Source organism: Streptomyces sp. R33, assembly GCF_041200175.1.
GTDB classification, from domain to species: domain Bacteria; phylum Actinomycetota; class Actinomycetes; order Streptomycetales; family Streptomycetaceae; genus Streptomyces; species Streptomyces katrae_B.
The window spans coordinates 5,627,685-5,684,999 of the sequence record NZ_CP165727.1 but is presented as its reverse complement, the minus strand read 5'-3'; the positions used below and the strand labels follow the sequence as shown (position 1 = coordinate 5,684,999).

Below are 57,315 nucleotides of genomic sequence, written 5' to 3'. Positions count from 1 at the left end.
GTATCGCACAGGCATTGTCCAGCGGCCTATCAGCCGGGGCAGGAACCGCCTCGAGGCTCACTACGGCGCCCCGGGTGTCGAAGCTGCGCATGCCGTTCTTGGTGCGGCGCTGTACCTCCACTTCCTCGGCGGCGAGGAAGGCCCCGACCGCGCGCTCGGCGTCGGCGACGTCCACGCCCTCCAGCCGCAGCTCCCAGACGGAGGCCGTCAGCCGGTCGGCGAGCCCGGAGGTACGGGCCTCGACGGCGTCGATGATGTCGAGCCCGACCGGCATCGACTCGTCGAGCAGCTCGCGGAGCTTCTCGGGGTCGCGGGGCTCGGCGAGGGCGATCTCGAGGTACTCGGCCTCGCTGCCGGTGCCGGTCGGCGCGGCGTTCGCGTACGAGACGCGCGGGTGCGGGGTGAAGCCGGCCGAGTACGCCATGGGCACCTCGGCGCGGCGCAGGGCCCGCTCGAACGCGCGCTGGAAGTCTCGGTGGCTGGTGAACCGGAGGCGGCCGCGCTTGGTGTAGCGCAGTCGGATGCGCTGCACCACCGGTGCGGGGGGTGGGCCTTCGGGCTGTCGCTTGCCCAGTGGTTCTTCTCCTTGTGCGGGGCTCCGCGGCTCGCGCGTCGCCCTGAGGTCTGGTGAGCCTGCCGGCCACACCGTGCCCTCCGGCTCACCCCTGCTTCTGTTCGTGCAGGGAGATCTCGGGGGCGGGCGCGTTTTTGCCTGCGGCTGTCGTACTACCCAGAGTACGCGCCCGTGACCTCACCGGTTCCCGGCCGGGGCCCCCGAACAGCACCCTTCGCACATCGGCCCGGACCTCACGGACGGTGGCGCGGACGGTGCGCCACACATCCCGTACGACATGTCCGACCGGTGTCAGTACGTGCCGGTACACCTGCGCCGCGGGCCACCCGACGAGCACCCACCCGGCCAGCCGGACTCCCCGCCACACCGCCCGGACGATCCGACCGGCGACGTGCCAGGCCCAGACGAGCACCTGCCAGAGGGGCACGAGCACGTACCGGTACACCCCGATCCCGACGGGCCGCAGGAGATACCGGTAGAGCACGGAGCCCATCGCGGCCAGCCCGTGCCCGACGGGGGTGAGCACGTACCGGTGGAAACCGGCGCCCACCCACAGCAGCCCCCGCCCGACGGGCGCGAGCACGTACCGCCACAGCCCCACCCACGGCCAGACGAACAGGGTCATGCAGACCGCCCACACGAGCCACATCACGCCTTTGGCGAGCGGGGCCAGCAGGTACCGCATCCCGCCACGCCCGACCCAGGCCAGTGCCTCACCGAGCGGACGCAGGAGGTACGCGTACAAAGCCCGGCCGACGGGAGCGAGCAGGTGCGCGTACACGGGCCGGAGCACGTACCGCCACAGCCCGACCCACGGCCAGAAGAACACCAGTTTGAGCAGCACGGTCAGCACCCGGCCGATCCCGCGCAGCACCGGCTGCAGCACGTACACGGACAAGGGCCGCAGCACGTGCCGCGCAGCGGCCTGCCCGAACGCGACGAGCAGATCCCAAACCACCCGTACGGGCAGTACGACGATCAACGCCACGATCTTGACGGGCACCCGGATGACGCCCACCAGGCATCCTTCGCCACCGTCACCGGGAGGTCGCTTGTCGAGTTCCATACCCGTATGACACGAGGGAGGCCCCCACCCGTTGCGGGTGGGGGCCTCTCGTGACTCAAGGGTTACTTCTCACTTCACGACCGTCAGGGGAAGGAGCTTCTGGCCCGTGGGGCCGATCTGGATGTGGGTGTCCATCTGCGGGCACACACCGCAGTCGAAGCACGGGGTCCAGCGGCAGTCGTCGACCTCGGTCTCGTCGAGGGCGTCCTGCCAGTCCTCCCAGAGCCAGTCCTTGTCGAGACCGGAGTCCAGGTGGTCCCAGGGGAGGACCTCCTCGTACGTGCGCTCGCGCGTCGTGTACCAGGCCACGTCCACGCCGTAGGCCGGCAGCGCCTTCTCCGCGGCCTCCATCCAGCGGTCGTACGAGAAGTGCTCGCGCCAGCCGTCGAAGCGGCCGCCCGACTCGTACACGGCGCGGATCACGTCGCCGATGCGGCGGTCGCCGCGCGAGAGCAGGCCCTCGACGATGCCCGGCTTGCCGTCGTGGTAGCGGAAGCCGATCGAGCGGCCGTACTTCTTGTCTGCGCGGATCTTGTCGCGGAGCTTGCCCAGGCGGGCGTCCGTCTCCTCGGCCGACAGCTGCGGCGCCCACTGGAACGGGGTGTGCGGCTTGGGCACGAACCCGCCGATCGACACCGTGCAGCGGATGTCGTTCTGTCCGGAGACCTCGCGGCCCTTGGCGATGACGTTGACCGCCATGTCGCCGATCTGGAGCACGTCGTCGTCGGTCTCGGTCGGCAGGCCGCACATGAAGTACAGCTTCACCTGGCGCCAGCCGTTGCCGTAGGCGGTGGCCACCGTCCGGATCAGGTCCTCTTCCGAGACCATCTTGTTGATGACCTTGCGCATGCGCTCGGAGCCGCCCTCGGGGGCGAAGGTCAGACCGGAGCGGCGCCCGTTGCGGGTCAGCTCGTTCGCCAGGTCCACGTTGAACGCGTCCACGCGGGTCGACGGCAGGGACAGGCCCACCTTGTCGTCCGTGTAGCGGTCCGCGAGGCCCTTGGCGATGTCAGCGATCTCGGTGTGGTCCGCGGAGGACAGCGACAGGAGGCCGACCTCCTCGAAGCCGGTCGCCTTCAGACCCTTCTCGACCATCTCGCCGATGCCGGTGATGCTTCGCTCCCGCACGGGGCGCGTGATCATGCCGGCCTGGCAGAAACGGCAGCCGCGGGTGCAGCCGCGGAAGATCTCGACGGACATCCGCTCGTGGACGGTCTCGGCGAGCGGGACGAGCGGCTGCTTGGGGTACGGCCACTCGTCGAGGTCCATGACCGTGTGCTTGGACACGCGGTACGGGACGCCCGACTTGTTCGGGGCGACGCGCGCGATACGGCCGTCGGGCAGGTAATCGACGTCGTAGAACCCCGGCACGTAGACCTGACCGGTCTTGGCCAGACGGAAGAGGACTTCTTCGCGCCCGCCCGGACGGCCCTCCGCCTTCCACGTGCGGATGATCTCGGTCATGTCGAGAACGGCCTGCTCACCGTCGCCGATGACCGCGCAGTCGATGAATTCCGCGATCGGCTCGGGGTTGAAGGCCGCGTGGCCGCCCGCGAGGACGATGGGGTGGTCGACCGTACGGTTCCGGGCCTCGAGCGGGATGCCCGCCAGGTCCAGGGCCGTGAGCATGTTCGTGTAGCCCAGCTCCGTGGAGAAGGACAGGCCGAACACGTCGAAGGCACCCACGGGGCGGTGGCTGTCCACGGTGAACTGCGGCACCTTGTGCTCGCGCATCAGCTCTTCGAGGTCGGGCCACACGCTGTACGTGCGCTCCGCCAGCACGCCCTCGCGCTCGTTCAGCACCTCGTAAAGGATCATGACGCCCTGGTTGGGCAGCCCGACCTCGTACGCGTCCGGGTACATGAGCGCCCAGCGGACGTCACACGAATCCCACGGTTTGACGGTGGAGTTGAGCTCACCGCCGACGTACTGGATGGGCTTCTGCACATGCGGGAGCAGAGCTTCGAGCTGTGGGAAGACCGACTCGGACATCACGCGACTTTCGTGAAGCGGGCAGGGGGCGACTCTCAAGCGTAACCCGAGGCGCAGCCGCCACCTGCCGCCAAGATCACCGCCTAGGTGCCGAGGTCCGCCCGGAGCACGGGGTCGGAGACCTTGGCCCATACGTCCGGGAGTTCCCGTTCGCCCCGCTCGGCGAGACCCTCCTCGCGGGCGTAGAGCACACCCCAGGTGAAGGCGGATTCTCCGGCTCCGGCCGCTTGTACGCCGAGGCCGTGCAGGGCGTCGCGGGCGACGACGCTGTCCTGGTGGTCGCCGAGCAGGCTCTGGACCGACTTGACGGCCTTGGCCAGCCGTTTTGCCGGTTTGCCGAGGGCGGGACCGGCCGCTTCCGCCGCGTAGCGGGCGCGTTTGGCGGCCTTGCGGGCCTCGTGGAGGGCCAGGTCGCGCTCGTGGCCCGGTTCCAGGCGGAGGGCGGCCGCGACACGGGTGGCGAGCCGCTCGTAGTCGCGCAGGGCGGCCTTGGACAGGGCCTTGGCGGCGGGCTTGGCCGCTCCGGGGAGCAGGGGCGGGTCGGCCAGCAGGGCGTCGAGGGCGTCGAGCAGGGCCTCGTACCGCTTGGCGTCGAGTGCGGCGAGGGCCCGGCGCCGGGTTCCCGAGCGGCGGGCGTTGTTCCAGACCCGCAGGCGGCCGCGGACGGGTCCGAGCAGGAGGGTGCGGGGCAGGTCGCCGATGTGGCTCTGGATCCGCTCGAAGAGGACTTCCTGGTCGCGGTCGAGGCCGAGCTCGGCGGCCAGCCAGCGCAGCTCTTCGCCCAGGGGGTCGGTGGCGGCGCGGTCGAGGACCTTGCGGTGGGTCTTGAAGGCGCTGCGCATGCGGCGGCAGGCGACGCGCATCTGGTGGACGGAGTCGGGCAGGTTGCGGCGGACGGCGGGGTCCTGGGCGACGAGGGCGTCGCGCTGTTCGCGCAGGTACGCGAGGACGTGCGCGCCCGCGGTGTCCTCGGCGAGGGCGGGCTCGGGCCGGGGAGGCGGCTCGCCGCCGGTCTCGGTGAGGGCGCGGGCGAGTTTGGAGGGGGCGTCGGAGACGTGGAGTCCGGCTTTGCGGAACGTCTTCTCGACGGCGTCGAGGAGGTCGGGGTCGACGCCGTCGGCGAGTTCGACCTCGACCTCGGTCCAGGCTGCGGCGGCCTCGTCGCGCTCGGCGCGCACGTCGTCGGTGGAGAGCTCCGCGAGGAGGGCGCCGTCGGCGTCGAGGAGGTGGGTGACGCGGCGCGAGGAGAGCAGCCGGACCTGGGGTTCCAGCGGGGTGTCGCGGACGCGGGAGCGGACGAGGGCGGCGAGGGAGCGGGGGACGGTGTCGCTGAGGGGGGCGGCGACCTCGTCGCGGACGCCCGGGGAGACGGGCAGTTTGAGGTGCCAGCCGGCGTCGGCGCCGCCGGTGCGCCGTCTGAGGGTGAGGCCGTCGGCGGCGAGTCGCTGGTCGGGGGTGTCGTAGTAGACCGCGTCGAGGTCGACGGTGCCCTGTTCGGCGACGGCCGCGATCGCGGCCGTGCCGGTCAGGTCCGGGACTCCGCGGCGCGCGGCCTTGCTCGTCGTGAACTCGAATTTGCGCTCGATCTCGCGTTTCGTGTCCGCCATGCATCGAACTTAGTCCTGAACGGATCACGACGGCAGGGTGAACGGCGAATCGACGGCGGAATGCGGCCGAAGACCGGCACCCCCTAGGCCGACATCGGCCGTTGCACCCTGATCGACTGGAGTAGTCCGACCGCGACCCACACCGCGAACATGGACGAGCCTCCGTAGGAGACGAACGGCAGCGGCAGCCCCGCCACCGGCATGATCCCGAGGGTCATCCCGATGTTCTCGAACGCCTGGAAGGCGAACCAGGCGATGATCCCGGCGCACACGATCGTCCCGTACAGCTCGGTGGTCTCGCGGGCGATCATGCAGGCCCGCCAGAGGATGATGCCGAGCAGGACCAGGATCAGCCCGGCGCCGACGAAGCCCAGCTCCTCCCCCGCGACGGTGAAGACGAAGTCGGTCTGCTGCTCCGGCACGAACTGGCCGGTGGTCTGCGAGCCCTTGAAGAGCCCTGAGCCGGTCAGTCCGCCCGAGCCGATCGCGATGCGCGCCTGGTTGGTGTTGTAGCCGACGCCTGCGGGGTCGAGGTCGGGGTTGGCGAAGGCCGCGAAGCGGTTGATCTGGTACTCGTCGAGCACGCCGAGCTGCCAGATCAGGATGGCCCCGGCCGCGCCGGAGCCCATCAGCCCCAGCACCCAGCGGTTGGAGGCGCCGGAGGCGAGCAGGACGCCGAGCACGATGATGACCATGACCATGACGGAGCCGAGGTCGGGCATCAGCATGACGATGCCCATCGGTGCGGCGGCCAGGCACAGCGCCTTGACCACGGTGCGGTGGTCGGGGTGGGCGAGGTCGCCCGCGTCCACCCGGGTGGCCAGGAGCATGGCCATGACCAGGATGATCGTGATCTTCACGAACTCGGAGGGCTGGAGCGAGAAGCCGCCGCCGATCACGATCCACGCGTGGGCGCCGTTGATGGTGGCGCCGAGCGGGGTGAGCACGGCGAGGATGAGCACGAGGGAGAGCCCGTACAGGACCGGCACGGCGCCGCGCAGGGTGCGGTGGCCGAGCCAGACGGTGCCGATCATCAGGACGAGGCCGATGCCGGTGTTCAGGGCGTGCCGGACCAGGAAGTAGTACGGGTCTCCCTGGTTGAGCTGGGTGCGGTTGCGGGTCGCCGACCACACCAGCAGGGCGCCGATGAAGGACAGGGCGAGTGCCGACAGGAGTATCGGCCAGTCGAGCCGGCGCAGCACCGAGTCGCGCGAGGTCAGTCTGGCCATCGCGCCGCGCTCGGGCGCGTACCGGGATACGGAGAACTTGTTGGCGGTCTGCATGTCGGTTTTCGGTCCTCAGTCGTGCCGTGCGGGAGACGGAGACGCGGCGGGCGGCCCGGCGAGCGCGGGGGCCGGCTCCTCCGGCGACGGCGGCACGTACGGCCGGATCTCGGGGGATTCGATGGAGCCGTCGGCGTCGATCTTGGGCAGTTCGGTCTCCGGTCCCAGCAGCAGGGCCTTCTTCAGGTCCTGCTTGCCCTCCATGTCGAGACCGTAGATGGCGTTGTAGAGGTTGCGGACGGCGGGGCCCGAGGCTCCGGAGCCGGTGCCGCCCTGGGAGATCGTCATGACGATCGTGAAGTCCTTGGTGTAGGTCGCCAGCCAGGACGTGGTCTGCTTGCCGTAGACCTGGGCGGTGCCGGTCTTGGCGTGCATCGGGATCTTGTCCATCGGCCAGCCCGTGAACCGCCAGGCGGCGGTGCCGCCGGGCTCGACGACCATGCGCAGGCCCTTGTCCAGGTTGCCGATGGTCTTGGCGTCGATCGGCAGCCTCCCGTGCGCCCGCGGCTTGATCATCTCCACGCGCTTGCCGTCGGGGCTGATCACGGCCTTGCCGACCGTGGGGTCGTAAAGGGTGCCCCCGTTGCTGATCGCGGAGTAGGCGGTGGCCATCTGGATGGGGGTGACGAGCACGTCGCCCTGCCCGATGGCGAAGTTGATGCTGTCGTAGGCCTTCAGCTGATTGCCTTCGAGGCAGCTCTCGTAGGCGATCTGCTCGACGTAGGTGCCGCCCTTCTTGCCCTGCTTGCACCAGGAGTCCTTGTTGGCCTTCCAGAAGCTCTGCTTCCACTTGCGGTCGGGGATACGGCCGGTGACCTCGTTCGGCAGGTCGATGCCGGTCTCGGCGCCGAGTCCGAACTCCCGGGCGGTCCGGTAGAACCAGTCGTGGGCGTCCTTCTTGGGCGAGAGGCCGCCGTCGCGCTGCCACTCCTTGTGCCCGAGGGCGTAGAAGACGGTGTTGCACGAGAACTTGAGGGCTTCGCCCAGGGTGATGGGGCCGTGCCCCTTGGACTCGAAGTTCGCGAAGCTCCGGCCGCCCATGTTGTAGGAGGCGCTGCAGTTGTACTTGCCGTCGAAGTCGTAGCCGGCCCGCACGGCGGCGCTCGCCGACACCACCTTGAAGATGGAGCCGGCGGGGGCCTGGCCCTGGATGGCCCGGTTCAGCAGCGGGTAGTTGGAGTCCTTGCTGGTGAGCCTGGCGTAGTCCTTGCCGGAAATGCCGCCGACCCAGGCGTTGGGGTCGTAGTCGGGCTGGGAGGCCATGGCGACGATCCGGCCGGTCTTGGCCTCCATGACGACGACGGCGCCCGAGTCGGCCTCGTACTTGCGGCCGGTGATGTTGTCGGTCTCGTTGCGGACCACCTTCATCGCCTGCTGGAGCTCGTACTCGGCGACGGCCTGGACCCGGGCGTCGATGCTGGTGACGAGGGTGGCCCCGGCAATGCCCGGATCGGACTTGGTCTGGCCCATGACCCGGCCGAGGTTGTCGACTTCGTACGAGGTGACTTCCGCCTTGCCGCGCAACTGCTTGTCGTAGGTGCGTTCGATCCCGGAGCGGCCGACCTGGTCGGAGCGCAGGTGCGGCGAGTCGGTGTCCTTGGCCTTCTGGATCTCGTCGTCGGTGACCGGCGAGAGGTAGCCGAGCACCTGCGCGGTGCGGGCCCCGCCGGGGGCCGGGTAGCGGCGGACGGCGGTGGGCTCCGCGGTGATGCCGGGGAACTCCTCGGGGCGTTCGCGCAGCTGCAGCGCCTGCTGCGTGGTGGCTTCGAGGGTGACCGGGATCGGCTGGTACGGGGAGCCGTTCCAGCAGGGCGCGGGGGTCTGGGAGTCGCAGAGCCGGACCTTTTCCATGACCTCCTTCGGGCTCATGTCCAGGACGTCGGCGAGACGGGTCATGACGCCCTTGCCCTTGTCCTTCATCTTCATGAGCTTGGTGCGGCTGGCGGAAACGACCAGGCGGGTCTCGTTGTCGGCGAGCGGGATCCCGCGGGCGTCGAGGATCGAGCCGCGCACGGCCGGCTGGACGACCCGCTGGACGTGGTTGCTCTTCGCCTCGTGGTAGTACTCCGCGCCGTCGCGGATCTGGAGGAACCAGAGCCGGCCGCCGAGGGTGAACAGCGTGGAGAAGACGAGGACCTGGATCATCATCAGCCGGATGTGCACCCGCGAGGTGCGGCCGGTTTCCGGATTGTTGGTCACGCCTGCTCCTCCCTCACAGCTTCTTGACGCTCTTCACACCCTTGACCGGCTTGACGCCCTTTATCCGGCCGGCCTTGTTGGCGCGGCTGCGGGCCGTCTTCAGCCGCAGGCCGCCGCGCTGGCTGCCGATGCGCAGGCCGGTGCCGCCGGAGAGCCAGCCGGAGGACACGTCGGCGGTCTTGGCCTGTCCGCCGTTCGCCTCGACGGCCATCGGGTCGTTCTCGGCGCGCCGGGCCAGCGCCATGATGAACGGCACGGTGAACGGGGCGAGCAGCAGGTCGTAGAGGGTCGCCGTGAACAGCAGCCCGGTCAGGCCCACGTGGCGGGCGGCGGTGTCGCCGACGAGGGCGCCCACGCTCGCGTAGAGCAGGGTGGAGCCGATCGCGGCGGCGACGACGGTCAGCATCGGACCCCAGGCGGACCGGAACCGCCCGGAGTCGGGGCGGACCAGGCCGGCGGCGTACCCGATGACGCACAGGACGAGCGCGTACCGCCCGGCGGCGTGGTCGGCGGGCGGGGCCAGGTCGGCGAGGAGTCCGGCGGCGAAGCCGATGAGCGCGCCGCTGAGGTGTCCGTACACGAGGGCGAGGGCGACGACGGTGAGCAGGACCAGGTCGGGTACGGCGCCGGGCAGTTGCAGCCGGCCCAGGACGGAGACCTGGACGACGAGGGCGACCACGACGAGCGTGGCCGAGAGCAGGATCCGGTTGAAGCGCATGAGGGTCAGCTCCTACTCGTCGGCCGGCTTGCCGGGCACGCTGGCGGACGGGGACGGTGACGGGGTGACCGTGACGGTGACCGTCGGGGTTGGCTTCACCTCGGGCTTGGGGGGCAGGACGGCGTCGCGCGGGTCCTCGCGCGGCGGCATGACGACGACGCCGACGATGTCGAGGCGCGAGAAGCCCACGAACGGGCGCACCCAGACGGTGCGGGTCAGGTCGCCGCGCGAGGGGTCGACCTTGACCACCTCGCCGATCGGGACGCCGGGCACGAACGGCTTGTTGCCGCGGGAGCCGAACGTGACGAGCCGGTCGCCGGGGCTGACCTTGGCCTTGCCGTTGAGCATCTGCACGGACAGGGAGCGGTCGCCCTGGCCGGTGGCGAAGCCCAGCTCGCCGGTCTTCTCCAGGCGGGTGCCCACGGTGAAGTCGGGGTCGTTGGCGAGGACGACGGTGGCGGTGTCGGGGCCGACGGTGGCGACCCGGCCGACGAGCCCGTCCCCGTTGAGGACGGTCATGTCGCGTTCGATGCCGTCCTTGCTGCCGGCGTCGATGGTGACGGTCCAGGAGAAGCCCTGGGCCGCTCCTATGGCGATGACCTCGGCGCCCTTGATGCCGTACTGTCCGGCGCCGGCCCGCTTGAGCATCTCGTCGAGCTCGCGGATGCGGCTGCGGGTCTGGTCGTCGCTGCCCAGCTTGGCCTTCAGTGCCGCGTTCTCGCGCTCCAGCACGGCGATGCGGTTGTGGCGCTCTCCGGAGTCCCGTACCGCGCCTATGGCGTTGGCGACCGGGTCGACCGCGGTCGCGACGCCCTCCTCGACCGGGCCGAAGACCGCTGCGGCGGCCTGCCGGGCGCCGTCGACCGGTGACTCCTCGCCTGCCCTGATGTCCACCGTGATCAATGCGAACGCGATGGCGATCAGGAGCACCAGGAGCAGCCGGCTTTCTCGTGTGTCCCTCACGTGCGGCGGCCGTGCCTTCCTCGTCGGAATGTTCTTCGTCTGTATATCAACGATCCGCCGCACGGGCGCGGCAGCACCCGTACGGCGGATCCTTGTGTTCCGCATGGCCCCCGGTCGGGGGTCTTTATCAGCGCCGGGGCTGGGCGTCCAGGACCTGCTGGAGCGCCTCGAACTCCTCCACGCACTTGCCGGAGCCGAGCGCCACGGAGTCGAGCGGGTCCTCGGCGATGTGGATCGGCATGCCCGTCTCGCGGCGCAGCCGCTCGTCGAGCCCGCGCAGCAGGGCGCCGCCGCCGGTCAGGACGATGCCGCGGTCCATGATGTCGCCGGAGAGCTCCGGCGGGCACTTGTCGAGGGTCGTCTTGACCGCGTCGACAATGGCGTTGACCGGCTCCTCGATGGCCTTGCGGACCTCGGCTGCGGAGATCACGACCGTCTTGGGGAGTCCGGAGACCAGGTCCCGGCCGCGGATCTCGGTGTGCTCGTCCTTGTCGAGGTCGTAGGCCGACCCGATGGTGATCTTGATCTGCTCCGCGGTCCGCTCACCGAGGAGGAGGGAGTACTCCTTCTTGATGTGCTGGATGATCGCGTTGTCGAGCTCGTCGCCGGCCACCCGGATGGACTGCGCCGTGACGATTCCGCCGAGGGAGATGACGGCGACCTCGGTGGTGCCGCCGCCGATGTCCACGACCATGTTGCCGGTGGCCTCGTGGACGGGCAGGCCCGAGCCGATGGCGGCGGCCATGGGCTCCTCGATGATGTGCACCTGGCGGGCGCCGGCCTGCGTGGACGCCTCGATGACGGCGCGCCGCTCCACTCCCGTGATGCCGGAGGGAACGCAGACCACGACGCGCGGACGGGCCAGGTAGCGGCGCTTGTGGATCTTGAGGATGAAGTACCGGAGCATACGCTCGGTGATCTCGAAGTCGGCGATCACGCCGTCCTTGAGGGGCCTTACGGCGACGATGTTGCCGGGCGTCCGCCCGATCATCTTCTTCGCCTCGGAGCCGACCGCCAGGATGCCGCCGGTGTTCGTGTTGATGGCGACCACGGACGGCTCGTTCAGGACGATCCCCCGGCCCCTCACGTACACCAGCGTGTTGGCGGTCCCGAGGTCGATCGCCATGTCACGGCCGATGAACGACATGTTGTTCCCCTTGTTCCCCATGAGGAGCGTCTGGCCTTCCAGTTGATAGCGGCTGCTGTCAGGTCGGCGAGGTGGGTGTGTGGGTGGAGGCCCCATCGTAGTGCCGCAAGTATGAACACCGCGCGACGGGACTCCGGCAATCCCGCCGGAACGGAAACCCGCCCCCTTAGTGGTGACGACGTGTCCTGCCCATGCGTTCCCGCAAGTGCCCGGCAATACCGAAGGGCGACCGAAATTACTTCGGTCGCCCCAGGTCATGAGCGCTATTCGGCTGATGTTACGTCAGGAAGGACTCATCCGAGGGTGGGGAAGAACAGCTTCAGCTCGCGCTCGGCGGACTCCTCGGAGTCCGAGGCGTGGATGAGGTTCTCCCGGGTGATGGTGCCGAAGTCCCCCCGGATGGAGCCGGGCGCCGCGGCGATCGGGTCAGTGGGTCCGGCCAGCTGGCGGACACCCTCGATCACGCGTTCCCCTTCCACCACGAGGACCACGACCGGGCCGCTCGCCATGAAGCCCATGAGGGGCTCGTAGAACGGGCGACCCACGTGCTCGGCGTAGTGCTGCTCCAGGATGCTCCGGTCGAGCGTACGCAGCTCCAGCGCCGGGATGCTCCAGCCGGCCTTGCGCTCGATGCGGCCGATGATCTCGCCCACCAGGCCACGCCTGACCGCGTCCGGCTTGAGCAGGACGAGCGTGCGCTGGGTCATGTTGTAACTCCTTGCGGCAAACGGGTGCGGTTACCCGAGGCTACAGGGGCCGGGCACGGCGGGCGCACGGGCCCGTCAGGCCTGCGCCTCGCTCTGCGCGGCCCAGCGGGCCTTGATCGCGTCGATCTTGCCGCCGTAGTGCACCGAGCACCACCACAGCCCCGCGAACACCGCACCGAGGAAGAACATCATCGGGACGACGAACCCGCTCAGGATCAGGCCGATCTGCAGGGCCCAGCCGATCTGCACCGCGCCCGGGCGCGACAGCATCCCGCACAGCAGCACCGACAGCAGCATGGCGACCCCGCACACCGTCCAGACCGTGGCCTGGGTCAGATCCGGGTTCTTCATGGCGACCAGCCCCGCGAAACCGATCACGAAGAACTCGCCGATCAGCGTCGAAGCACACAGCGTGCGCATCCCTCAGCCCCTCTTCAGCAGCAGGCGGGCCTCGCCCACCGTGATCACGGAACCGGTCACCAGGACCCCGGCCCCTCCGTATTCGGCCTCTTCCTCCGCGAGGGTGATCGCCGCCTCCAGGGCGTCGTCCAGCCGCGGCTCCACCTGCACCCGGTCGGGCCCGAAGACCTCGACCGCGACCGCCGCCAGCTCGTCCGCGGACATCGCCCGGTGGCTGGAGTTCTCCGTGACGACGACCTCCGCGAAGATCGGCTCGAAGGCCTCCAGGACCCCCTTGACGTCCTTGCCCTCGCTCGCGGCCATGACGCCGATCAGCCGGCTGAAGCCGAAGGCCTCGGTCACCGCTTCCGCCGTGACCTGCGCGCCCGCCGGGTTGTGCGCCGCGTCCAGGACCACCGTCGGGCTGCGCCGCACGACCTCCATCCGGCCCGGCGAGGTCACCGAGGCGAAGGCCCTGCGCACGGTCTCCAGGTCCAGCTCCCGCGACTGCTCCGCGCCGACGCCGAAGAAGGCCTCGACCGCCGCCAGCGCGACCGCCGCGTTGTGCGCCATGTGCGCCCCGTACAGCGGCAGGAAGATGCCGTCGTACTCGCCGCCCACGCCGCGCAGCGTCAGCATCTGCCCGCCGACCGCCACCTCGCGCGCGACGACGCCGAACTCCATGCCCTCGCGGGCCACCGTCGCGTCGACCTCGACGGCCTTCTTGAGCAGCACCTGCGCCGCGTCCACCGGCTGCTGCGCCAGGATCACGGTGGCGTCCTGCTTGATGACGCCGCCCTTCTCCTGGGCGATCTCGCCGGGCGTGGCGCCGAGGCGGTCGGTGTGGTCCAGGCTGATCGGGGTGATCACCGCGACCGAGCCGTCGATCACGTTCGTCGCGTCCCAGGTGCCGCCCATGCCGACCTCGACGACGGCCGCGTCGACGGGGGCGTCCGCGAAGGCCGCGTACGCCATGCCGGTGAGCACCTCGAAGAAGGACAGCCGGAACTCCTCGGAGGCGTCGACCATCTCCACGTACGGCTTGATGTCGTAGTACGTCTCGATGAAGCGCTCGGCGCTGATCGGCGCCCCGTCCAGGCTGATCCGCTCGGTGACCGACTGCACGTGCGGGCTGGTGTAGCGGCCGGTGCGCAGCTCGAAGGCGTTCAGCAGGGCCTCGATCATGCGGGCGGTGCTGGTCTTGCCGTTGGTGCCGGTGACGTGGATGGAGGGGTACGCGCGCTGCGGTTCGCCGAGGACGTCCATCAGTGCGGCGATCCGGGTGACGGACGGCTCCAGCTTGGTCTCGCCCCAGCGGGTGGCGAGCTCCTGCTCCACCTCCTGCAGTGCCCTCGCGACCTCCGGGTCGAGGGGGTGCGCGGAGACCGGGTCGCCCTGGGGCGGACCGGCCTGGGCGCGCAGGGTGCGGCTGCCGGCCTCGATCACCGCCAGGTCGGGGTCGCGGTCGGACTCTTCGGCCACGATCCGTTCGAAGAGATCGGAGGTCTCGTCGCGGTCGTCGGGTCCGTTGTTCTCGGGCTGCTGCTCACTCACGGGGCCAGTCTACGGACGGGGAGCCCGGGGACTTTCGACCCGGCCGTTTCGGGACGTTCGGCGCCCGGTGCGACCTGATCGTCATGCAGGCCTTGCGGGCAGGAGACAGGGGAACAAATGCCCCAGGCCGGCAGTACCTGCCCGCGGCCGTCCCCGGCTATCCGCGCGGGAGGGTGGCCACCACCGTGTACGAGCCCTCCGCGCGCGTCGCCGTCAGGGTTCCGCCCAGGCTGCGCACGCGCTCGGACATGCTCGCCGTGCCCGAGCCGGCCGAGACCGCCGCGCGCGTCGGCGTACGGGCGGGCAGGCCGTTGCTGACCGCGATCCGCAGCTGCGGCCCGTCCGCCTCGATCGACACGTCGACGGTCTCCCCGCCGGCGTGCTTGGCCGCGTTGGTCAGGCACTCCTGCACCACCCGGTACACCGCGGCCTGCCGCAGCGGCGACAGCCCGTGCACCTGCGGATCCAGCGCCAGCCGCACGGGCGAACCGGCCCGCCCGCTCTCCTCCGCGAGGGCCGGCAGCCCGTCCACTCCCGGGGTGGCGGCCCGCTCCCCGCGCTGGACGATGATCTCGTTGAGCACCAGATGGGCCCGGCGCGCGGTGTCGGCCAGCTCCTCGAAGTCCTTGGCGTGCGCCGACTGGCGCGCCCGCACCGACAGCACCTCGGAGCGCACCGTCAGCAGCGTCAGCTCCCGGCCGACGAAGTCGTGGACGTCGCGGGCGACCGAGGTGCGCTCCTGCTGGACCGCCTGCAGGACGGCCGATTCGGCCCGCCGGGCGGCCAGCTCGCGCACCAGGTCGTGCCGGTAGGCGGCGATGCCGACGGCCGAGGCGAGCACCCCGATCGGCACGACCAGGCTCAGGAACGAGCTGAGCGACTGGGCCTGCGGCTCGGGCCAGCCCGGGACGCTGAAGACGATCAGCGAGAAGGCGATGTACCCCAGGGTGGCGAGGACCGCGGGCCGGCGCCCCCGGTAGCGGCCGACCGAGTAGAGCGCGAACTGGATCAGCGTCAGCTCGTGCAGCCAGCCGATGAAGAGCAGCGCGGTGAGGTACGAGACCCAGGGCGCCCGGCGGCGCACCACCAGGCTCGAGCACCCGGCGGTGAGCACGACGGCCGCCATCGGGCCGCTGAGCGAGTTGTCCGCGGCGGCCAGGCCCGGCAGGTCCAGTGCCATCAGGCCGAGGCAGCTGAGTGCGGTGAGCACGTCAAGCGCCCGGGGAGACCCGGCCCAGCTCTCGGCGAGCCGGCGGCCGGTGGCCGCGGCCCGGCGGAGCGCCGGGGCGACGGGCGGGACGTGCATGCCTTCCATCATCCGTGCTCGCCGAGGGCGATCGGATCAGCCCGCCGGTCCGAAAACGTGATGTCCGACACTCCGGACAACTCGGGACACAACTCTCAGGGCGCGGGATCGGTGCCCGGACCCGCGTAGTCGGAGCCGAAGCAGGACCGGATCTCCCGCTCGGTGTCCGGGCGCCCCGCGAAGTTGAGCCGGGACTCCTCCTCCTTGGGGGCGGCCTTGGGGTCGGAGTCGAAGTAGACCGACCACCAGTAGACGCCCGCCATCTTCCGCTCCCGGACGACCTGGCACACCGCCTTGTACCAATTGGCCTGCACCGCGGGGTTCAGCCTTCGCTTCGCGTAGAAGTCCCCGGGGGCGTGGAAGGCGCCGTCCATGGCGCTGATGCCCGCCTCGGCGAGCACGATCCGCGGCAGCGGGCCCTTGCTCTTCTTGTCGAGCCAGCTGCTCCAGCCGTCGACGAGCTGGTCGACGGGAGCGTCGTCGGCGACCTTGACGGGGAAGTACGCGTCGACACCGAGCCGCTTGACGGGCACGTCGATGTGGCCGCCCACGTAGTTGTCCCAGTTCGCGTCGTAGGACACCTCGCCCTTGAACCGCTTCTCGGCCGCAGCGATCAGGCCCTTCCAGCCCGGGTGGCCCTCCATCGAGTTCAGCTCGGTGCCGATCACGAACGTCGCCGCCTGCTGCCGCTGCGCCGCGTCGAGGTACGGGCCGAGCAGGGCTTCGTACGCATCGAACCAGGCCTCCTTGTCGGTCGGCTTGATGTTGCCGCGCCAGCCCTCCGGCGGGACGAGCGCCGCCTCGTCCAGCGTCGGGCGGACGGTGGTGCGCAGTCCGGCCTCGCGGAAGACCCGCAGCACCGTCTCGAGGTGCTCGGGCGTCGGGGTGTTCTTGCCGGCCGCGAGCTTCGTCGAGGTGCGGCCCTCCGTGTAGAAGGGGAACGAGACGGCGACCGCATTGGCCTTCAAGCCGACGAGGTAGTCGGCCTGCTCGCGCGCCTTCTTCTCGACGTACGCGTCGCTGTGCTCCTTCTTGTCCTCCCAGAAGATCTGGACGCCCCACTCGGGCATCCCCGCCTTCCAGGGCTTGTCCACCTTCGGCGGGGGCCCGGCGGGCTTCGGCTGCTCGGCCGGTCCGCCGCCCCCGCCGGCGAGGACGGTCTCGTCGCCGTGACCCTTGGCGGGGGTGGAGTCGTGCAGGACCAGGATCGGCTTGGCCGAGCCGAACCTCCAGCGCAGGGGGTGGTCGCCGATCACGAAGGGCAGGCCGAGGACCAGGGAGGTCACGGTCACCGGGAGGATCGCGAGCAGGGGGACCTTGGAACGCTTCGTCACGAGGGCTCTCGGTTTCTCAGGCGGGCTTGGCGATGACGACGAACTTGTTCTCCTCGCGCTTGATGAACTTGATCAGCCCGCGCAGGCCGCCGAGTCCTTCCAGCACGGAGAACAGCGGGATGAGGCCGAGCACCGCGAACGGCTCCCACCAACGGCGCTTGCCGTTCGCCGAGACCAGGGCGTTGAGCCGCAGCCCCTCCCAGTAGGTCCAGATGACGTACGCGAAGCTGAGCGACCACATGATCACGACGGACTGGGTCACGGGCGAGGTGTTGAAATCGCCGATGAACCAGGCCACGAGGAGCACGGTCGCGACGTGCTGGAGCGGGCCGAGGACCCAGCTGACCATGCACAGCATCAGGAACCAGCGGTACCGGAACGGCACCGTGCGGTTGAAGCAGAGCGCGACCAGCCCCCACGCCCAGCGCTCGCGCTGCTTGATGAAGTCCCTGGTGGTGGCCGGGGAGGCGCCGTAGCAGCGGCCGTTGAACCAGTCGCTGCGGCCCGGGTACTTGCGGCAGAACGTCAGCGCCAGCTGGGCGTCCTCGACGATGGCCTTGGGGCCGAAGTCCCAGCCGATCGTCGCCTCGATGGAGGCGCGCAGCAGCAGCAGTTCGCCGTGCACGCCGGCGACGGGGGTGCCGAGACCGGTGAAGGCCCGGAAGCGGGCTATGTCGTCGGCGGGACGGACCGCGTCGGCGAGCCAGGTGAAGCGGTTGACGGCGTTCTCGCGCGGGTAGGCGAGGATGCCCTGCGCCATGTGCTTGCCCTCATCGCCGTCCCGGCGCTGGCGGTTGACGAACTGGGCCATGGACGCGGCGGTGTCGGGGCCGACCCCGGTGTCGTCGTCCATGTGCAGCACCCAGACGTCGTCGAGGGCCTCGCCCTCGTCGATCCGCAGCTCGTGCGCGTAGTGGTTGGCGCGGGCCTTGAAGCGGGTCCCGTTCGCCGTCTCGTACACCTTGGGCACGGTGACCACGCGGATCAGGGGGTTCATCGCGGCCAGGTCGTCGATCCGCCCGGCCGCCTCGCAGCCCTCCTCCGTGAGCACGTCGACCCGCATGTACGGGAAGTACGGCGGGAGGTGCTCCACGTAGCTGAGGACCGACCGCTCCAGCGCCGGGTACGTGTCGTGGCGGCCGATGGTCGGCACGAGCACGATGAGGAAGTCCTCCTCCACCGGCGCCGGCGGGACCATCTCGTGTGCCTTGCGCAGGCGGCGCCGGATCAGCAGCACGCCCTGGAAGCCGACCATGACGCCGATGGCGGGCAGCGACCAGATCACCGACAGCGTCCAGCCCAGCGGGGTCGGGTTCGGCTCGAACACCCACAGGCCGAAGCTGACGAGGACCAGGAAGGGCAGCAGGAAGGCCAGCACGCTGGGCTTCCAGTCGGCATGGCGCTGCACCAGTTTCGCATCGCGACGGGACGTCGTCACGACCTCTTGTACGGGGGCGAGGGTCATGGGAAGGGTCCTTCGGGGTTCCTACTGCTGTTGCGGAGGCGACTGCTGGGGCTGTTGGGGCTGCTGCGGCCAGGCGGGCCGACCGCCGTACGGACCGGGCCCGTAACCGGGCTGCGGCTGCTGGGGCTGGGACTGCGGCTGCTGGGGCCGGGACTGCGGCTGCTGGGGCTGCGGCTGGGCGTACCCCGTCTGCGGCACCTGGGACCCGGGCTGCGCCGGGTAGGACGGCGCGGGCCCGAACCCGCGCTGCGGCTGCGGCGGTTGAGGCGCCTGCGGCACCTGCTGCTGCGGGAACTGCGGCTGCTGCTGCACCTGCTGGGCGGCCGCGCGCTGGGCCTGCTCGTGGGCCTGCCGGGCCTCGTGCGCCTGCTGGGTCCAGGGGTTCACCGGGGGCTGCCAGGGCTCGTACGCGGCGAAGTCCCGCAGCAGCAGGACGATGAGGGCGCCGGTCACGAGGACGCCGACGGCGAAGGTCGCCAGCTTCAGCCCGCCCTGGAGGGTCGAGGTGAAGTAGTCGGTCTGCTTCTCGTCGAACAGCGCGCCCGTCAGGCTGCGCACCCGGTTGTAGCCCTCGATGGCGGCGCCGCCGATGATGATGCCGCGCCCGAGGGTGTTCCCGCGCAGGACGAGAAGGCCGCCCGCCACATAGACGACACCCCAGTTGAGGTTGAACGTCTCGGCCGCTCCGGAGCCGTCGCCTATGCCGTAGTAGACGATGCCCTGCAGGAAGTCGACGACGCCGACCTGCCAGAAACAGTTGTACAGGGCCCACAGGAGCAGGACCCCTGCCCATCCCATGGCCACGAAGGCTGCCACGCGGTGGGGACGTGGCGTTAACGCGCTCAACTTCACTCCTCTTCGGATGAACCGTCGTGCAAGGCGAGCCATTGCACTCCGGCGGGGCCCGATGCACGGCCGCCGGTGATCGTCTTGGGGTCGTTGTAGGTCTGCTGCACGTCCGCCGGGGAGTTCTTCGCCGTGAGCCCGTCGCCCCACACGGTCCACAGCACCCACGGGGCCTTGTCGAGCGTCGTGCGCTGCGCCGCTCCCAGCGGCACGTGGAAGGACTCCGCGAGGATCCGCGGCTTGCCGTAGTCCGCGAGGCCGCGGTGCCACGTCGACGTCCAGGCGGCCGGGTCGAAGGGGGCGTCCGGCGTTCCGCTGTAGTCGTCGACGCCGACCACGTCCACGTACTCGCCGCCCGGGTAGAAGTCCCAGGGTTCACTGCCGTGGACGCCGTCCCACGCCGTGGGGGCCCACACGAAGATCAGGTTGTGCAGTCCCCGGGAGCCCACCAGGTAGTGGTAGAGCAACTCCCAGAGGGCCGTGTACTGCTGGGGCTTCAGGCCGGCCCACCAGAAGCTCTGCTCCCCGCCGAGCGAGTTCATCTCGTGGTACGGGCGCAGCAGTACGGGTACGTCGTGCGCGGCCAGGTAGCCGAGGTGGTCCGCGAGGAAGGACAGGTCGAGCAGGAGCGCCGCGTGCTCGGGGGAACCGGGGGTGAGCACCCGGTCGATCCAGCCAGGGTCCTTCGCGGAGGGTGCGTTGCGGCGCAGGGTCTGGTCGTAGCTCTTGACCGGGCTGCCCGGCCACGGCTGGTGGAACGACATCCCGACCAGGCCCGCGGGCGCGCCTCCGTTGGCCGGCAGCACGGTCTTGGTGCCGTTCCAGAGACGTTCGGTGCCGGTCGGGTTGTACGAGCCGTCGTCCTTGCGGGGCAGCCCGTGCCAGACGCCCATGGCGAGGTCGACGACGTCGTTGGTGTAGGTCCAGAACTCGCGGCGGGCGGGCCAGGCGGCTCGCGAGTAGTCCCGCGCCTCGCCCACGCCCCAGCTCTCCTGCTGGTACCCGGGGCCCAGGTCCAGTTCGAGGAAGGCCGGCAGCTTCCCGGTGATGTCCTGGGGCTTGCGGTAGTAGTAGCCGGGCGGTTTTGGACCGGTGTGGTCGCCGTACTCCGGGTTGTACCGCTCGTTGTGCACCTCGGCGTGCTGGCCGATGAGGGTGCCGCGGCGCCGGCCGGCCCGGGCGTCCGCCTCCAGCCCGGCCAGTAATCGGTAGACGGACCGGGCCGGTTCGGAGGCTTTGGGGTCCCGCGACAGCAGGTCCTTCTGGAGTCCGGCGGCGGGCGCGCGCGAGGTGCTGAACGCCGCCACTCCGGCGAGGGCGCCGCCCGTGGCCGCGGTGGCGGCCGCCCCGAGGAGGAGATTGCGGCGCTTCAGCTCGCGGCTCAGGGCCGGGCGGCCCGGCACGTCACGACCCCACACTCCGAGACCCCCCTCGGTCGACAGCCGGCCGACGATGGCCCCCGCCCAACGCACGGAACCCCTGGGGCCGTTGTCACCCTACGCGTAGGCCCCCGAGCGAGGTACTCGGGGGCCGAAGGTTCACCGTATGTACGTGTGGTTCACCGTTTGTACGTGTTACGCGGCGGGCAGCGTCTCCAGCTGTGCCTGGATCCGGGCGATGTCCGCCTCGGCCTTGGTCAGCCGACCCTTGATCTTGTCCACGACGTTGTCGGGCGCCTTGGCCAGGAAGGCCTCGTTCCCGAGCTTCGCCTCGGCCTGCTGCTTCTCCTTCTCCGCGGCCGCGAGGTCCTTGGAGAGGCGCTTGCGCTCGGCGGCCACGTCGATCGTGCCCGACAGGTCGAGCGCGACCGTGGCGCCGGCGACCGGGAGGGTCGCGGTGGCGCTGAAGGAATCGCCCTCGGGCTGCAGCCGCAGCACCTGGCGGATGGCGGCCTCGTGGGCGGCCAGCACGGTGCCGGTCAGGTCCAGGCGGGCCGGGACCTTCTGCTTGTCGTCGAGGCCCTGCTCCTTGCGGAACCGGCGGACCTCCTTGGTGAGGGTCTGGATGCTCCCGATCTCGGCCTCGGCGGCCTCGTCGCGGAAACCGCTGTCCTTCGGCCAGTCGGCGATGACCAGCGACTCACGCCCGGTGAGGGTGGTCCACAGGGTCTCGGTGACGAACGGGACCACCGGGTGCAGCAGGCGCAGCATGACGTCGAGGACCTCGCCGAGGACCCGGGCGGAGACCTTGGCCTGCTCGCCGCCCGCGAAGAACGTCGTCTTCGACAGCTCGACGTACCAGTCGAAGACCTCGTCCCACGCGAAGTGGTAGAGCGCCTCGCTGAGCTTCGAGAACTGGAAGTCCTCGTAGTACGCGTCGACCTGAGCGACCGTCTTGTTCAGGCGGGACAGGATCCAGCGGTCGGTGGCCGACAGCTGCTCGGCCGGCGGCAGCTCGCCCTCGATCGTGGCGCCGTTCATCAGCGCGAAGCGCGTGGCGTTCCAGATCTTGTTGGCGAACTTGCTGGAGGCCTGGACCCAGTCCTCGCCGATCGGGACGTCGGTTCCGGGGTTGGCGCCCTTGGCCAGGGTGAACCGGACGGCGTCGGAGCCGTACTTGTCCATCCAGTCCAGCGGGTCGACGACGTTGCCGAAGGACTTCGACATCTTCTTGCCGCGCTCGTCGCGGACCAGGCCGGTCAGCGCGATCGTCTTGAACGGGACCTCGCCGTCCATGGCGTACAGGCCGAACATCATCATCCGGGCGACCCAGAAGAAGATGATGTCGTGGCCCGTGAGCAGGACGTCGGTGGAGTAGAACTTCGCCAGGTCCGGGGTCTTCGCCGGCCAGCCGAGCGTGGAGAAGGGCCACAGGCCGGAGGAGAACCAGGTGTCGAGGACGTCGGTGTCCTGCGTCCAGCCCTCGCCGGTCGGCGCCTCGTCGTCCGGGCCGAGGCAGACGACCTCGCCGTCCGGGCCGTACCAGACCGGAATGCGGTGGCCCCACCACAGCTGGCGCGAGATGCACCAGTCGTTGAGGTTGTCGACCCAGTCGAAGTAGCGCTTCTCCATCTCCTGCGGGTGGATCGCGACCCGGCCGTCGCGGACCGCGTCACCCGCGGCCTTGGCGAGGGTCTCGACCTTGACCCACCACTGGAGCGAGAGGCGCGGCTCGACGGTGGTGCTGCAGCGCGAGCAGTGCCCGACGGAGTGCACGTACGGGCGCTTCTCGGCGACGATCCGGCCCTGCTGGCGCAGCGCGCCGACGACCGCGGAGCGGGCCTCGAAGCGGTCCAGGCCGAGGAAGGGGCCGTGGACGGTGATGACGCCGTGCTCATCCATGATCGTCATGGAGGGCAGGCCGTGGCGCTGGCCGATCGCGAAGTCGTTCGGGTCGTGCGCCGGGGTCACCTTGACGGCGCCGGTGCCGAACTCCGGGTCGACGTGCGTGTCGGCGACGACCGGGATGGTCCGGTCGGTCAGCGGCAGCTTGATCTGCTTGCCGATGAGGTGCGCGTACCGCTCGTCGTCCGGGTGGACGGCCACGGCGGTGTCACCGAGCATCGTCTCGGCGCGCGTGGTGGCGACGACGAGGGTGTCCTCACCCTCGCCGTACTTGATCGAGACGAGCTCGCCCGCGTCCTCCTGGTACTCCACCTCGATGTCGGAGATGGCCGTCAGGCAGCGGGGGCACCAGTTGATGATGCGCTCGGCACGGTAGATCAGACCGTCGTCGAAGAGCTTCTTGAAGATCGTCTGGACGGCCTTGGAGAGGCCCTCGTCCATGGTGAACCGCTCGCGCGACCAGTCGACGCCGTCGCCGAGGCGGCGCATCTGGCCGAGGATCTTGCCGCCGTACTCTTCCTTCCACTGCCAGACGCGCTCGACGAACTCCTCGCGGCCCAGGTCGTGGCGGGACTTGCCCTCCTCGGCGAGCTGCTGCTCGACCTTGTTCTGGGTGGCGATACCGGCGTGGTCCATGCCGGGCAGCCACAGGGACTCGTAGCCCTGCATGCGCTTGCGGCGGGTGAGCGCGTCCATGAGCGTGTGCTGGAAGGCGTGCCCCAGGTGCAGGGAGCCGGTGACGTTCGGCGGCGGGATGACGATGGTGTAAGCGGGCTTCTCGCTCGCGGCATCGGCCGTGAAGTACCCACGCTCTACCCAGCGCTCGTAGAGCTTCCCCTCTACCTCGGCCGGAGCGTACGCGGTCGGCAGTTCGGAGTCGGGGCTGCTGGGTGTCTGCGTGTTCTCGGTCACGAGGCACAGTTTAGAGCCGTAACAGTCCAGCTATGAAACCGGTAATCGAGGGGCCCGGCGCCGTGCGCGGCTTCGGCTTCCGTCAGGATGTCTGAAACACATAAAGGATTCCTGAAGGGGGACGCGGGCATGAGTTACAACCAGCCGGGACCGTACGGGGCCCAGCCGCCGCAGCAGCCGGGGCCGTACGGAGGCCCCCCGCAGCAGCCGGGCCCCTACGGACAGCCCGCCCCCCAGCCGGGTTACGGCTACCCGCAGCAGCCGGGCGTGCCCCCGCAGGGCTACCCCCAGCAGCAGCCCCAGCCGGGCTACGGCTACCCGCAGCAGCCCCCGTACGGCATGCAGCCGCAGCAGCCTAAGAAGTCCAAGGCCGGCGTGATCATCGCCGTGGTCGTCGCGGTCGCCGTGATCGCGGGCGCGGGCTGGTACTTCACGCAGGGCGGGGGCGCCTCCGGTTCGGTGGCCGCGGACACCAAGGGCTACAAGCTGGCTTTCCCTGCCACGGTCGACAGCTACGCGAAGAACGAGCAGGCGGCCGGTACCGCAAAGGGCGACACCCCCCTGACCGGCGAGCAGAAGACCAAGGCCGAGGGCATCGGCATCAAGGACCCCCACCAGGCGAGCCAGCAGTACCTGAGCGGCATCAAGGGCAAGGCCAAGCAGATGACCGCGAGCGGCTTCTGGGGTCAGATCGACGATCCGGAGCAGGCCCTCGACGCCTATTTCGGCACGATCGGCGCGCCCAACCCGGAGACCGACAAGCTCGGCCTGAAGTACGAAAAGGTCGGCTCCCCCAAGGCGTTCACGCCGGACGGGTTCAAGGGCGCCGTCATGAAGTGCGTCGAGGTCAAGATGACGACCACGAAGACCACCAAGCCCGGAGAGCCCAGCTCGCTCGTGGTCCCCACCTGTGCCTGGAGCGACCACTCCACCCTGACCGCGGTCAACCACATGGACCAGACCACGATCCTGACCGGCGGAAGCCAGGGCACCCTGGAGGACGTCTCCAAGCTGGCGGCGAAGCTCTACAACACCTCACAGACCAAGGTCTGATCGGACTGGCGGCCGGCGTGTGAACTCGTCGCCTTCACGCCGACCGCCGCCGGTCCCCCCGCTACGCCGCGTTGCAGGCCCTGGCGGCCTCCACTTCCGTCACCCCTATGGCGGTCAGGCCCCAGTAACACTGAATCCAACGGGCGGGGTTACCGGAATCACTTCCAGTCCGGCAAGCCGCTTCCGCCTTCGGGCCGACCCTGTAGCCCGCGTCTATCAGGGAAAACTGGCACGCACCCTGGTCGGCCGACGCGGGTGAAGCCGCCATGATCGGGAGGGCGGCTGCGGCGAACGTCGCGGCCAGGACGCCGAGTGCGCGCTTCTTCATCTTCATGTCTCATTTCCCCTTGACTAAGGCTGATCGAGACAAAGTTGATCAAGAAGTCATCCGCCAGACCAGGCCACACGGGCCGCTTGTCCGATAATCGGTCAAGATGGTCCCGAAAACGAGGAGGGGCGCCCCGGATGTCCGGGGCGCCCCTCCTCGTACGTCGTGCCGGCTACGCCGACTTCTCCTGCGGGCCCTGGTCCTTCGGGACGATGCGGGGGACCAGCGTCGGGTTGACGTTCGAGCGGACCACGTCCGAGGTGATGACCACGCGGGCCACGTCCTTGCGGGACGGGACCTCGTACATCACCGACATCAGGACCTCCTCCATGATGGCGCGCAGCCCGCGCGCGCCCGTCTGGCGGAGGATCGCCTGGTCCGCGATGGCCTCGAGCGCCTCGCGCTCGAAGTCCAGCTCGACGCCGTCGAGTTCGAACAGCCGCTGGTACTGCTTCACCAGCGCGTTCCGCGGCTCCACCAGGATCTGCAGCAGCGCCTCGCGGTCCAGGTTGTGCACCGAGGTGATGACCGGCAGACGGCCGATGAACTCCGGGATCATCCCGAACTTCACCAGGTCCTCCGGCATGACCTCCTGGAACTGGTCGCTCGCCTCGATCTCGCGCTTCGAGCGGATCGTCGCCCCGAAGCCGATGCCCTTGGCGCCCGCACGCGACTCGATGATCTTCTCGAGGCCGGCGAAGGCGCCGCCCACGATGAAGAGCACGTTCGTCGTGTCGATCTGGATGAACTCCTGGTGCGGGTGCTTGCGGCCGCCCTGCGGCGGGACGGAGGCGGTCGTGCCTTCCAGGATCTTCAGGAGGGCCTGCTGGACGCCCTCGCCGCTCACATCGCGGGTGATCGACGGGTTCTCGCTCTTGCGGGCGACCTTGTCGATCTCGTCGATGTAGATGATCCCGGTCTCGGCCTTCTTGACGTCGTAGTCGGCCGCCTGGATCAGCTTGAGCAAGATGTTCTCGACGTCCTCGCCGACGTACCCGGCCTCCGTCAGCGCCGTCGCGTCGGCGATGGCGAACGGGACGTTCAGCATGCGCGCGAGCGTCTGGGCGAGGAGCGTCTTGCCGGAGCCCGTCGGGCCCAGCAGCAGGATGTTGGACTTCGCGAGCTCGATCGCGTCGTCCCGGCCCTGCGCACCGCCGTTCTCGCCGGCCTGGACCCGCTTGTAGTGGTTGTACACCGCCACCGAGAGGGCCTTCTTCGCCGGCTCCTGGCCGACGACGTAGCTCTCCAGGAACTCGTAGATCTCACGAGGCTTGGGGAGTTCCTCCCACCGGACCTCGGAGGTCTCGGCGAGCTCCTCCTCGATGATCTCGTTGCAGAGGTCGATGCACTCGTCGCAGATGTACACACCGGGTCCTGCGATGAGCTTCTTCACCTGCTTCTGGCTCTTTCCGCAGAACGAGCACTTGAGCAGGTCGCCGCCGTCACCGATGCGTGCCACGAGGTGCTTCCCCTTCGCCTGGGAGACGCTTGGTTCAGCGCTCCTGGTGCCTCATATCCGACGGTACCTTGCCGGGGGCCCCGTACGGGGCCCCCTTGACGTGGTTCACATCGCCGAATGTGACGACGTGCCCACGCCAACTGGCGGCAAGGATCAGTGGGAGTTCTTGCGGGTCGAGACGATCTGGTCGATCAGGCCGTACGCGAGCGCGTCCTCGGCCGTCAGGATCTTGTCGCGCTCGATGTCCTCGCGGATCTTCTCGATCGGCGTGGTCGAGTGCTTGGCCAGCATGGTCTCCAGCTGGTCACGCATGCGCAGGATCTCGTTGGCCGCGATCTCCAGGTCGGAGAGCTGCTCACGGCCGGTGCCGCCGGACGGCTGGTGGATCAGCACGCGGGCGTTCGGCAGCGCCATGCGCTTGCCGGGCGTGCCGGCCGCCAGCAGGACCGCGGCGGCGGAGGCCGCCTGGCCCATGCAGACCGTCTGGATGTCCGGCTTCACGAACTGCATCGTGTCGTAGATGGCCGTCAGCGCGGTGAAGGAGCCACCGGGGCTGTTGATGTAGATCGAGATGTCGCGGTCCGGGTCCATCGACTCCAGGCACAGCAGCTGCGCCATGACGTCGTTGGCGGATGCGTCGTCGATCTGCACGCCGAGGAAGATCACGCGCTCCTCGAAGAGCTTCGCGTACGGGTCGTACTCGCGCACGCCCTGCGAGGTGCGCTCGACGAAGCGCGGGACGACGTAGCGGTTGTCCACCTGCGCGCCGGTGTAGAGGCCGCTCGCGGGAGAGAGGTTGTTCATGTGCATCTGGGTGTTCACCATCCTGGTGGCGTTCTGCGGGCTGGGGCTTGCCGGGTGGGGGCGGGCGTACGGGGCCTCGGACGAGGACCCGCGCGCCGGGGCCGGGGTCAGGCCCCGGTGCCGCCGCCGCCCGGGACCAGCGACGCGGCGGAGATGATCTCGTCGATGAGGCCGTAATCCTTGGCCTCCTCCGCGGTGAACCAGCGGTCGCGGTCGCCGTCGCGGATGATCGCCTCCACGGTCTGGCCGGAGTGGTGGGCGGTGATCTCGGCCATGCGCTGCTTCGTGCGCAGCAGGTACTGGGCCTGGATCTTGATGTCCGAGGCGGTGCCACCGATGCCGGCGGAACCCTGGTGCATCAGGATGTCGGTGTTCGGGAGCGCGAAGCGCTTGCCCGGGGCGCCGCCGGTGAGCAGGAACTGGCCCATGGAGGCCGCCATGCCCATGCCGATGGTGACGACGTCGTTCGGGATGTACTGCATGGTGTCGTAGACCGCCATGCCCGCCGTCACCGAGCCGCCCGGGCTGTTGATGTACAGGTAGATGTCCTTCTCCGGCTCCGCGGCCAGGAGGAGGAGCTGCGCCGTGATCTTGTTGGCGATGTCGTCGTCGACCTGCTGGCCGAGGAAGATGATGCGCTCGCCGAGCAGCCGGTTGTAGACATGGTCGCCGAGGCCGCCACCGATGGACGGCTCACCCGCGGCGTAAGGCTTCAGATTCGTCACGTATCCACCTGCTCGTCTCCGACGGCCACATGCCGTCTCAGCGTCTCGTTCTGGGGCGCGGACCGTTCGGCGGCCGTGGCCGCCGGCATCCGGGTACTCCCGTGCCCTCGTATTCATGGACCCTAACGCGCAGGTCGGACAACGCCATCCCGCTTCCCGAACTGTTCGCTCGGAGCGCAAGGTCCGTGGGCCCTTGGGGGACCCGGCGCAGGCCCGGTGGAAGGCGCCGTGCGCGGAGTGTGCGAAGGGCCCGTACACGGCTGCGTACGGGCCCTTCGGGTGCTGCTCAGCGGGCGCCGCGCGGGGCGGCGCCCAAGGTGTTACTTGGCCTCGTCGGCCTGGGCCTCGGCGGCGTCACCCTCGACGACGGCCTCGACGGCCTCGGCGGCAGCCTCGACCTCGTCCTCCTCGTCGGAGAGGTCGACGACCTCACCGTTGGTGTCGACGACCTTGGCGGCCTCGACGACGACCGCGAGAGCCTTGCCGCGGGCGACCTCGCCGACGAGCATCGGCACCTGGCCACCCTCGACGACGGCCTGGGCGAACTGGTCGGGGGACATGCCGGAGGAGGCGGCACGGCGCATGAGGTGCTCGGTGAGCTCCTCCTGGTCGACGCCCAGCTTCTCCTTGTTGACGAGCGCGTCCAGGACGAACTGGGTCTTGATGCCCTTGATCGCCTGGTCCTTGGTCTCGGCGTCGAACTCCTCGACCGTCTTGCCCTGGAACTCCAGGTACTTCTCGATGGTCAGGCCCATCTGGCCGAGCTGGTGGTGCTCCAGGTTGTGCTTGCGGGTGTTGACCTCGTCCTCGAGCAGCTTCTCGGGGATCGGCACCTCGACGAGCTCCAGCAGCTTCTCCAGGACGCGCTCCTGGGCCTGCGTGGCCTGGTCGTACTGCTTCATGTTCTCGAGGCGCTTGCGGCTGTCCGCCTTGAGGTCCTCGAGGGTGTCGAACTCGCTCGCCATCTGCGCGAACTCGTCGTCCAGCTCCGGCAGCTCACGGGCGGAGACCTTGGTGACCTTGACGGTGACCTCGGCGTCCTTGCCCTCGGCGGAGCCGCCCTTCAGCTGGGAGGTGAAGGTGGCCTCGCCACCGGCCTCCAGGCCCTTGACGGCGTCGTCGATGCCCTCGAGGAGCTCGCCCGAGCCGATGGTGTAGGAGACGTCGGAGGCGACGCCGTCGGGCAGCACCTCGCCGTCGACCTTGGCCTCGAGGTCGATGGTGACGACGTCGCCGTCCTCGGCCGCGCGCTCGACGTCCTTGGTGGACGCGAAGCGGCCGCGCAGCTGCTCGACCGACTTCTCGATGTCCTCGTCGGAGACCTCGACCGCGTCGACCTCGACCTCGATGCCGGAGTAGTCCGGGATCTCGATCTCGGGGCGGACGTCGACCTCGGCGGTGAAGGCCAGCAGCTCGCCGTCCTTCAGCTCCGTGATGTCGACCTCGGGCTGGCCCAGCGGGTTCAGGTCGGCCTCGTTGACGGCCTCGGTGTAGAACTTCGGGAGGGCGTCGTTGACGGCCTCCTCCAGCACCGCACCGCGACCGAAGCGCTGGTCGATGACCCGGGCCGGGATCTTGCCCTTGCGGAAGCCCTTCACCGTGACCTGCTGGTTGATCTTCTTGTACGCCGCGTCGAGGCTGTCCTTGAGCTCCTCGAAGGGCACCTCAACAGTGAGCCGAACCCGAGTCGGGTTCAGGGTCTCCACGGCGCTCTTCACGGTTCGGTCTCCTTGTGGCTGACTGCTTGGGGTTCTGCGTCCGCGCTGCGATTCAGCGGTTCGGCGGATTCGGCCCGGTACATCAGACACACGGGCACGCAGCTTGCATAGTAGCCGCAAGCGGCAATCTGCCCACAACGCGATCTTGTGATGGCGATGCCGGTGGTGCTGTTGGTCGGGGTGGCCGGATTCGAACCGACGACCTTCCGCTCCCAAAGCGGACGCGCTACCAAGCTGCGCCACACCCCGTCGGTGCGACACGTAGGGTACATGCCCGGAGACCCTCCGATGCGCGGGGTTTGAGCGAAGGTTTCCGGACGCCGCACCGCGGGCGCGTAATGCGGTGTGCACTCCCCCGGCCCGACCCGCTAGGATGCTGTCCGTGCCGCGGCCCCCCGGACCTGCGGCGCACGCGTTGCGGGCGTAGCTCAATGGTAGAGCCCTAGTCTTCCAAACTAGCTACGCGGGTTCGATTCCCGTCGCCCGCTCTGAAGCACAAAGGGCCAGGTCAGAGGATGCTTCCTCCGACCTGGCCCTTCGTCGTTCCGAACTGGCGCACGTCTCAGTGCTGGACCATCGCGCAGGTGACCGTGGTCTTGCCGTCGGCCGTCTTGACGACGTACTTGGCTCCGCTCAGGCCGCCGAGGTCGAACCTGCCCGACTTGTCGATGGGGACCGAGCCCGAGGTGGAGCCGGAGTAGGTCACCGTCGTGCCGGCGGGGAACCCCTCACCCCACAGGTGGTATTTGCCGGCTGAATCCACCTCGACGTTGCACTTCGCGGCCGCGGGGGCCGCGGTGGTCGCGGTGGTCGAGGCGTGTGCGGCGACGGCGGGGCCCAGCGCGAGGGCGGGGGCCACCAACAGTGTGAGTGCTGCAAGACGACGTGTCCGGTTCATGTTCAACCTGCCTTGGACGCTGACGGTGCGGCCGGTGAGGCGTGACGGCTCCGATACCCGCGGCAGCGGTCGCACGGGGCGCCGAGGGGGAAATCTCACGCCGTTACGCCGTACTGATGCCACTTTTAGCCTATCGTCCGGTTTGCCCCTCGGCATCCCGCGGATGGCCTTGAGGGGGTCGCGGCGCAGGGGTGCGTCGAGGCGCGGCCGTGCCGGCACCAGGAGCAAGGTCGCCCATGTGACGACGCGATCGCCGACGAGAATGCGGCCACCCTCGGCGTCATCGCGCTGGGCGGCCGGGTGAACGCGGACCTGGAGTACCGGCGGACGGCCGGCACTCCCTGAGCTTCCCCTAGAGCTTGATTCCCGCGATGGTGTCGGCGAGGGAGTTGAGGAAGCGGTTGACGTCCGGGGCGATGGAGCTGGACGCCAGGAAGAAGCCGAAGAGGACCGCGACGATCGCGGGGCCGGCCTTGATGTGGTTCCCGCGGACGAGCACCACCAGGATGACCGCCAACAGAACCACCACTGACAGCGAAATGGCCACTACTGATCACACCTTCGGTCGTCCCCTGGTCGGCCTGGGGCGCGCGGCCGCGCGCGCCCCCACATGGACCATCCTCCCACCAACGGGCCCCGGCTATCCGCCCCGTGGCGAATCGGCGTCGCCGCTTTCCCGCCAACCGCTCGTGCGCCGGGCATATTTCGGGCGCGGGGCCGGTGTCACGGCGCGGTGAGGCCGAGGAGGGAGCGGACATACGCGTACTTCGCGGACAGCCGTTCCCGGGTGGGACCGTCCAGTACGGAGAGCCGTACGGGGTCCGCGTTGTGCGCCAGGTCGGCCTCCTTGACCAGGAGGGCGCCGGGCGTGGCGAGGATCCGGGCCGCGTACTCCTCCACCGGTTCGCCGGGGCGTTTGGTGACGGCCAGGACCATGTCCTTCACCGGCTGGGGCAGAGCGGCCGAATCCAGCCACTCCCGGCTGAGCGCGTCGTCCTCGATGGCGTCGTGGAGCCAGGCCGCCGCCTGCTGCTCCGCGCTGCCGCCGCGGGTGCGGACTCCCTCCGCGACGGCCGCGAGGTGCTCGGCGTACGGCCGGCCGGCCTTGTCGGTCTGGCCCTCGTGCGCGGAGCGCGCCAGGGCCTCGACCTCGAGCAGGGTCAGCGGTTGCTGCTGCCGTTGCGTCATACCGTCCCCTTCGCCGCCGTACGCAGGGCCCGTGCGGCCCGGCGTACATCCGCCTGTGTGGTGCGCCAGTTGGAGAACGCTGCGCGCAGGGCGGGGGTTCCCGCGTAGACGGTGGGGGTGACGAACACCTCCTCCTGCGCCGCCTCGCGCAGGGCCGTCAGGCGGGCCGGGGTGGGGTCCTCGGCGAGGGTGAAGCAGACGACGTTCAGGCGGACCGGGGCGAGGAGGCGGAAGGCCGGGTCCTGCTCGAGTGCGGCGCCGAGGGCCCGGGCGCAGGCGATGTCGCGCTCGACGATCTCGCGGTGGCCTTCGCGGCCGTACGCGCGGAGGGTGAACCAGGCGGCGAGGGCGCGCAGCCGGTGCGAGTTCTCGGGGGTGAGGTGGACGAGGTCGGGGCGGTCTCCCAGGGGGCCGAGGTAGGCGGCGGCGTTCTGGAAGACGCGGGCCTGGAGGTCTTGGCGGCGGGTGAACTGGACGGCGCTGTCGTAGGGGACGTTCAGCCACTTGTGCAGGTCGATGCAGAGCGAGTCGGAGGCGTCGAGGCCGGCGGCGAGGTGGGCGTGCTCCGGGGAAAGCGCGGCGAAGGCGCCGAAGGCGGCATCGGTGTGGAGCCAGAACGCGTGGCGTTCGCGGAGGGCGGCGATGGCGCGGAGGTCGTCGAAGTCCACGGTGTTGACGGTGCCGGCGTTGGCGACGACGACGGCCGGGCCGGGGGTGTCGGCGAGGGCGCGGTCGAGGGCGGCGGGGTCGACGGCCTCGCGGCCGGGGAGGGTGGGGACGGCGACGAGGGAGCTGCGGCCGAGGCCGAGGACGGAGAGGGCCTTGGCGATGGAGGAGTGCGGGGCCCCGGAGAGCACGCGGACGGGGCCGAGGGCTGCCGCGCCGTCCTCGGAGGGAGCGACGCCGAGGCGTTCGCCGAGCCACTCGCGGGCGATCGCGAGGCCGGTGGTGTTGGACATGGTGGCGCCGCTGACGAAGGTGCCGGTGTGGGCGTCGGAGAGGCCGAAGAGGTCGCGTAGCCAGCTGATCGTTTCGCGTTCGAGGTCCTGGCCGGCGGGGTCTAGGGCGGAGTTGGAGTTCTGGTCGTGGACGGCGGTCAGCCAGTCGCCGGCGAGGGCGGCGGGGGTGGCGCCGCCGGTGACGAAGCCGAGGTAGCGAGGGCCGGCGGAGGCCGAGAGGCGGGGCTCCCACCGGTCCCGGAAGGCGGCGAGGGCGGCGTCCGCACCGGCGGCGCGCTCCGGCAGGGGTTCGGGGTCCCGCGGAGGCCCGGCGGGCGGTACGACGGGATGGGCGTCCAGAGCCGCGAGGGTCTCGGCGGCGGTGCGGCGGGTGGCCTCCAGGAGGTCGGGGAGGCGGGCGAGGTCGGTGGCGAGCGTGCGGTCCATGGGGGCACGGTAGGGATCCGCCGGGCGCGGCGGACCGGCCAATCGGGGGTGATTGGCCCGGCTTCCCAGCTGCACGGAGCTCCGCCCGACTCGGGCGCCGACGGGGCTGCAGTGCGCCGGCGTCGGGTGGGTGCCGGTGCGGCGCCGCCGCGCGAGCGGCCCCGGCTGCGCCGGGCTCCTGGGGCTCCGCCCCAGACCCCGCGCCGCAAACGCCGGCGGGGCTGGAGCGGGGCGGCGCGGCCGGGCCTCGGGCCGACGGGGCGGGAGTTGGTGGGGCGTAGGGTCGGGGGATGACTCGGTGGGTGCTGGGGGTGGCCGGAGCGGTGGTCGTGGCGGGAGCGGTGGCGGGGTGTGATGTGCCACCCGCGCCTGCCGCCGCGCCCGGGCCCAGCGTGCCGAGGCCCCCCGCGCCCACCGTCACGGCCTCCCCTCCCACCGTCACGGCCTCCCCTCCCGCGGCCGGGGCGTCCGCGTGCCCCGAGGGCGGGGTGCGGCTGCTCGAAGGGGCCGGGGACGCCGCCATGGGGCTGCGCGTCGCCGACATCCAGCTGGTCAACTGCGGTACGCAGCCGTACGTACTCGAGGGCTATCCGGAGATCCGGCTGCTGGACAGGAAACGGGCCCCCGTCGAGGTGGCCGTCCAGCACGGGGGTGACGGGATCGCCGCCGCGCCCACCGGGACCGAGGCTGATCCGCAGAGGGTCGAGCTCCGGCCCGGCCAGGCGGCCGGCTTCGGCATGGTGTGGCGGAACCTGGTGACCGACTCCGCCGTGCCCGCCGCCGAGGGGTGGGTGCTGGACGTGACCCCGCGGCCCGGTGCGCCCCGGGTGGAGCTGGAGCTGCACCACTCCGTCGACCTCGGGAACACCGGGAAGCTCGGGATCGGCCCCTGGAAGGCGACGGCCCGGTGATCATCTGGCTCAACGGGCCCTTCGGGGGCGGGAAGACGCAGACCGCGTACGAGCTGCACCGGCGGCTGCCCGGCAGCGTCGTGTGCGATCCGGAGCACGTCGGGTTCGGGCTGCACCGCATGATGCCGCCGGCGCTGCGCGGGGACTTCCAGGACCTGCCCGCGTGGCGGCAGGGCGTGTTCGAGGTGCTGGAGCTGGCCGCCGAGGGGCACGCGGGGCCCGTTGTCGTACCGATGACCGTGACCGAGCCGCGCTACTTCGCCGAGACGGTGGGGCGGCTGCGCGCCGCAGGCCACGACGTACGGCACTTCGCGCTGATGGCCGAGCGGGAGACCGTACTGCGCAGGCTCCGTGAGCGAGGGCTCGGGCGCGGGCTGAAACGGGAGAGCTTCGCGGTGGCCCGGCTCGACGGATGTCTGGAGGCGCTGCGCGGACCGGAGTTCGCCGACCATCTGGTCACCGACCACCTCACGGTGTCCCAGGTGGCGGGCCGGATCGCGGCCGTGACCGGGCTGCGCGCCGCCCCGGACACCGACGGCCCGCTCCGCGCGAGGCTGCGGCGCGCGCTCGTCGGCGTCCGGCACATCCGGTTCGACTAAGGGCTGTCCCGTAATCCCTGGCGGATCAGCGCACGGCGTCAGATGCGGTGCATCGCAAGGCGGAGGGGCGTCCGCATACTGGGCGTATGCGGACGTTCCGACAACGCAGCGAGGCGCCGTAGCTGTCGTCGTGCGCCCGCCGGGGATTACGGGACAGCCCTTAGGGCACCGCTAGACCGTGCCCGTCCCCCGGCGCAGGGCCCAGCGGGCCGGGAGGGTGGTGGCCGTCAGGCCCAGGGTCAGGGCCGCCGCCGCGAAGGAGGCGTACAGCATCGGCGGGATGTGCGGGGGCGCCCCGGTGAGCGCCTTGGCCAGCGGGAACAGCGTGGCCAGGGCGATCGCGCTGCCGAGGATGACGCCGGCGCCGCCGATCAGGAGGGCCTCCCAGCGCAGCATCCGGAACACCTGGCGGCGGGTGGAGCCGACGAGGCGGAGCATCCGCAGCTCGCGGCGGCGGTCGAGGACGGTCATCACCAGGGTGTTGGCGGCGGCGACGGCCGCGAAGCCGCCGAGGACCGCCGCCATGGTGGTGTTGGCCCATGCGTTGAGCTCGCGGTCCGGGTCCTGGGCCGTGGTCCACGCCGAGACGGGGACCGCCGAGGCGGAGACCGCCGGGCCCAGCTCCGCCGGCACCGGGCCGCGGATCATGAGCTCGGTGGCGTGCCCGGCCGTGGTGTGGCCGGCCAGGTCGGCTGCGGGAAGGGTGACCTGGCCGAGGCCCAGGCCGCGGGTGTAGACGGCCACGATCTCGGGATGCGCCGGAGCCCCGTCCGGGAGCCGGAGTTCGAGGCGGTCGCCGACCCCCAGGCGGGCGGACTCCGCGAGGCTCCGGTCCACGGCGACCGTGCCGGGCCGGAGCGCGGCGAGGCTGCCCTCGCGTACGCCCAGGTCCTGGACGGTGGTGACATCGCCCGCGACGCCCTGGGCCGATGCGGACTGCAGCCGGCGTTCGCCGCCGCGGCCGGCCATCACGAGGACCGGGGTACGGGTGATCGCGACGCCCGGGCGGGCGTCGGAAGGCGGGTCGGTGATCACGTGGTCGGCGAGCAGCCCGGCCTCCTGCTGCTGCCGGGCGGCGCGTTCCTCGCTGGTGTGCAGGAAGACCAGGGTCGAGGAGAAGGCCATGGCGAGCACGATCGGGGTGATCGCGGAGGCGAGCCTGCGGGCGTGGGCCCGGGAGTTGGCGGCGGCCAGCGCGCCGGAGGCGCCGCCGGCGCGCAGCGGGAGGCCGAGTACGGCGGCGCAGGCGCGGGCGATCAGCGGGCCGAGCAGGGCGACGGCCAGCATGAAGAGCATGACGACGCCGAGCGCGGCGTTGGCGGCGTCGTCCCCGCCGGAGGTGGCGGCCAGGCCCGCACAGGCGATCCCGCCGGCCACCGCCGCGAGGCCGAGCGGCGTACGGATCCACCCCGGGCGGAGGCGTTCCACGGCTGCTTCGGCGAGCGCCTGGCCGGGCCGGATCCGGGCGGGCCGGCGGGCGGCGGCCCAGCCGGCGAGCAGGGCGGCGGCGAGGCCGATGCCGACGGCCGAGACCAGGGGGATCCAGGAAACGGCGAGGTCGACCCCGGCCGGGATCGCGCCCTTGGCCTTGAGCTGCCCGAACCACCAGGCGGCGAGGCCGATTCCGGGTACGCAGCCCAGCGCGCCCGCGGCCGGCGCGACGAGCAGGGCTTCGGTGGCGACGGTGCGGCGGATCTGCCGCGGGGTGGCTCCGACGGCTCGCAGCAGGGCGAACTCGCGGGAGCGCTGCCCGACGGAGAGCGCGACCGTTCCGGCGGCGGTGAAGACGGCGACGAGGGTGGCGGTGCCGCCGAAGGAACCGCCCAGGCCCATCAGTAGCTCCTTGGCGCCCGCGAGCTGCGGGTCCACGGCGCGGGCGGCGCCGGTCAGCACCTGGGCGCGGCCGCCGACGGCGGCGCGGACCCGGGCCGGGTCGGCGTCGAGCACGACGACGGCGTCGAGGGTGCCGGGGTGCCCGGAGAGGGCGCGGGCCTCGGCATCGGAGAACCAGACACCGGTGCCTTCGGCGTGTCCCACGACGCGGAACTCCCGCTTCCCGACCGGGGTGTCGAGCGACACCCGGTCGGCCGGGAGCCCCGAGCCCGTCCCCAGCACGACCTCCCCCGCAGCCTCCGGGGTCCGGCCCCGGCTGAGCTGCGCGCCGGTGAAGGCGGACGCCCCCCAGCCGGAGGCCTCCACGGCAGAGCCCGCATCCCCGCGTACGGGGAAGACCACGTCGGGGACGGCCCGCCCGAGCGGAGCCAGCCGTTCCAGCAGGGCGGCGTCGACCCGGGCCCGCTCCGGGACCCGCACGGATTCCTCGTAGGAGCCTTCGCCGCTGCCCATCTGCCAGCGGATCTGCTGGTCGGCGGCAACGACCACGGGCGCCTGGGCGTAGCGGGTCGGCGGGACGCTCGCCCGGGCTCCGCTCTCCAGCAGGATGCCGCAGGCGGAGACGATGGCGACGGTCATGAGCAGGGCGATGAAGGTGCCGGCGAAGGCGGCGGGCCGGAACCGGACCGCCGCCCGGGCCAGGCCGTTGGGGTGGAGCGGCATCAGGCGGCCGCTCCCGCGTACGCCGGGGCGGTCAGGGCCGTCATGCGGTCGGCGATGGCCGCGGCGGAGCTGTGCGGCAGCCGGTCCGCGATCAGCCCGTCGGCGAGGAAGAGCACCTGGTCGGCGTGGGCGGCGGCGGCCGGGTCGTGGGTGACCATGACGATGGTGGCGCCCATGGAGTCCACGGCGGCCCGGAGCAGCCCGAGGACCTCGGCGGCGGTGGTGGTGTCGAGGGCGCCGGTGGGCTCGTCGGCGAAGACGACGTCGGGGCGGGTGACCAGGGCCCGCGCGATGGCGACGCGCTGCTGCTGGCCGCCGGAGAGCTCGGCGGGGCGGCGCCGGCCCTTGCCCTCGAGGCCGACGCGGGCGAGCAGGTCGGCGGCCCGCGCCCGGTCCTGGCGGCCGCCGGCGAGCCGCATCGGGAGCAGCACGTTCTGCTCCACCGTCAGGGACGGCAGCAGGTTGAAGGCCTGGAAGACGAAGCCGAGGCGGCTGCGGCGCAGCTCGGTGAGCTCGTTCTCGTTCATGCCGGTGATCTCGGTGCCGCCGAGGCGGACGGAGCCCGCGGTCGGCAGGTCGAGTCCGGCCGCGCACTGCAGGAAGGTGGACTTGCCGGAGCCGGAGGGCCCCATCACGGCGGTGAAGCTGCCGCGGGGCAGGCTGAGGTCGATCCCGCGCAGCGCGTGCACGGTGGCGGCTCCCCGCCCGTACTCGCGCCGTACGCCGCGCAGCTCGACGGCGGCGGTGCTGTCGTGTCCCGTGCCGTAGGCCGCCTCCCCCGCGCCGTCGTACGCCGCCTGCGCGCTGCCGCGCTGCCGCCTGCTCCGCCGGAGCCCCATGGTGTGCCGCCTTCCCGTGTCCGCCGGTGATCGTGGTCCCGACGCTACGGACGGTGGTACGGGGGCGGACATGGCGCAGCCAGGCGGATCACTGGTGGGGAAAACCCCACCCCGGGCAGCCGGTGCTCAGGGCGAGCGGCGGATGAGCAGCAGCGCGCGGTCGTCGTTGACGTCCTTGGCGACCTTTTCGATCAGGTGCCAGGCCGCGCCGTCCCAGCCGGCGGCGACGTAGCGGTCGGCTTCGCCGGTGAGGCGGTCGATGCCCTCGCTGATGTCGCGGTCGGCGGTCTCGACGAGGCCGTCCGTGAAGAGCATGAGGACGTCGCCGCGGCGCAGGTTGCCGCGGGCGGGCTCGAACTCGGCGCCGTCGTAGACGCCGAGGAGCGGGCCCTCGCCGGACTTCTCCTGCCAGCGGCCGGTGCCCGCGGAGAGCTGGAGGGCGGGCAGGTGGCCGGCGGAGAGGAGCTCGTAGTCGCCGGTCTCCAGGTCCAGGACGAGGTGGATGGAGGTGGCGAAGCCCTCGTCCCAGTCCTGGCGGAGCAGGTAGCCGTTGGCGGCGGGCAGGAAGCCGTGCGGGGGCAGGGCGCCGAGCAGGCCGCCGAACGCGCCGGACAGGAGCAGGGCGCGGGAGCCGGCTTCCATGCCCTTGCCGGAGACGTCGGTCAGGACGACCTCGAGGGTCCGGCCGCCGTTCGTGCGGGCGGCGACGACGAAGTCGCCGGAGAAGGACTGGCCGCCGGCCGGGCGCAGGGCCATCTCGCGGTGCCAGCCGCGCGGCAGGGCGGGCAGCTTGCTCTGGACCCGGATGCGTTCGCGCAGGTCGAAGAGCATGGTGCCGCCGCGCCGCCAGGGCACGCCGACGCGGCTGCGGAACTGGGCGATGATCAGTCCGAAGAATCCGCAGGCGGCCACGACCAGGACCGTGCCGGGGGTGACCCGGGCGGGGCCGAGGGTGTACGGCCCGAGGACCAGGGCCTCGACGATGAGGGCCGCCGCGGAGGCCGCGTACAGCGCGAGCAGGCTCGCGGGGCGCAGCAGCAGGCCGCCCGCGACGATCGGCAGGACGAGGGCGGACGGCGAGAACCAGACCGGCAGCATGAGCGTGCCGCAGGCGATGGCGGGAATGGTCAGGAGCAGACCGGCGAAGGCGAGCCAGTCGGAGGCGTCGCCGCGGAAGTAGTCGACGGCGGATTTGCGCAGGGCGGTGCGGGCCCGGTGCGACAGCATGCGCATCCGGGCCATGAGCGTCTCCATGCGTGCTCCGGCCATTGCTTCGGGACCCTATCCATCCTGGCTGTGCATGCGCAGGGGGACCCCCGGACCCGGGGGCTCCGGCCGGTCGAAAACCCTTCGACTGTGACGGAATGCCCTGGTAAGGATGGCCGTATGGCTCTTGAGATGCGCGTATTGCAGGCTGATGAGTGGGATGTCTGGTACGACCACCTGGAACTGGCGTTCGGCGGGGTGCCGGAGTCTCCCCAGGAGCGGGAACTCTACAAGTCCCTGACCGAGCCCGGGCGCTCGCTGGGCGTCTGGGACGGCGGGACCTGCGTCGGCTCGGCCAGTGCCTTCTCGTTCCGCCTTTCGGTGCCGGGCGGCGCACTGGTGCCGGCGGCCGGGGTCACGATGGTGGGCGTCGCGCCGACGCACCGCCGCCGGGGCGTGCTCACGTCGATGATGCGCCGCCAGCTCGACGACATCCGGGCTGGTGGCGAGCCGCTCGCCGTGCTGACGGCCTCGGAGGCGGCGATCTACGGGCGCTTCGGCTACGGCATCGCGTCGTACGCGCTGGCCCTGGCCGTCGACAGCACCCGCGTACGGCTCTCGGTGCCGCCGGGGACGGACGAGGTGCGACTGCGGCTCGTCGATCCGGAGAAGGCGCTGCCGGAGTGCGAGCAGGTGTACGCGGAGCTGGTCGCCCGGCGGCCCGGCATGCCGGCGCGGCAGCCCGGCTGGGAGCTGCTGGGCGTGCTGGATCCGGAGGCGATGCGCGAGGGCGCCTCGCCGCTGAAGTGCGTGGTGGCGGAGCGGACGGACGGCCAGGTGGCCGGGTACGCCCGCTACCGGGTCAGGGCGGACTGGGAGCCGCAGGGCCCGGAGGGCAAGGTCGAGGTGGCCGATCTCGATGCGCTGGACCCGGCGACGACGGCCGCGCTGTGGCGCTACCTCTTCGAGATCGACCTGACCTCGACCGTACGGGCCGGCAGGCGGCCGGTGGACGATCCGCTGCTCCACCTGGTCAGCGACGTCCGACGGTCGCGGCCGAGCCTGCGGGACTCGTTGCACCTGCGGCTGGTGGACCTGCCGGCAGCCCTGGAGGCGCGCGCGTACGGGGCTCCGCTGGACGTGGTGGTGGAGGTCGAGGACGCGTTCTGCCCGTGGAACGAGGGGCGGTGGCGGCTGGTCTGCGACGCGGAGGGCGCCGCCCGCGTCACGCGGACGGCGGACCCGGCGGACCTGGAGCTGTCGGCCCGGGAGCTGGGCTCGGCGTACCTCGGCGGGATCACCCTGACCGCGCTGGCGGCGGCGGGCCGGGTGCGCGAGCTGCGCCCGGGCGCCCTGGCCGCGGCCTCGCGGGCCTTCGCCACCGACGCGGCGCCCTGGCTCCCGCACGGCTTCTGAGCCGGGCCGGCCGGTCCGGCCTCAGCGGGTCTGACAGGACGGGCACCAGAAGAGGTTGCGCGCCGCCAGGTCGGCGGTGCGGACCTCGGCCCCGCAGATGTGGCAGGGCATGTTCGCCCTGCGGTAGACGTACACCTCGCCGCCGTGGTCGTCCACGCGCGGCGGACGGCCCATGGCCTCGGGCAGGTGCTCGTCGCGGACGGTGTCGATCCGGTTGTTCCGTACTCCCTCGCGCATCAGCGCCGCCAGGTCCGCCCACATGGCGTCCCACTCGCCGCGCGTGAGGTCCTTGCCGAGCCGGTACGGGTCGATGCCGTGCCGGAAGAGGACCTCGGCGCGGTAGACGTTGCCGACGCCCGCGATCACCTTCTGGTCCATGAGCAGGGCGGCGACGGTGGTGCGGGAGCGGGAGATCCGCTTCCATGCGCGGTCCGGATCGTCGGCCGGGCGCAGCGGGTCGGGGCCGAGCCGCTCGTGTATCGCCTTCTTCTCGGCGTCGCCGATCAGTGCGCAGGCGGTGGGGCCGCGCAGGTCGGCCCAGTGCTCGGCGTTGAGGAGCCGCAGCCGGACCGTGTCGGTGGCCGGGGGCGCGGGGGCCGGGCCGAAGCCGAGCTTGCCGAACAGGCCGAGGTGGATGTGGACCCACGCGTCGCCGAGTTCCAGGAACAGGTGCTTGCCGTGCGCCTCGGCGCTCTCCAGGTCCCGCCCGTCGAGCAGGGCGGCGCTCTCGGCGAAGCGGCCCTGCGGGCTGCTCACCCGGACCGGGCGCCCGGCGAAGCGCTCGGTGTGGTCCTGGGCGAGGCGGTGGATCGTATGCCCCTCGGGCACTGCTCTGCTCCTACGTCGGGAAACGGCCGTGCCGCCGGGCCGGAAGCCACGGCGGCACGGCGAAGCGGAAGATCAGCCCTGCGGGTGGTGGGCCGGGATCGGGGGGAGCTCGCCGGTGGTCTCGTACGCGGAGAGCATCTCGATGCGCCGGGTGTGGCGCTCCTCGCCGGAGTACGGGGTCGCCAGGAAGGCCTCGATGAAGGACACGGCCTCGTCCTGGGTGTGCATCCGGCCGCCGACGGAGATCACGTTGGCGTTGTTGTGCTCACGGCCGAGCTTCGCGGTCTCGACGCTCCAGGCCAGGATGGCGCGGACGCCCTTGACCTTGTTCGCGGCGATCTGCTCGCCGTTGCCGGAGCCGCCGATCACGATGCCGAGGCTGTCGGCGTCCGCGGCGGTCTTCTCCGCGGCGCGCAGGCAGAACGGCGGGTAGTCGTCCACGGCGTCGTAGATGTGGGGCCCGCAGTCGACGGGCTCGTGGCCGTTGTTCTTGAGCCAGTCCACCAGGTGGTTCTTGAGCTCAAAGCCGGCATGGTCGGATCCGAGGTACACGCGCATGGGTCGAGTGTGGCACGAGCGGCCCCGAAGATCCGCGGAGGGGTGTCGCGTAAGTCACTTCTAAAGCTCAAGTAAACCCAAAGAACGCAGATGGGACACGGCGGGACCCAGGTCCTGGACTTTCATCCCAAGGCAACGATCCGGACTGAGGTCTTCCGTCCTGCGTTCATCTCAGGTTTGAATGCCGGGGCCTCGCAACCCGAGAACCTAAGGATCCGTCCATGAGCTCCACGACGACCCTTCAGAAGGCAGGCGACCCCACCGGAAACTCCGGTGAGGGCCTGCCCTCCGACGGTCTGAAGGCCGGTCTCAAGAACCGCCACCTTTCCATGATCGCCATTGGCGGCGTCATCGGCGCCGGTCTCTTCGTCGGCTCTGGTGGCGGCATCGCCAAGGCCGGCCCCGCCATCCTGATCTCGTACCTCCTCGTCGGCGCGATGGTCGTCTTCGTGATGCGGATGCTCGGCGAGATGGCCGCCGCCAGCCCGAACTCGGGCTCCTTCTCGGCGTACGCCGACCGGGCGCTCGGCCGCTGGGCCGGCTTCTCCATCGGCTGGCTGTACTGGTTCTTCTGGGTCGTCGTGCTCGCCGTGGAGGCAACCGCCGGCGCGAAGATCCTCGAAGGCTGGGTCCCCGCCGTCCCGCAGTGGGGCTGGGCCCTGATCGTGATGGTGGTCCTGACGGTCACCAACCTCGGCTCGGTCGCCTCCTACGGCGAGTTCGAGTTCTGGTTCGCCGGCATCAAGGTCGTCGCCATCGGCGCCTTCGTGGTCGTCGGCATGCTGGCCGTGTTCGGCGTGCTGCCGGGCTCGGACAACCCGGGTGCGGGATTCGCCCACCTCACCGACGCCGGCGGCTTCATGCCGAACGGCTGGGGCTCCATCCTCACCGGTGTGCTGATGGTCGTCTTCTCCTTCATGGGCAGCGAGATCGTCACCCTGGCGGCCGGCGAGTCCGAGGACCCGCGCCGCGCGGTCACCAAGGCCACCAACTCGGTGATCTGGCGCATCGGCGTCTTCTACCTGGGCTCGATCTTCATCGTCCTCACCCTGCTGCCGTGGAACGACAAGTCGATCGTCGACAAGGGTTCGTACGTCGCCGCCCTGGACTCGATCGGCATCGCGCACGCCGGCCAGATCATGAACGTGATCGTCCTGACCGCTGTGCTGTCCTGCCTGAACTCGGGCATGTACACGGCCTCCCGCATGGCGTTCTCGCTGGGTGAGCGCGGTGACGCGCCCAAGATCTTCGCCAAGGTCAACAAGCGGGGCGTGCCCATGGCCGCGATCCTGGGCTCGGTGGTCTTCGGCTTCGCCGCGGTCTACTTCAACTACAGCTCCCCGGACACGGTCTTCAGCTTCCTGCTGAACTCCTCGGGTGCGATCGCGCTCTTCGTGTGGCTGGTCATCTGCCTGACCCAGCTGCGGATGCGCAAGATCCTCGTCCGTGAGGCGCCGGACAAGCTGACGGTCAAGATGTGGCTCTTCCCGTACCTGACGTGGGCCACCGCCGCGATGATCACCTTCGTCCTGGCCTACATGGTCTACGACAAGGACAACCGCGAGACGGTCATGCTGTCGCTGCTGGTCGCCGCCGTCGTGCTGGTCATCGGCGTGGTGCGCGACATGCGCCGCAAGGCGGCCGAGCGCGCCTAGGCACGCATGCACGCAAGCACGGCAGCCCCGGACCACTTCGCGTGGTCCGGGGCTGCCGTGCTTGCCGCGCTCGCCGTACGGGGGCTACTTGCGGCCGGCCAGCTTCCAGGTGGCGGGCAGCAGGCCCATGGCCAGCGCGGCCTTGAGCGCGTCGCCGATCAGGAACGGGGTCAGACCCGCCGCGACGGCCGCGCCGAAGGACATCCCGGTGGACAGCGCCAGGTACGGCACGCCCACCGCGTAGATCAGGGCGGAGCCCAGCGCCATGGTGGCGGCCGTACGGAGCACCGAGCGGTCGGCGCCGCGGCGGGCCAGGGCGCCCACGACGGTGGCGGCGAGCAGCATGCCGAGCACGTAGCCGAAGGAGGCGCCGCCCGCGCCGGAGGTGCCGCCCGCGAACCACGGCACGCCCGCCATGCCGACGAGCGCGTACAGGGCGAGCGAGAGGAACCCGCGGCGGGCACCGAAGGCGGTGCCGACCAGCAGGGCCGCGAAGGTCTGGCCGGTGACCGGGACCGGGGAGCCGGGAACGGGCACGGAGAGCTGCGCGGCCAGACCGGTGAGCGCGGCTCCGCCGGCGACGAGCGCGATGTCGCGGACGCGGCTCGCGGGCAGCAGGTCGGCGAGGACGGCGCCGGGGCGGAAGGAGACGGAAGCAGTGCTCATCGGAGGCTCCGCGGGGTGAGGGTGACGGGACGATCACCGACGCTAGTGCGCGGCCGGGCGCCTCCCCACCGCCGGCCGGGACAAAGCCCTACTCACCGGTTTGGTGGGGAGTGCACAAAGAGGCCGGTTCACACCTGACAGGCAGTGATCCGCGTCACGAGCCAGATTCAGACAACACGTCCGTTTTGCACGGAGGGGCGCCGTCCGGCGAGACTGTAGGGTCCCGCCAATCCTCTGCGGAGCCCCCACCGCCGCTGCCGAGCACGAGAGTACGAGCACCCACTCATGCGCGACCGCTTGCCCACCGCACCGCCTTCCGGGCCCACCCCGCCGACCGGGCCCGACCTGCCCGAGGAACCCCTCAGCCACAGTCTCAAGCAGCGCCACCTGACCATGCTCGGCCTCGGCGGCGTGATCGGCGCCGGGCTGTTCGTCGGATCCGGAGCCGGCATCGGCATCGCCGGCCCCGCGATCATCTGCTCGTACCTGCTGGCGGGCGCCCTCGCCATGCTGGTCATGCGCGCGCTCGGCGAGATGTCGGCGGCGATGCCCGCCTCCGGCTCGTTCTCCGTGTACGCGGAGCGGGCGCTGGGCCGCTGGGCCGGTTTCTCCGCGGGCTGGCTGTACTGGTTCCTGCTGGTCGTGGTGCTGGCCGTGGAGGCCACCGGCGCGGCGAAGATCGCGAACGGCTGGCTGCCCTCGGTCGACCAGTGGGTCTGGGTGCTCGTCTTCATGGTGGTCTTCACCGTGAGCAACCTGGCCGCCGTGAAGAACTTCGGCGAGTTCGAGTTCTGGTTCGCGGCCCTCAAGGTCGGCGCGATCGTGCTCTTCCTGATCCTCGGCACCCTCGCGATCTTCGGCCTGCTCCCGGACACGGATCCGGTCGGCACGGCCAACCTCACCGGCCAGGGCGGCTTCTTCCCCGAGGGCTTCGGCGGAGTGGTCGCCGGCATGCTCGCCGTCATCTTCGCCTTCGGCGGCCTGGAGGTCGTCACCATCGCGGCCGCCGAGTCCGACGACCCGGCGAAGTCCGTGGCGCGCGCGGTGCGCAGCGCCGTGTGGCGCATCCTCTTCTTCTACGTCGGCTCGATGGTGGTCATCGTGACCCTGCTGCCGTGGGACTCGCTGAAGCCGGGCGAGAGCCCCTACGTCGCGGTGCTGGACTCCATCGGGATCCCGGCGGCCGGACAGATCATGAACATCGTGGTGTTCGTGGCGCTGCTCTCCGCGCTCAACGCCAACTTGTACGGCTCCTCCCGCATGGTGTTCTCGCTGGCCGAGCGCGGCGAGGCACCCAAGGCGCTGCTGAAGGTGTCCGGCGGCGGAGTGCCGCGCCGGGCCGTGTTCGCCTCGGTGGCCTTCGGCTTCGTGTCGGTGGTGCTGAACCTGTTGTGGCCGGACACGGTCTTCCTCTACATGCTCAACGCGGTCGGCGCAGTGCTGCTGTTCGTGTGGGCGCTGATCGCGGTCTCGCAGCTGAAGCTGCGCCGCATGCTCGAGCGGGACATGCCGGAGCGGCTCACGCTGCGGATGTGGTGCTTCCCGTACCTGACGTGGGCGGCGCTGCTCGGCATGGCGGCGGTGCTGGTGCTGATGCTGTTCGACGACTCGGCGCGGCCGCAGCTGCTGTGGTCCACCGGCGCGGCCGCGGCCGTGCTGGTCGTGGCGTGGGTGCGGGAGATCCGGGCGCGCAAGGCCGCCTGACCCGCGTCCCCGCCCCTGCGGACCCCCGCGCCGCCCGACGGCGCGGGGGTCCTGTGCGTACCGGGCCGTCGGCGGGGTACCGGGTGCGCGGGCGTCAGGTGCGCAGGTAGGAGGCCCCGTTGACGTCGAGGACCGCGCCCGAGCTCCACACCGCCCCGGGCGAGGCCAGGTAGAGCACGGCGGAGGCGATCTCCTCGGGCTGCGCGACCCGGCCGAAGGGGCTCTGGGCCGCGATGCCCGCCCCCTCGGCCCCCTCCAGCCGGCCGGCGACCCGCTCGGTGGCGACGAAGCCGGGGGCGACGGAGGCGACGGCGATGCCGTGCGGGGCCAGGGCCAGGGCGAGGGACTGGCCCAGCGCGTGGAGTGCGGCCTTGGTGGCGCCGTAGGCCGGGTGGTCGGGCTCGCCCCGGAACGCCCCGCGGGAGCCGACGTTGACGATGCGGCCGGCGCGGCCCCCGTCGATCATGTGGCGGGCGACGCAGTGGCTGAGGTTGGCGGCGCCGAACAGGTTCACGTCGACGGTGCGCCGCCAGGCCTCCTGCCACTGCGCGTACGAGGTCTCGGCGGGCGGGTGCGCCACCATCACGGCGGCGTTGTTGACCAGGACGTCCACACCGCCGAGCAGTTCCTCGGCCTCGTCCGCCAGCGCCTCCACCCGGGCCGGGTCGGCGAGGTCCCCGGCGATCAGCACGTGCCCCTCCCCTTCCAGCGCGGCGAGGGTCGCCTCTGCATCCCCACCCGGGGCCGAGCAGTGCACGGCGACGCGGTCGCCCTGCCGGGCGAACGCCGCCGCGACGGCCCGCCCGATGCCCCGGGAGGCTCCGGTGACCAGTACGCCGCGGCCCGTCGCCGCCAATTCCCGTATGCCGTGGTCCATTCGGCCCCCTGCCGCGTCTCCGGTGTCCTGCCGCGAGCGTACGGGGACGATCACCGGCGGTCATCCCATTGTCCGAATAACGGACAGTTGGCGTCCGATGATCGGACAGAGGTGAGACTGGGGCACTTCCTCCCGTCCACCCGCACACCGGACAGGCAACACCTCCATGAGCCAGACATCCACCGCGCCCCGCGCCCAGGACGCGTCGTCCCCGGGCGGCGCCGGATCCCCCCTCGGCAACGGCCTCAAGCAGCGCCACCTCTCGATGATCGCCCTCGGCGGGGTCATCGGCGCCGGCCTCTTCGTCGGCTCCGGCGCCGGGATCGCCGCCGCGGGTCCCTCGATCGTGATCGCGTACGCCGTGTCCGGGCTGCTCGTGATGTTCGTGATGCGGATGCTCGGCGAGATGTCCGCCGCGAACCCCGCCTCCGGCTCGTTCTCCGTGCACGCGGACCGGGCGATCGGCCCGTGGGCCGGGTTCACGGCCGGCTGGATGTTCTGGACGCTGCTGTGCGTGGGCGTGGCCATCGAGGCGATCGGCGCGGCGCACATCATGACCGGCTGGTTCCCCGGCACCCCGTCCTGGATGTGGGTGCTGGCCTTCATGGCCCTGTTCTGCGGCACCAACCTGGCCGCCGTCTCCCACTTCGGCGAGTTCGAGTTCTGGTTCGCCGCCCTCAAGATCGGTGCGATCGCGCTGTTCCTGGGCCTGGGCGTGCTGGCCGTCCTGGGCCTGCTGCCCGGCACCTCCTCCCCCGGCAGCGCCAACCTGGTGCACGACGGCGGGTTCCTGCCCAACGGCATGGACGGCCTGCTGGTCGGACTGCTCGCCTCGGTCGTCGCGTACGGCGGTCTGGAGACGGTGACCATCGCGGCCGCCGAGTCCGACGACCCCGTCAGGGGCGTGGCCCGGGCCGTGAAGACCACCATGTGGCGGATCGCGATCGTGTACGTCGGCTCCATGCTGGTCATCGTCACTCTGCTGCCGTGGAACGACCCGGCGGTGACCGGGGAGGGGCCGTACGCGGCCACCCTGGACCACCTGGGCATCCCGGCCGCCGGCGAGATCATGAACGTGGTCATCCTGATCGCCCTGCTGTCGGCGATGAACGCCAACATCTACGGCTCCTCGCGGATGGCCCACTCGCTCGTCTCCCGCGGCCAGGGCCCCAAGGCGCTGGGCAAGGTCAGCGGCCGGGTGCCGCGCCGCGCGGTGCTCGCCTCCTGCGGGTTCGGCTTCGTCACCGTGCTGCTGTCGTACTGGTACCCGGACACCCTGTTCGCCTGGCTGCTGAACATGGTCGGCGGGGTCATCCTCGTCGTCTGGGGCTTCATCGCCGTCTCGCAGTTCGTGCTGCGGCGCCGGCTGGAGCGGGAGGCTCCCGAGAAGCTGGTCGTGAAGATGTGGGGCTTCCCGTACCTGACCTGGGTGGCGCTGGCCGGGGTGGCCGGGGTCCTGGTCCTGATGCTCCTGGGCGAGGACACCCGGGTCCAGGTGGTGTTCACCGGCGGCCTCACCCTCGCCCTCGCGGCGACCGGCTACGTGATGCAGCGCCGGGCCGCGGCCCGGGCCTGAGCGGCCCGCACACGACCAAGGCGCTCCCCTGCCGCCGGCAAGGGGAGCGCCTTCGTCGTATCCGGGGCCCACCGGACGAGGTCAGGTGACCCTTACGTGATCACCGGAATAGATACTGCTAGCGTGCAGTTGCGCATTGATTGCAATAAGCAGTTGGCACGCCGAGGGGACCGGATAACACGCATGGCCATCTACACGCTTCCTGAGCTTCCGTACGACTACGCGGCGCTCGAGCCGGTGATCAACCCGCAGATCATCGAGCTGCACCACGACAAGCACCACGCGGCCTACGTCGCCGGCGCCAACACCACGCTGGAGCAGCTGGAGGAGGCGCGCGACAAGGAGAACTGGGGCGCGCTGAACGGCCTGGAGAAGAACCTGGCCTTCCACCTCTCCGGCCACATCCTGCACAGCATCTACTGGCACAACATGGCCAGCCCCAAGACCGGTGAGGGCGGCGGCGAGCCCACCGCCGCGGACGGCATCGGCGAGCTCGCGGACGCCATCACCGAGTCCTTCGGCTCCTTCGCGAAGTTCAAGAAGCAGCTGACCTTCGCGTCCTCCGCCACGCAGGGCTCCGGCTGGGGCGTGCTCGCGTACGAGCCGGTCAGCGGCCGCCTGATCGTCGAGCAGATCTACGACCACCAGGGCAACGTGGGCGCCGCGAGCACCCCGATCCTGGTCTTCGACGCCTGGGAGCACGCCTTCTACCTGCAGTACAAGAACCAGAAGGTGGACTTCATCGAGGCCATGTGGAACGTCGTCAACTGGCAGGACGTGGCCAAGCGCTACGCCGACGCCAAGGCGAACACCCCGCTGCTGATCCCCGCCAAGGGCTGATCACAGCCGCCCGGCCCGTCCGCCTCGTGATCGTCTTCTCAGCCTTCGCGTGCGGGCGTGTACAGCGGAAGACCCCCGCAAGGACGTGACTTGCGGGGGTCTTCCGTATCCGGCAGCAGGCCTACTCGAAGGACGGGCCCTTGGTGCGGGTGCGCTTGATCTCGTAGAAGCCGGGGGTGGAGGCGACCAGCAGGGTGCCGTCCCACAGCCGGGCCGCGGCCTCGCCGCGCGGGGTCGGGGTGACGACCGGCCCGAAGAAGGCCACCTCGTCGCCCTCGGCGCCGGGCACGGAGATCACCGGGGTGCCGACCTCCTGGCCGACGCGCTCGATGCCGTTGTTGTGGGAGTCGCGCAGCACCTGGTCGTACTCGTCGGAGTCGGCGTACGCGAGCAGCTCGGCCGGCAGGCCGACCTCCGCCAGCGCCTCGGCGATGACCTCGCGGGTCGCGCCCTTGTCCTCGTTGTGGATCCGGGTGCCGAGCGCGGTGTAGAGCTTGCCGGTGATCTCGTCACCGTGCTTCTGCTGGGCCGCGATGACCACGCGGACCGGCGCCCAGCCCTTGGGGCCGAGGATCTCGCGGTAGCGCTCGGGCAGTTCGTCGAGCTTGTTCTCGTTGAGGACGGCGAGGCTCATCACGTGCCAGCGCACCTCGACGTCGCGGACCTTCTCGACCTCCAGCATCCAGCGGGACGTCATCCAGGCCCAGGGGCAGAGCGGGTCGAACCAGAAGTCGACCGGGGTCTTCTCTCGCACCTGGGTGTCGGCCATGTCTCTCCTCGTGTCGCTTGGGTACCGCGGGTCCTGTTCCCCCTCGCCAACCAGCCCGGGACCGTCCGCATTCCCCCGTGGGAGGATTCGATCAGGTATCGCGATCACGCACGAAGGAGTGCACGTGCCCGGAGAGAATCTGTCCCGTGACGAGGCCCGCGAGCGGGCCGAGCTGCTGTCCGTCGACGGGTACGAGGTGGTCCTCGACCTGAGGTCCGCCGTGGACGAGGCCGAACCGGCCGAGGGCCCCCGGACCTTCCGCTCGGTGACCACGATCCGCTTCCGGTCCGCGGCCCCCGGCTCGGCCACCTTCGCGGACCTCGTCGCCCCGTCGGTGAACTCCGTCACACTCAACGGGCGCGCACTGGCCCCGGCCGCCGTCTTCGACGGGGCGCGGATCGCCCTGGCCGACCTGGCCTCGGAGAACGTCCTGGTGGTGGACGCGAACTGCGCGTACAGCCGGACGGGCGAGGGCATGCACCGCTTCGTGGACCCGGAGGACGGCGAGGTCTACCTCTACACGCAGTACGAGCCGGCCGACGCCCGGCGGGTGTACGCGAACTTCGAGCAGCCCGACCTGAAGGCGCCCTACCGCTTCGAGGTGACCGCGCCCGACGGCTGGCAGGTCTGGAGCAACGGCGCGGAGGAGTCCCGCGAGGGCCAGACCCGGCGGTTCGCCGAGACCGCCCCGATCTCCACGTACATCACGTGCGTGGTGGCGGGCCCGTACCACTACGTGACGGACACCTACACGCGCGGGGACCTGACGATCCCGCTGGGCGCGATGTGCCGCAAGGGGCTGGCGAAGCACTTCGACGCGGACGACGTCTTCCTGGTCACCAAGCAGGGCTTCGACTTCTTCCACGAGCACTTCGACTACCCGTACCCCTTCGGGAAGTACGACCAGGCCTTCGTGCCCGAGTACAACCTGGGCGCGATGGAGAACCCGGGGATGGTGACCTTCCGCGAGGAGTACATCTTCCGCGGCAAGGTGACGCGGGCCGCGTACGAGCGCCGCTGCAACACGATCCTGCACGAGATGGCCCACATGTGGTTCGGCGACCTCGTCACCATGAAGTGGTGGGACGACCTGTGGCTGAAGGAGTCCTTCGCGGACTTCATGGGCTCCTTCTCGCAGGTGGACGCGACCCGCTTCGACCAGGCGTGGGTGACCTTCGCCAACAGCCGCAAGGCGTGGGCGTACCGGGCCGACCAGCTGCCCTCCACGCACCCGATCACGGCCGACATCCGTGACCTGGAGGACGCGAAGCTCAACTTCGACGGCATCACGTACGCCAAGGGCGCGGCGGTGCTCAAGCAGCTGGTGGCGTACGTGGGGCGGGACGCGTTCCTCGAGGGCGCGCGGCGCTACTTCAAGGCCAACGCGTACGGGAACACCACGCTGGACGACCTGCTGGCGGTGCTCGGGGAGGTCTCCGGGCGGGACATGGCCGAGTGGTCCCGGGCGTGGCTGCAGACGGCCGGCGTGAACGTGCTGACGCCGGTGGTGACGTACGACGCGGGCGGCCGGGTGACCGAGCTGGCCGTGGTCCAGGAGGGCGAGGAGCTCCGCCCGCACCGCGTCGCGGTCGGCCTGTACCGGCTGGAGGACGGCTCGCTGGTGCGCTATGCGCAGGCCGAGGCGGACGTGGCGGGGGTCCGGACGGCCGTGGCGGAGCTGGCCGGGCAGGAGCGGCCCGACCTGGTGCTCGTCAACGACGAGGACCTCACCTACTGCAAGATGCGTTTCGACGAGGGCTCGCTGGAGACGCTGCGGGTGCGGCTCGGGGACGTGACGGATCCGCTGGCGCGGGCGCTGTGCTGGTCGGCGCTGTGGAACCTGACGCGGGACGGGCTGATGCCGGCCCGCGACTTCGTCTCGCTGGTGCTGGCCCACGCGGGGCGCGAGAGCGACGTCGGCGTGCTGCAGATGGTGCACGCGCAGGCGCTGACCGCGGTCACGCACTACGCGGCGGCCGACTGGCGCGAGCAGGGCGGCCGGGTGCTGTCCGCGGTCGCCCTGCAGGAGCTGCGGATGGCGGAGCCGGGGTCGGAGCACCAGCTGACCTGGGCCCGCTTCTTCGCGGCGAGCGCGGCGACGGAGGGCGACTTCCAGCTGCTGCTGGGGCTGCTCGACGGGTCGGCGCGGATCGACGGGCTGGACGTGGACCAGGAGCTGCGGTGGGACTTCCTGCTGCCGCTGGCCGCGCACGGCGCCGTGGACGAGGCCGCGCTGGCGGCGGAACTGGTCCGGGACGACACCGCGTCGGGCAAGCGGCACCAGGTGCGGTGCCTGGCGGCGCGGCCCTCGGAGGCGGTCAAGGACCAGGCGTGGGCGGCGGTGGTCGAATCCGACGCACTGTCGAACGCGCTGGTGGAGGCGACGATCGCCGGTATGCAGCAGCCTTCGCAGCGGGCGCTGCTGGCGCCCTACGCGGAGCGCTATTTCGAGGTGATCGAGCGGATCTGGGCGGAGCGTTCGATCCAGATCGGCATGCATGTGGTGAAGGGGCTGTACCCGTCGCTGGAGGACTCGCCGGCCACGCTCGCCGCGACGGACGCGTGGCTCTCGTCCCACGCGGACGCGGCGCCCGCGCTGCGGCGCCTGGTGCTGGAGGCCCGTGACGACCTGGCCCGCGCCCTGCGCGCCCAGGCCTGCGACGAGGCGGCCGGCGCGGTCTGACGCTTCGGTGGGCGGGGCCGGATCCCCGGCCCCGCCGACCGAAGCGAACGGCGGTATCGGCTTTCGAACGGCCGTACTTTAGTGCGGGGTTGTCCGGATTTGTCGACGGGAACGTAACAGGGGTTAGCGGGGCCCCGGCGAGCGGGAATCTCCGCCGCATGAACCACAACGCACCCCTCCCCCTCGCCCACCTCACCGGCAGCCGCCCCCTCGTGCTGAGCCTCGCCCAGCTCCGCGAGCACGGCGTGAGCGCCTCCGACGCCGCCGCGCGCCCCTGGCAGGAGATCCTGCCGGGGGTGTTCCTCCTCCACGCGGGCGCCGCGACCAGCGAGGAGCGCCTGCACGCCGCCCTGCTGTACGCGGGCCGCCGCGGCGGCGAGGCCATGATCACCGGGCTGGCCGCCCTCGCGCTGTACCGGTTCGGCTCCGCCCCCGCGCTCACCGCCCTCGCGCAGATCGACGTGCTGGTGCCGCACACCCGCCGGCTCCGCTCCGTCGGCAGCGTGCGGATCGTGCGCTCGCACACCCCGCCCCGGCCGCAGCAGGTGACGGGGCTGCCCGTCGCGCCCGTGGCCCGGGCCGTGGCCGACGCCGTCGCCCGGCTCTCCGACGCCGGGACCGTACGCCGCCTGCTGAGCGAGGCCGTCCGGGCGGGGCACTGCGAACCCGCCGCCGTCGTACGGGAGCTGACGGTGGCCCGGCTGCTGAACCGGCCCCACGTGGTGGACGCCGTCGAGTCCCTGCTCGCCGAGGGCCGGGCCATCGCCGAGGACCGGCTGTACCAGCTCGTACGGGGCCACGAGCTGCCCGAGCCGGTCTGGAACGTGGATCTGCGCCTGCCCGGCGGCCCGCACCTGGGCGGGGTCGACGCGTTCTGGCCCGAGCAGGCCCTCGCCGTGGAGATCGACACCCGCGCGCCCCGGCAGGGCGAGGACGAGCAGTTCTCCGAGGCCGTCCGCAAGCGGGAGACCCTGGAGCGGCTCGGGGTCACCGTCCTGCACATCACCCCGCGCAAGCTCCGCGACTGGCCCGAGCAGCAGGCCGCGGTCGTCCGGACCGCCCTGACCGCGTCGGCCGACCGCGAGCCCGCCGCCTACCTGGTCGTACTCCCCCGGTGAACCGGGAGCGCCGGGTTGGCCGGGGAGTACTCCGGCGTGCTCCAGCGCAGCCGCCCGGGATGCAGGCTCTCCACCACCGACTCGACGGTGAAGCGGACGCTGCGGCTCCCGTCCGCGGCGAAATCGGTCCGGGCCCGGCCGCTGAGCTGGAGCACCGATCCGCTCTCCCAGTCGGGGAACAACAGCCCGGCCCGTGGATCGGCCGCCAGGTTCCCCAGCGTCAGGAACATGGCGTTGCCCGGGTAGTCCGGCCAGGCCAGCTCGACCGGCGAGAGCACCTCCACGAAGCCGGGGAGCCCGCCGCGGTGGCTGGCGTCGGTCCCGTCCTCGGCGGTGGTGGCGACGAAGAAGGTGTCGGCGAGACGCACGGCCCGCTCCTGGCCCGGAGTGAGGGCCCGACCGCGCCCCACGACACCGGCGCCTTCGGCGACCAGCTCCAGAGGCTGCCGCTTCTGGAGGTATTTCGGGCAGTTGGCGAACACCTGCTCGGCCTCGACCACGAAGCCGCCCGCGGTGACCTGCACCATCCCGTTGAGCCGCATCCGGCGCCGGGTGCGCGGGTCGAGGGCGATCGTCCCGGCGCGGGTGCCGGAGGTGGCCAGGGCCTCGGTGAGCGGGTCACCGGCCGGCAGTCCGCCGGTGACCGCGATCCGGTCCGGGCCGGTGGCCCGTACAAATCCGGGCGCGCCCGTGAGCAGGGAGGCCCACAGGGCCCCTGCGGGATCGGCGGCGCCGACGACCAGGTGCGGCTGCTGGACCAGGAAGGCCGCGGCGACCTCGCGGATGCCGGTGCCGATCGAGCGGCCGACGTGCTCTGCCACCCCGCGTACGCCCACCCGTTCCTGCACGGCCAGCGAGCCCTGGTGATACGGGCCGGGCATTAGAAGAATCCGCAGGTCGGGGCCCCCGGGGTGGGGGCGGGCGCGCACTCGGCACCGGCCGGCACGGAGATCTCCAGGCGGGTGCCGTCGGGGTCGTGGAAGAAGATCCCGCCGGAGGCCCTGCCCTCGCCGTGGGCGACGACGCCCTCGTAGGCGAAGTCGGTGCCCAGCTCTCGCAGGCGCGCCTCGTACTCCCGGACCTGCTCGATCGTGTCGGCGGACAGCGCCAGGTGGTGCAGTCCGGCCGCAGCGGGGACGTACCCGCCGTCGGCCTGCTGCCACAGCGTGAGGACGAGCTCGCCGTCCTGGCCGAGGAAGGCGAAGCGGCGGCCGTCCTCCTTGCCCTCGCCCAGGAGGGCGAAGCCGAGGGCGTCCCGGTAGAAGGCGAGCGAGCGGTCCAGATCGGTGACGTTGAGGCCCACGTGGCCGGTGCGGAGCTTGCTGATGGCGGTCGTCATGACGGTCCCTTCCCCGGAGGTCCGTGCCCGGGGGATCCGGGGCTACCTAACCTCTCAAATTGAGATTAACGGTTAGCCGGAGAGGCGTCAACCACTCACGTACCCTTGAGGGGTTAGCGGCGTGCAGGAGGCGGACATGACGACGGCGGACCCACGACCCCTGACCGGGGAACCGGTCTCCCTCGACCTGCTGAACACCCGCTGGATGCACGAGGGAGAGCTCACCGATCTGTTCGCCGGCGCGTTCGGGCTGAGCCGCGTCGAAGGACTCGCCGTCTGGCTGCGCAGCACCGGGCTGGCCGACCGGTTCCGGGCCGACGCCGCGACCCTGGTGCACCTCATGACCGCCCGCGAGGCGCTGGCCCGAGCGGTCGCCGACCCGGCCGACGAGAGCGCGCGGACGCTGGTCGACGCCGTACTGGAGCACGGACGCATCCGGGCCACGCTGACCGCCGAAGGTCCGGGCGAGCGGGCCGAGTTCGACGACCCGTCCTGGGGACCGGCCTGGACGGCCGCCCGCGACTACCTGGAGCTGCTGCGCACCTCGCCCGAGCGGATCCGCAAGTGCGCCTCCGAGACCTGTGTCCTGCACTTCCACGACACCTCGCGCAACGGCACGCGGCGCTGGTGCTCGATGGCCGCCTGCGGGAACCGGGCCAAGGCCTCACGCCACTACGCGCGCACGCGCGAGCGCTGAGAAGCCGAAAGTTGTCACACCCCGCCCTCGACTGAACGCGGCCACACCCTCGTCACACAGTCGGGAAGTCGACAAAGCAACTCTTCAACCCCTGTGATTCGTACAGGTACGCCCCGGTACGGCCTCGATGGCACATGCCCTGAGCTGGCGGGAGTCCGCCATGTCAGGTCTCGGTCAAGACAACGCTCCCCAAAGAGCCGTCACTTGCGCAAAGCTGACCGGTCATCCGGCACCGAAATCCGGACCGTATCTTTCACTTATCCAGGGATGCTGATGACCCTCGAATCCCCCAGCTCCATATCCGGGGCCAGACGCGTGGCACGCGTCGCGGCCGCGGCCGGTCTGGTCGCCGCGCTCGCGACCGCGGGCGCGATGCCCGTGTTCGCGGCCACCGGCCCCGCTGCCGGCACCCCGGGCACCGGCCCGGCCGTCAAGTCCGCCGACCAGAAGCTCGGTTCGGCGGACGCCGAGCTGCTGCAGGAGGCCAAGGCCAAGGGTGACGCGACCGTCACCGTCATGGTGGCCACGGCCCCCGGCCAGACCAAGCAGGTCGCGGACCAGCTCACCGCGGTCCAGGGCGCCTCCGTCGGCAAGACCGACGACAAGCTCGGCTACGTGCGGGCCACGCTGCCCACCGGCAAGGCCGAGGCCGCGCTGAAGGCGGCCGGCAAGCTGTCCTCGGTGCACGCCATGGACCTCAAGCACGAGATCCAGCTGTCGGACCCGCGCCCCGACGGCGGCAAGGAATCGAGCTCGGCGAAGAAGACCGCCTCCGAGACCTACCCGGGGCCGGACAAGAACACCCCCGCGAAGAACCCGTACAACCCGTCCTTCGAGACCGGTGCGGTGGACTTCGTCGCCAAGAACCCGCAGGCCGACGGCCGCGGCGTGACCATCGGCATCCTGGACTCCGGCGTCGACCTCGGCCACCCGGCGCTCCAGAAGACCACCACGGGCGAGCGCAAGATCGTCGACTGGGTCACCGCGACCGACCCGATCACCGACAACGACGCCACCTGGCGCGCGCAGATCACCCCGGTCACGGCCGCGGGCGGCACCTTCAGCGCCGGCGGCCAGAGCTGGAAGGCCCCGGAGGGCTCGTACCAGTGGAGCCGGTTCAGCGAGTCGATCACCGCCACCGGTGACATGAAGGGCGACGTCAACCGGGACGGGGACACCACCGACCGTTTCGGCATGCTCTACGACGCCGCCGCCGGCACCGTCCGCGTCGACACCGACCAGGACGGCGACTTCACGAACAACGAGCCGATGAAGCCGTACAAGGACGGCTACCAGATCGGCTACTTCGGCACGGACAACCCGGCGACCGACGTCGCCGAGCGCATCCCGTTCGTGATCCAGATCCGCAAGGACGTCCCGATGGACCCGCTGGGCGGGGACTGGGTCGGCAAGAAGGCCGACTTCGTCAACATCGGCATCATCGAGTCCGAGCACGGCACGCACGTCGCCGGCATCACCGCCGCCAACAGCCTCTTCGGCGGCAAGATGAACGGCGAGGCGCCCGGCGCGAAGATCGTCTCCTCGCGCGCCTGCTCCTGGTCCG

The 57,315-nt window shown here is 71.1% G+C and carries 49 protein-coding genes and 2 tRNA genes (2 of these 51 running past the window's edge); 13 read left to right on the top strand and 38 right to left on the bottom strand.

Annotated elements, in window-relative coordinates; translation table 11 throughout:
* From AB5J51_RS26030 to AB5J51_RS25945, 18 genes are all read right to left on the bottom strand, one after another.
* Positions 1–532, bottom strand: the 5' portion of a protein-coding gene (locus AB5J51_RS26030; RefSeq protein ID WP_030297232.1) for a TIGR03936 family radical SAM-associated protein. The gene continues 248 nt to the left of window position 1, outside the view; the window shows 532 of its 780 coding nt (coding positions 1–532); its start codon is at positions 530–532; the stop codon falls past the left edge of the window.
* A 127-nt stretch (positions 533–659) separates the two neighbouring features.
* Entirely contained in the window at positions 660–1,640 is a 981-nt protein-coding gene (locus AB5J51_RS26025) for a hypothetical protein (RefSeq protein ID WP_369778768.1), read from the bottom strand.
* 69 nt (positions 1,641–1,709) lie between these two features.
* Entirely contained in the window at positions 1,710–3,635 is a 1,926-nt protein-coding gene (locus AB5J51_RS26020) for a TIGR03960 family B12-binding radical SAM protein (protein WP_369778767.1), read from the bottom strand.
* Positions 3,636–3,715: 80 nt separating this feature from the next.
* Positions 3,716–5,239, bottom strand: coding sequence for a CYTH and CHAD domain-containing protein (locus AB5J51_RS26015; protein ID WP_136224862.1), 1,524 nt, complete (start codon positions 5,237–5,239; stop codon positions 3,716–3,718).
* Between the two features lie 83 nt (positions 5,240–5,322).
* Positions 5,323–6,522 carry a rod shape-determining protein RodA gene (gene rodA / locus AB5J51_RS26010; protein ID WP_053786829.1) on the bottom strand — a complete coding sequence of 400 codons (1,200 nt, stop codon included), beginning with the start codon at positions 6,520–6,522 and terminating at the stop codon, positions 5,323–5,325.
* A 15-nt stretch (positions 6,523–6,537) separates the two neighbouring features.
* Complete coding sequence (mrdA, locus tag AB5J51_RS26005) at positions 6,538–8,721, bottom strand: penicillin-binding protein 2 (RefSeq protein ID WP_136224863.1); 2,184 nt, start codon at positions 8,719–8,721, stop codon at positions 6,538–6,540.
* Positions 8,722–8,734: 13 nt separating this feature from the next.
* Positions 8,735–9,439 carry a rod shape-determining protein MreD gene (gene mreD, locus AB5J51_RS26000; protein WP_053786831.1) on the bottom strand — a complete coding sequence of 235 codons (705 nt, stop codon included), beginning with the start codon at positions 9,437–9,439 and terminating at the stop codon, positions 8,735–8,737.
* Between the two features lie 12 nt (positions 9,440–9,451).
* Complete coding sequence (gene mreC / locus AB5J51_RS25995) at positions 9,452–10,402, bottom strand: rod shape-determining protein MreC (RefSeq protein WP_369778766.1); 951 nt, start codon at positions 10,400–10,402, stop codon at positions 9,452–9,454.
* Between the two features lie 127 nt (positions 10,403–10,529).
* A complete protein-coding gene (locus tag AB5J51_RS25990) occupies positions 10,530–11,549 on the bottom strand; it encodes a rod shape-determining protein (protein WP_008738981.1) in 1,020 nt (339 codons plus the stop codon).
* Positions 11,550–11,842: 293 nt separating this feature from the next.
* Positions 11,843–12,256 (bottom strand): nucleoside-diphosphate kinase, encoded by a 414-nt coding sequence (gene ndk / locus AB5J51_RS25985; protein ID WP_053786833.1) that lies wholly within the window; start codon positions 12,254–12,256, stop codon positions 11,843–11,845.
* A gap of 75 nt (positions 12,257–12,331) precedes the next feature.
* The gene (locus AB5J51_RS25980; protein ID WP_030297248.1) at positions 12,332–12,676 is read right to left on the bottom strand and encodes a DUF4233 domain-containing protein; all 345 of its coding nucleotides are present in this window, start codon (positions 12,674–12,676) and stop codon (positions 12,332–12,334) included.
* A 3-nt stretch (positions 12,677–12,679) separates the two neighbouring features.
* Complete coding sequence (locus tag AB5J51_RS25975) at positions 12,680–14,209, bottom strand: folylpolyglutamate synthase/dihydrofolate synthase family protein (protein ID WP_053786834.1); 1,530 nt, start codon at positions 14,207–14,209, stop codon at positions 12,680–12,682.
* A 157-nt stretch (positions 14,210–14,366) separates the two neighbouring features.
* A complete protein-coding gene (locus AB5J51_RS25970) occupies positions 14,367–15,515 on the bottom strand; it encodes a sensor histidine kinase (protein ID WP_369778765.1) in 1,149 nt (382 codons plus the stop codon).
* Positions 15,516–15,610: 95 nt separating this feature from the next.
* Complete coding sequence (locus AB5J51_RS25965) at positions 15,611–16,849, bottom strand: hypothetical protein (RefSeq protein WP_369778764.1); 1,239 nt, start codon at positions 16,847–16,849, stop codon at positions 15,611–15,613.
* Between the two features lie 16 nt (positions 16,850–16,865).
* Entirely contained in the window at positions 16,866–18,314 is a 1,449-nt protein-coding gene (locus tag AB5J51_RS25960) for a glycosyltransferase family 2 protein (protein ID WP_369778763.1), read from the bottom strand.
* Positions 18,315–18,335: 21 nt separating this feature from the next.
* Positions 18,336–19,112 (bottom strand): hypothetical protein, encoded by a 777-nt coding sequence (locus AB5J51_RS25955; protein WP_369778762.1) that lies wholly within the window; start codon positions 19,110–19,112, stop codon positions 18,336–18,338.
* A 50-nt stretch (positions 19,113–19,162) separates the two neighbouring features.
* Entirely contained in the window at positions 19,163–20,563 is a 1,401-nt protein-coding gene (locus AB5J51_RS25950) for a glycoside hydrolase family 26 protein (protein ID WP_369778761.1), read from the bottom strand.
* Positions 20,564–20,734: 171 nt separating this feature from the next.
* Positions 20,735–23,356, bottom strand: coding sequence for a valine--tRNA ligase (locus AB5J51_RS25945; RefSeq protein ID WP_136224868.1), 2,622 nt, complete (start codon positions 23,354–23,356; stop codon positions 20,735–20,737).
* 129 nt (positions 23,357–23,485) lie between these two features.
* On the opposite strand from AB5J51_RS25945, the gene AB5J51_RS25940 reads away from it, so the two are divergent.
* The gene (locus tag AB5J51_RS25940; protein ID WP_369778760.1) at positions 23,486–24,409 is read left to right on the top strand and encodes a hypothetical protein; all 924 of its coding nucleotides are present in this window, start codon (positions 23,486–23,488) and stop codon (positions 24,407–24,409) included.
* A 61-nt stretch (positions 24,410–24,470) separates the two neighbouring features.
* Here the strand turns inward: AB5J51_RS25940 and AB5J51_RS25935 are convergent, their stop codons facing one another.
* The 6 genes from AB5J51_RS25935 to AB5J51_RS25910 form a co-directional block, all read right to left on the bottom strand.
* Positions 24,471–24,743 (bottom strand): hypothetical protein, encoded by a 273-nt coding sequence (locus tag AB5J51_RS25935; protein WP_369778759.1) that lies wholly within the window; start codon positions 24,741–24,743, stop codon positions 24,471–24,473.
* 166 nt (positions 24,744–24,909) lie between these two features.
* Entirely contained in the window at positions 24,910–26,196 is a 1,287-nt protein-coding gene (gene clpX, locus AB5J51_RS25930) for an ATP-dependent Clp protease ATP-binding subunit ClpX (RefSeq protein WP_030159377.1), read from the bottom strand.
* A 153-nt stretch (positions 26,197–26,349) separates the two neighbouring features.
* Positions 26,350–27,021 (bottom strand): ATP-dependent Clp protease proteolytic subunit, encoded by a 672-nt coding sequence (locus AB5J51_RS25925; RefSeq protein ID WP_030297267.1) that lies wholly within the window; start codon positions 27,019–27,021, stop codon positions 26,350–26,352.
* Positions 27,022–27,107: 86 nt separating this feature from the next.
* On the bottom strand, positions 27,108–27,725 hold the full coding sequence (locus AB5J51_RS25920) for an ATP-dependent Clp protease proteolytic subunit (protein ID WP_053786842.1): 618 nt from the start codon (positions 27,723–27,725) through the stop codon (positions 27,108–27,110).
* 320 nt (positions 27,726–28,045) lie between these two features.
* Complete coding sequence (tig, locus tag AB5J51_RS25915) at positions 28,046–29,443, bottom strand: trigger factor (protein ID WP_369778758.1); 1,398 nt, start codon at positions 29,441–29,443, stop codon at positions 28,046–28,048.
* A 172-nt stretch (positions 29,444–29,615) separates the two neighbouring features.
* Positions 29,616–29,692, bottom strand: a tRNA-Pro gene (locus AB5J51_RS25910).
* Positions 29,693–29,860: 168 nt separating this feature from the next.
* Here AB5J51_RS25910 and AB5J51_RS25905 point away from each other — a divergent pair.
* A tRNA-Gly gene (locus AB5J51_RS25905) sits at positions 29,861–29,931 on the top strand.
* Between the two features lie 74 nt (positions 29,932–30,005).
* On the opposite strand, the gene AB5J51_RS25900 is transcribed toward AB5J51_RS25905, so the two are convergent.
* The 4 genes from AB5J51_RS25900 to AB5J51_RS25885 all read right to left on the bottom strand — a co-directional run bounded on the left by AB5J51_RS25900 (position 30,006) and on the right by AB5J51_RS25885 (position 32,914).
* Complete coding sequence (locus AB5J51_RS25900) at positions 30,006–30,341, bottom strand: hypothetical protein (protein WP_369778757.1); 336 nt, start codon at positions 30,339–30,341, stop codon at positions 30,006–30,008.
* 352 nt (positions 30,342–30,693) lie between these two features.
* On the bottom strand, positions 30,694–30,888 hold the full coding sequence (locus AB5J51_RS25895) for a hypothetical protein (RefSeq protein WP_030297273.1): 195 nt from the start codon (positions 30,886–30,888) through the stop codon (positions 30,694–30,696).
* Positions 30,889–31,064: 176 nt separating this feature from the next.
* Positions 31,065–31,529, bottom strand: coding sequence for an HD domain-containing protein (locus AB5J51_RS25890; RefSeq protein ID WP_136224872.1), 465 nt, complete (start codon positions 31,527–31,529; stop codon positions 31,065–31,067).
* Positions 31,526–32,914: an aspartate aminotransferase family protein gene (locus AB5J51_RS25885; protein WP_369778756.1), complete on the bottom strand. Its 1,389-nt coding sequence runs from the start codon at positions 32,912–32,914 to the stop codon at positions 31,526–31,528. The genes AB5J51_RS25890 and AB5J51_RS25885 overlap by 4 nt, the downstream gene beginning before the upstream one ends.
* Before the next feature lie 290 nt (positions 32,915–33,204).
* On the opposite strand from AB5J51_RS25885, the gene AB5J51_RS25880 reads away from it, so the two are divergent.
* Together AB5J51_RS25880 and AB5J51_RS25875 are read left to right on the top strand one after the other, a co-directional pair.
* The gene (locus AB5J51_RS25880) at positions 33,205–33,825 is read left to right on the top strand and encodes a DUF4232 domain-containing protein (protein WP_369778755.1); all 621 of its coding nucleotides are present in this window, start codon (positions 33,205–33,207) and stop codon (positions 33,823–33,825) included.
* On the top strand, positions 33,822–34,424 hold the full coding sequence (locus tag AB5J51_RS25875; RefSeq protein WP_053786847.1) for an AAA family ATPase: 603 nt from the start codon (positions 33,822–33,824) through the stop codon (positions 34,422–34,424). The genes AB5J51_RS25880 and AB5J51_RS25875 overlap by 4 nt, the downstream gene beginning before the upstream one ends.
* Before the next feature lie 171 nt (positions 34,425–34,595).
* On the opposite strand, the gene AB5J51_RS25870 is transcribed toward AB5J51_RS25875, so the two are convergent.
* The 3 genes from AB5J51_RS25870 to AB5J51_RS25860 form a co-directional block, all read right to left on the bottom strand.
* Positions 34,596–36,980: an FtsX-like permease family protein gene (locus tag AB5J51_RS25870; RefSeq protein WP_369778754.1), complete on the bottom strand. Its 2,385-nt coding sequence runs from the start codon at positions 36,978–36,980 to the stop codon at positions 34,596–34,598.
* Positions 36,980–37,819, bottom strand: a complete 840-nt coding sequence (locus AB5J51_RS25865) for an ABC transporter ATP-binding protein (RefSeq protein ID WP_053786848.1) — start codon at positions 37,817–37,819, stop codon at positions 36,980–36,982. The genes AB5J51_RS25870 and AB5J51_RS25865 overlap by 1 nt, the downstream gene beginning before the upstream one ends.
* Before the next feature lie 126 nt (positions 37,820–37,945).
* Positions 37,946–39,073 (bottom strand): PP2C family protein-serine/threonine phosphatase, encoded by a 1,128-nt coding sequence (locus AB5J51_RS25860; protein WP_234382107.1) that lies wholly within the window; start codon positions 39,071–39,073, stop codon positions 37,946–37,948.
* A gap of 132 nt (positions 39,074–39,205) precedes the next feature.
* On the opposite strand from AB5J51_RS25860, the gene AB5J51_RS25855 reads away from it, so the two are divergent.
* Positions 39,206–40,441, top strand: a complete 1,236-nt coding sequence (locus AB5J51_RS25855) for a GNAT family N-acetyltransferase (protein WP_369778753.1) — start codon at positions 39,206–39,208, stop codon at positions 40,439–40,441.
* A gap of 21 nt (positions 40,442–40,462) precedes the next feature.
* On the opposite strand, the gene AB5J51_RS25850 is transcribed toward AB5J51_RS25855, so the two are convergent.
* Both AB5J51_RS25850 and AB5J51_RS25845 read right to left on the bottom strand, forming a co-directional pair.
* On the bottom strand, positions 40,463–41,269 hold the full coding sequence (locus AB5J51_RS25850; RefSeq protein ID WP_053786851.1) for an Fpg/Nei family DNA glycosylase: 807 nt from the start codon (positions 41,267–41,269) through the stop codon (positions 40,463–40,465).
* A gap of 72 nt (positions 41,270–41,341) precedes the next feature.
* A complete protein-coding gene (locus AB5J51_RS25845) occupies positions 41,342–41,827 on the bottom strand; it encodes a ribose-5-phosphate isomerase (RefSeq protein ID WP_053786852.1) in 486 nt (161 codons plus the stop codon).
* Between the two features lie 221 nt (positions 41,828–42,048).
* Here AB5J51_RS25845 and AB5J51_RS25840 point away from each other — a divergent pair, with 221 nt between their 5' ends.
* Positions 42,049–43,482: an amino acid permease gene (locus tag AB5J51_RS25840; protein ID WP_369778752.1), complete on the top strand. Its 1,434-nt coding sequence runs from the start codon at positions 42,049–42,051 to the stop codon at positions 43,480–43,482.
* Between the two features lie 84 nt (positions 43,483–43,566).
* Here the strand turns inward: AB5J51_RS25840 and AB5J51_RS25835 are convergent, their stop codons facing one another.
* Complete coding sequence (locus tag AB5J51_RS25835) at positions 43,567–44,148, bottom strand: biotin transporter BioY (protein ID WP_136224878.1); 582 nt, start codon at positions 44,146–44,148, stop codon at positions 43,567–43,569.
* A gap of 285 nt (positions 44,149–44,433) precedes the next feature.
* Here AB5J51_RS25835 and AB5J51_RS25830 point away from each other — a divergent pair, with 285 nt between their 5' ends.
* Entirely contained in the window at positions 44,434–45,852 is a 1,419-nt protein-coding gene (locus tag AB5J51_RS25830) for an amino acid permease (RefSeq protein ID WP_107093506.1), read from the top strand.
* Between the two features lie 94 nt (positions 45,853–45,946).
* Here AB5J51_RS25830 and AB5J51_RS25825 read toward each other — a convergent pair whose 3' ends face one another.
* Positions 45,947–46,729: an SDR family NAD(P)-dependent oxidoreductase gene (locus AB5J51_RS25825; RefSeq protein ID WP_369778751.1), complete on the bottom strand. Its 783-nt coding sequence runs from the start codon at positions 46,727–46,729 to the stop codon at positions 45,947–45,949.
* A 166-nt stretch (positions 46,730–46,895) separates the two neighbouring features.
* Here AB5J51_RS25825 and AB5J51_RS25820 point away from each other — a divergent pair, with 166 nt between their 5' ends.
* Together AB5J51_RS25820 and AB5J51_RS25815 are read left to right on the top strand one after the other, a co-directional pair.
* Positions 46,896–48,305: an amino acid permease gene (locus AB5J51_RS25820; protein WP_133898036.1), complete on the top strand. Its 1,410-nt coding sequence runs from the start codon at positions 46,896–46,898 to the stop codon at positions 48,303–48,305.
* 183 nt (positions 48,306–48,488) lie between these two features.
* Complete coding sequence (locus tag AB5J51_RS25815; RefSeq protein WP_053786857.1) at positions 48,489–49,145, top strand: superoxide dismutase; 657 nt, start codon at positions 48,489–48,491, stop codon at positions 49,143–49,145.
* Between the two features lie 121 nt (positions 49,146–49,266).
* Here the strand turns inward: AB5J51_RS25815 and AB5J51_RS25810 are convergent, their stop codons facing one another.
* On the bottom strand, positions 49,267–49,914 hold the full coding sequence (locus AB5J51_RS25810; protein WP_133898035.1) for a DsbA family protein: 648 nt from the start codon (positions 49,912–49,914) through the stop codon (positions 49,267–49,269).
* A 124-nt stretch (positions 49,915–50,038) separates the two neighbouring features.
* Between AB5J51_RS25810 and pepN the strand changes: the two genes are divergently transcribed.
* Positions 50,039–52,597, top strand: a complete 2,559-nt coding sequence (gene pepN, locus AB5J51_RS25805) for an aminopeptidase N (protein WP_369778750.1) — start codon at positions 50,039–50,041, stop codon at positions 52,595–52,597.
* A gap of 158 nt (positions 52,598–52,755) precedes the next feature.
* Complete coding sequence (locus AB5J51_RS25800; RefSeq protein ID WP_369778749.1) at positions 52,756–53,715, top strand: hypothetical protein; 960 nt, start codon at positions 52,756–52,758, stop codon at positions 53,713–53,715.
* On the opposite strand, the gene AB5J51_RS25795 is transcribed toward AB5J51_RS25800, so the two are convergent.
* Positions 53,691–54,596: a pyridoxamine 5'-phosphate oxidase family protein gene (locus AB5J51_RS25795; RefSeq protein WP_369778748.1), complete on the bottom strand. Its 906-nt coding sequence runs from the start codon at positions 54,594–54,596 to the stop codon at positions 53,691–53,693. The two genes, AB5J51_RS25800 and AB5J51_RS25795, sit on opposite strands and share 25 nt — an antisense overlap.
* Entirely contained in the window at positions 54,596–55,054 is a 459-nt protein-coding gene (locus tag AB5J51_RS25790) for a VOC family protein (RefSeq protein WP_053786861.1), read from the bottom strand. The genes AB5J51_RS25795 and AB5J51_RS25790 overlap by 1 nt, the downstream gene beginning before the upstream one ends.
* A gap of 136 nt (positions 55,055–55,190) precedes the next feature.
* Here AB5J51_RS25790 and AB5J51_RS25785 point away from each other — a divergent pair, with 136 nt between their 5' ends.
* Positions 55,191–55,751, top strand: coding sequence for a CGNR zinc finger domain-containing protein (locus AB5J51_RS25785; protein ID WP_053786862.1), 561 nt, complete (start codon positions 55,191–55,193; stop codon positions 55,749–55,751).
* A gap of 273 nt (positions 55,752–56,024) precedes the next feature.
* Positions 56,025–57,315: the 5' portion of a S8 family serine peptidase gene (locus tag AB5J51_RS25780; protein ID WP_136224881.1), read on the top strand. The gene runs 2,039 nt beyond the window's last position; 1,291 of the gene's 3,330 nt are visible here — the first part of the coding sequence; it begins with the start codon at positions 56,025–56,027; its stop codon lies off the right edge, out of view.

Bases quoted from the DNA above. Each gene is read 5' to 3' on its own strand.
- AB5J51_RS25960 (WP_369778763.1), bottom strand. From the start codon at position 18,314: ATGACCCTCGCCCCCGTACAAGAGGTCGTGACGACGTCCCGTCGCGAT.
- AB5J51_RS26025 (WP_369778768.1), bottom strand. From the start codon at position 1,640: ATGGAACTCGACAAGCGACCTCCCGGTGACGGTGGCGAAGGATGCCTG.
- AB5J51_RS25925 (WP_030297267.1), bottom strand. From the start codon at position 27,021: ATGGTGAACACCCAGATGCACATGAACAACCTCTCTCCCGCGAGCGGC.
- AB5J51_RS26015 (WP_136224862.1), bottom strand. From the start codon at position 5,239: ATGGCGGACACGAAACGCGAGATCGAGCGCAAATTCGAGTTCACGACG.
- mreD (WP_053786831.1), bottom strand. From the start codon at position 9,439: ATGCGCTTCAACCGGATCCTGCTCTCGGCCACGCTCGTCGTGGTCGCC.
- AB5J51_RS25810 (WP_133898035.1), bottom strand. From the start codon at position 49,914: ATGGCCGACACCCAGGTGCGAGAGAAGACCCCGGTCGACTTCTGGTTC.
- AB5J51_RS25825 (WP_369778751.1), bottom strand. From the start codon at position 46,729: ATGGACCACGGCATACGGGAATTGGCGGCGACGGGCCGCGGCGTACTG.
- AB5J51_RS25880 (WP_369778755.1), top strand. From the start codon at position 33,205: ATGACTCGGTGGGTGCTGGGGGTGGCCGGAGCGGTGGTCGTGGCGGGA.
- AB5J51_RS25820 (WP_133898036.1), top strand. From the start codon at position 46,896: ATGAGCCAGACATCCACCGCGCCCCGCGCCCAGGACGCGTCGTCCCCG.
- AB5J51_RS25980 (WP_030297248.1), bottom strand. From the start codon at position 12,676: ATGCGCACGCTGTGTGCTTCGACGCTGATCGGCGAGTTCTTCGTGATC.
- AB5J51_RS25990 (WP_008738981.1), bottom strand. From the start codon at position 11,549: ATGTCGTTCATCGGCCGTGACATGGCGATCGACCTCGGGACCGCCAAC.
- AB5J51_RS25885 (WP_369778756.1), bottom strand. From the start codon at position 32,914: ATGGACCGCACGCTCGCCACCGACCTCGCCCGCCTCCCCGACCTCCTG.
- AB5J51_RS25900 (WP_369778757.1), bottom strand. From the start codon at position 30,341: ATGAACCGGACACGTCGTCTTGCAGCACTCACACTGTTGGTGGCCCCC.
- AB5J51_RS25835 (WP_136224878.1), bottom strand. From the start codon at position 44,148: ATGAGCACTGCTTCCGTCTCCTTCCGCCCCGGCGCCGTCCTCGCCGAC.
- AB5J51_RS25855 (WP_369778753.1), top strand. From the start codon at position 39,206: ATGGCTCTTGAGATGCGCGTATTGCAGGCTGATGAGTGGGATGTCTGG.
- AB5J51_RS25890 (WP_136224872.1), bottom strand. From the start codon at position 31,529: ATGACGCAACGGCAGCAGCAACCGCTGACCCTGCTCGAGGTCGAGGCC.
- AB5J51_RS25940 (WP_369778760.1), top strand. From the start codon at position 23,486: ATGAGTTACAACCAGCCGGGACCGTACGGGGCCCAGCCGCCGCAGCAG.
- AB5J51_RS25790 (WP_053786861.1), bottom strand. From the start codon at position 55,054: ATGACGACCGCCATCAGCAAGCTCCGCACCGGCCACGTGGGCCTCAAC.
- AB5J51_RS25785 (WP_053786862.1), top strand. From the start codon at position 55,191: ATGACGACGGCGGACCCACGACCCCTGACCGGGGAACCGGTCTCCCTC.
- AB5J51_RS25840 (WP_369778752.1), top strand. From the start codon at position 42,049: ATGAGCTCCACGACGACCCTTCAGAAGGCAGGCGACCCCACCGGAAAC.
- AB5J51_RS25800 (WP_369778749.1), top strand. From the start codon at position 52,756: ATGAACCACAACGCACCCCTCCCCCTCGCCCACCTCACCGGCAGCCGC.
- AB5J51_RS25795 (WP_369778748.1), bottom strand. From the start codon at position 54,596: ATGCCCGGCCCGTATCACCAGGGCTCGCTGGCCGTGCAGGAACGGGTG.
- rodA (WP_053786829.1), bottom strand. From the start codon at position 6,522: ATGCAGACCGCCAACAAGTTCTCCGTATCCCGGTACGCGCCCGAGCGC.
- ndk (WP_053786833.1), bottom strand. From the start codon at position 12,256: ATGACCCAGCGCACGCTCGTCCTGCTCAAGCCGGACGCGGTCAGGCGT.
- AB5J51_RS25935 (WP_369778759.1), bottom strand. From the start codon at position 24,743: ATGAAGATGAAGAAGCGCGCACTCGGCGTCCTGGCCGCGACGTTCGCC.
- AB5J51_RS25870 (WP_369778754.1), bottom strand. From the start codon at position 36,980: ATGCCGCTCCACCCCAACGGCCTGGCCCGGGCGGCGGTCCGGTTCCGG.
- AB5J51_RS25955 (WP_369778762.1), bottom strand. From the start codon at position 19,112: ATGGGATGGGCAGGGGTCCTGCTCCTGTGGGCCCTGTACAACTGTTTC.
- AB5J51_RS25860 (WP_234382107.1), bottom strand. From the start codon at position 39,073: ATGGAGACGCTCATGGCCCGGATGCGCATGCTGTCGCACCGGGCCCGC.
- AB5J51_RS25815 (WP_053786857.1), top strand. From the start codon at position 48,489: ATGGCCATCTACACGCTTCCTGAGCTTCCGTACGACTACGCGGCGCTC.
- AB5J51_RS25830 (WP_107093506.1), top strand. From the start codon at position 44,434: ATGCGCGACCGCTTGCCCACCGCACCGCCTTCCGGGCCCACCCCGCCG.
- AB5J51_RS25970 (WP_369778765.1), bottom strand. From the start codon at position 15,515: ATGCACGTCCCGCCCGTCGCCCCGGCGCTCCGCCGGGCCGCGGCCACC.
- AB5J51_RS25845 (WP_053786852.1), bottom strand. From the start codon at position 41,827: ATGCGCGTGTACCTCGGATCCGACCATGCCGGCTTTGAGCTCAAGAAC.
- AB5J51_RS25865 (WP_053786848.1), bottom strand. From the start codon at position 37,819: ATGGGGCTCCGGCGGAGCAGGCGGCAGCGCGGCAGCGCGCAGGCGGCG.